Source organism: Rhodococcus sp. IEGM 1351 (genome assembly GCF_030056875.1).
Taxonomy (GTDB): domain Bacteria; phylum Actinomycetota; class Actinomycetes; order Mycobacteriales; family Mycobacteriaceae; genus Rhodococcus_F; species Rhodococcus_F opacus.
Window position 1 is genome coordinate 115,344 of the sequence record NZ_JASHKU010000014.1, and the last position, 57,671, is coordinate 173,014.

General features: G+C 66.1%; 47 protein-coding genes (1 of these 47 only partly in view). 19 read left to right on the forward strand and 28 right to left on the reverse strand.

What is annotated here, in order from left to right; genetic code table 11:
- Positions 1-307 precede the first annotated feature (307 nt).
- The 4 genes from istA to QM806_RS24060 all read left to right on the forward strand — a co-directional run bounded on the left by istA (position 308) and on the right by QM806_RS24060 (position 4,020).
- Positions 308-1,807, forward strand: coding sequence for an IS21 family transposase (gene istA / locus QM806_RS24045; RefSeq protein WP_283293090.1), 1,500 nt, complete (start codon positions 308-310; stop codon positions 1,805-1,807).
- Positions 1,804-2,577, forward strand: a complete 774-nt coding sequence (gene istB, locus QM806_RS24050) for an IS21-like element helper ATPase IstB (protein WP_029537648.1) — start codon at positions 1,804-1,806, stop codon at positions 2,575-2,577. The genes istA and istB overlap by 4 nt, the downstream gene beginning before the upstream one ends.
- A gap of 772 nt (positions 2,578-3,349) precedes the next feature.
- Complete coding sequence (locus QM806_RS24055) at positions 3,350-3,640, forward strand: ANTAR domain-containing protein (RefSeq protein WP_005262351.1); 291 nt, start codon at positions 3,350-3,352, stop codon at positions 3,638-3,640.
- Between the two features lie 5 nt (positions 3,641-3,645).
- On the forward strand, positions 3,646-4,020 hold the full coding sequence (locus QM806_RS24060) for a WhiB family transcriptional regulator (protein WP_005574257.1): 375 nt from the start codon (positions 3,646-3,648) through the stop codon (positions 4,018-4,020).
- A 599-nt stretch (positions 4,021-4,619) separates the two neighbouring features.
- On the opposite strand, the gene QM806_RS24065 is transcribed toward QM806_RS24060, so the two are convergent.
- From QM806_RS24065 to QM806_RS24080, 4 genes are all read right to left on the reverse strand, one after another.
- Complete coding sequence (locus QM806_RS24065; RefSeq protein ID WP_005574258.1) at positions 4,620-5,237, reverse strand: sigma-70 family RNA polymerase sigma factor; 618 nt, start codon at positions 5,235-5,237, stop codon at positions 4,620-4,622.
- Positions 5,238-5,713: 476 nt separating this feature from the next.
- Positions 5,714-6,523, reverse strand: a complete 810-nt coding sequence (locus QM806_RS24070) for an ABC transporter permease (protein ID WP_005574260.1) — start codon at positions 6,521-6,523, stop codon at positions 5,714-5,716.
- On the reverse strand, positions 6,520-7,446 hold the full coding sequence (locus QM806_RS24075; protein ID WP_054247873.1) for an ATP-binding cassette domain-containing protein: 927 nt from the start codon (positions 7,444-7,446) through the stop codon (positions 6,520-6,522). The genes QM806_RS24070 and QM806_RS24075 overlap by 4 nt, the downstream gene beginning before the upstream one ends.
- Positions 7,447-7,681: 235 nt before the next feature.
- The gene (locus tag QM806_RS24080; protein WP_052024008.1) at positions 7,682-8,938 is read right to left on the reverse strand and encodes an NAD(P)-binding domain-containing protein; all 1,257 of its coding nucleotides are present in this window, start codon (positions 8,936-8,938) and stop codon (positions 7,682-7,684) included.
- A 101-nt stretch (positions 8,939-9,039) separates the two neighbouring features.
- Here QM806_RS24080 and QM806_RS24085 point away from each other — a divergent pair, with 101 nt between their 5' ends.
- Together QM806_RS24085 and QM806_RS24090 are read left to right on the forward strand one after the other, a co-directional pair.
- Positions 9,040-9,909 (forward strand): helix-turn-helix domain-containing GNAT family N-acetyltransferase, encoded by an 870-nt coding sequence (locus tag QM806_RS24085; RefSeq protein WP_120659119.1) that lies wholly within the window; start codon positions 9,040-9,042, stop codon positions 9,907-9,909.
- Positions 9,910-9,934: 25 nt separating this feature from the next.
- The gene (locus tag QM806_RS24090) at positions 9,935-10,465 is read left to right on the forward strand and encodes a DinB family protein (protein WP_005568905.1); all 531 of its coding nucleotides are present in this window, start codon (positions 9,935-9,937) and stop codon (positions 10,463-10,465) included.
- A 57-nt stretch (positions 10,466-10,522) separates the two neighbouring features.
- On the opposite strand, the gene QM806_RS24095 is transcribed toward QM806_RS24090, so the two are convergent.
- The 4 genes from QM806_RS24095 to QM806_RS24110 form a co-directional block, all read right to left on the reverse strand.
- On the reverse strand, positions 10,523-11,602 hold the full coding sequence (locus tag QM806_RS24095) for a DnaJ C-terminal domain-containing protein (protein WP_133986649.1): 1,080 nt from the start codon (positions 11,600-11,602) through the stop codon (positions 10,523-10,525).
- A gap of 85 nt (positions 11,603-11,687) precedes the next feature.
- Positions 11,688-12,359, reverse strand: a complete 672-nt coding sequence (gene grpE / locus QM806_RS24100) for a nucleotide exchange factor GrpE (protein WP_005568903.1) — start codon at positions 12,357-12,359, stop codon at positions 11,688-11,690.
- A complete protein-coding gene (gene dnaK, locus QM806_RS24105; protein ID WP_005568902.1) occupies positions 12,356-14,203 on the reverse strand; it encodes a molecular chaperone DnaK in 1,848 nt (615 codons plus the stop codon). The genes grpE and dnaK overlap by 4 nt, the downstream gene beginning before the upstream one ends.
- A gap of 247 nt (positions 14,204-14,450) precedes the next feature.
- Positions 14,451-14,780: a VOC family protein gene (locus tag QM806_RS24110; protein ID WP_005568901.1), complete on the reverse strand. Its 330-nt coding sequence runs from the start codon at positions 14,778-14,780 to the stop codon at positions 14,451-14,453.
- 294 nt (positions 14,781-15,074) lie between these two features.
- On the opposite strand from QM806_RS24110, the gene QM806_RS24115 reads away from it, so the two are divergent.
- Together QM806_RS24115 and QM806_RS24120 are read left to right on the forward strand one after the other, a co-directional pair.
- On the forward strand, positions 15,075-15,359 hold the full coding sequence (locus QM806_RS24115) for a hypothetical protein (protein ID WP_005568900.1): 285 nt from the start codon (positions 15,075-15,077) through the stop codon (positions 15,357-15,359).
- A gap of 172 nt (positions 15,360-15,531) precedes the next feature.
- Complete coding sequence (locus QM806_RS24120; RefSeq protein WP_005262572.1) at positions 15,532-17,595, forward strand: transglycosylase domain-containing protein; 2,064 nt, start codon at positions 15,532-15,534, stop codon at positions 17,593-17,595.
- Positions 17,596-17,838: 243 nt separating this feature from the next.
- Here QM806_RS24120 and QM806_RS24125 read toward each other — a convergent pair whose 3' ends face one another.
- Both QM806_RS24125 and QM806_RS24130 read right to left on the reverse strand, forming a co-directional pair.
- Complete coding sequence (locus QM806_RS24125; RefSeq protein WP_054246334.1) at positions 17,839-18,594, reverse strand: ABC transporter permease; 756 nt, start codon at positions 18,592-18,594, stop codon at positions 17,839-17,841.
- Positions 18,591-19,655, reverse strand: coding sequence for an ATP-binding cassette domain-containing protein (locus tag QM806_RS24130; protein ID WP_054246347.1), 1,065 nt, complete (start codon positions 19,653-19,655; stop codon positions 18,591-18,593). The genes QM806_RS24125 and QM806_RS24130 overlap by 4 nt, the downstream gene beginning before the upstream one ends.
- A 388-nt stretch (positions 19,656-20,043) precedes the next feature.
- Here QM806_RS24130 and QM806_RS24135 point away from each other — a divergent pair, with 388 nt between their 5' ends.
- A complete protein-coding gene (locus QM806_RS24135) occupies positions 20,044-20,442 on the forward strand; it encodes an alpha/beta hydrolase family protein (protein ID WP_240482816.1) in 399 nt (132 codons plus the stop codon).
- Between the two features lie 250 nt (positions 20,443-20,692).
- On the opposite strand, the gene QM806_RS24140 is transcribed toward QM806_RS24135, so the two are convergent.
- A complete protein-coding gene (locus tag QM806_RS24140; protein WP_169692894.1) occupies positions 20,693-21,313 on the reverse strand; it encodes a class I SAM-dependent methyltransferase in 621 nt (206 codons plus the stop codon).
- Between the two features lie 216 nt (positions 21,314-21,529).
- Here QM806_RS24140 and QM806_RS24145 point away from each other — a divergent pair, with 216 nt between their 5' ends.
- Positions 21,530-22,087, forward strand: coding sequence for an SRPBCC family protein (locus QM806_RS24145; protein ID WP_231137900.1), 558 nt, complete (start codon positions 21,530-21,532; stop codon positions 22,085-22,087).
- 2 nt (positions 22,088-22,089) lie between these two features.
- On the opposite strand, the gene QM806_RS24150 is transcribed toward QM806_RS24145, so the two are convergent.
- Together QM806_RS24150 and QM806_RS24155 are read right to left on the reverse strand one after the other, a co-directional pair.
- The gene (locus QM806_RS24150; protein ID WP_043790838.1) at positions 22,090-23,007 is read right to left on the reverse strand and encodes an alpha/beta hydrolase; all 918 of its coding nucleotides are present in this window, start codon (positions 23,005-23,007) and stop codon (positions 22,090-22,092) included.
- Between the two features lie 341 nt (positions 23,008-23,348).
- On the reverse strand, positions 23,349-24,671 hold the full coding sequence (locus QM806_RS24155; protein ID WP_054246335.1) for a class I SAM-dependent methyltransferase: 1,323 nt from the start codon (positions 24,669-24,671) through the stop codon (positions 23,349-23,351).
- Positions 24,672-24,948: 277 nt separating this feature from the next.
- On the opposite strand from QM806_RS24155, the gene QM806_RS24160 reads away from it, so the two are divergent.
- Positions 24,949-25,209, forward strand: a complete 261-nt coding sequence (locus QM806_RS24160) for an acyl-CoA-binding protein (RefSeq protein WP_037206268.1) — start codon at positions 24,949-24,951, stop codon at positions 25,207-25,209.
- 216 nt (positions 25,210-25,425) lie between these two features.
- Here the strand turns inward: QM806_RS24160 and QM806_RS24165 are convergent, their stop codons facing one another.
- The 4 genes from QM806_RS24165 to QM806_RS24180 form a co-directional block, all read right to left on the reverse strand.
- A complete protein-coding gene (locus QM806_RS24165; RefSeq protein ID WP_240482817.1) occupies positions 25,426-26,634 on the reverse strand; it encodes an AraC family transcriptional regulator in 1,209 nt (402 codons plus the stop codon).
- Between the two features lie 77 nt (positions 26,635-26,711).
- Positions 26,712-27,746, reverse strand: coding sequence for a carbon-nitrogen hydrolase family protein (locus QM806_RS24170; RefSeq protein ID WP_005568889.1), 1,035 nt, complete (start codon positions 27,744-27,746; stop codon positions 26,712-26,714).
- On the reverse strand, positions 27,746-30,178 hold the full coding sequence (locus tag QM806_RS24175) for an oxidoreductase (RefSeq protein WP_283293099.1): 2,433 nt from the start codon (positions 30,176-30,178) through the stop codon (positions 27,746-27,748). Before QM806_RS24175 ends, QM806_RS24170 begins: the two co-directional genes overlap by 1 nt.
- On the reverse strand, positions 30,175-30,585 hold the full coding sequence (locus QM806_RS24180; RefSeq protein WP_005568887.1) for an acyl-CoA thioesterase: 411 nt from the start codon (positions 30,583-30,585) through the stop codon (positions 30,175-30,177). Before QM806_RS24180 ends, QM806_RS24175 begins: the two co-directional genes overlap by 4 nt.
- Positions 30,586-30,783: 198 nt before the next feature.
- Here QM806_RS24180 and QM806_RS24185 point away from each other — a divergent pair, with 198 nt between their 5' ends.
- From QM806_RS24185 to QM806_RS24200, 4 genes are all read left to right on the forward strand, one after another.
- The gene (locus QM806_RS24185; protein WP_054246337.1) at positions 30,784-31,896 is read left to right on the forward strand and encodes a cupin domain-containing protein; all 1,113 of its coding nucleotides are present in this window, start codon (positions 30,784-30,786) and stop codon (positions 31,894-31,896) included.
- Positions 31,897-31,943: 47 nt separating this feature from the next.
- Positions 31,944-32,840, forward strand: coding sequence for a fumarylacetoacetate hydrolase family protein (locus QM806_RS24190; protein WP_005568885.1), 897 nt, complete (start codon positions 31,944-31,946; stop codon positions 32,838-32,840).
- A gap of 27 nt (positions 32,841-32,867) precedes the next feature.
- Positions 32,868-33,665 carry a maleate cis-trans isomerase family protein gene (locus QM806_RS24195; protein WP_005568884.1) on the forward strand — a complete coding sequence of 266 codons (798 nt, stop codon included), beginning with the start codon at positions 32,868-32,870 and terminating at the stop codon, positions 33,663-33,665.
- A gap of 278 nt (positions 33,666-33,943) precedes the next feature.
- A complete protein-coding gene (locus QM806_RS24200; RefSeq protein WP_054246339.1) occupies positions 33,944-37,459 on the forward strand; it encodes a serine/threonine-protein kinase in 3,516 nt (1,171 codons plus the stop codon).
- A gap of 163 nt (positions 37,460-37,622) precedes the next feature.
- Here QM806_RS24200 and QM806_RS24205 read toward each other — a convergent pair whose 3' ends face one another.
- From QM806_RS24205 to QM806_RS24225, 5 genes are all read right to left on the reverse strand, one after another.
- The gene (locus QM806_RS24205; protein WP_054246340.1) at positions 37,623-38,861 is read right to left on the reverse strand and encodes a dienelactone hydrolase family protein; all 1,239 of its coding nucleotides are present in this window, start codon (positions 38,859-38,861) and stop codon (positions 37,623-37,625) included.
- Positions 38,862-38,905: 44 nt separating this feature from the next.
- Entirely contained in the window at positions 38,906-40,627 is a 1,722-nt protein-coding gene (locus QM806_RS24210) for a styrene monooxygenase/indole monooxygenase family protein (protein ID WP_120659124.1), read from the reverse strand.
- A 34-nt stretch (positions 40,628-40,661) separates the two neighbouring features.
- Positions 40,662-41,882: a styrene monooxygenase/indole monooxygenase family protein gene (locus QM806_RS24215; RefSeq protein ID WP_005568880.1), complete on the reverse strand. Its 1,221-nt coding sequence runs from the start codon at positions 41,880-41,882 to the stop codon at positions 40,662-40,664.
- Positions 41,883-41,906: 24 nt separating this feature from the next.
- A complete protein-coding gene (locus tag QM806_RS24220; protein WP_005568879.1) occupies positions 41,907-42,701 on the reverse strand; it encodes an SDR family oxidoreductase in 795 nt (264 codons plus the stop codon).
- A gap of 259 nt (positions 42,702-42,960) precedes the next feature.
- Positions 42,961-44,577, reverse strand: coding sequence for an AMP-binding protein (locus QM806_RS24225; RefSeq protein WP_005568878.1), 1,617 nt, complete (start codon positions 44,575-44,577; stop codon positions 42,961-42,963).
- A 208-nt stretch (positions 44,578-44,785) separates the two neighbouring features.
- Here QM806_RS24225 and QM806_RS24230 point away from each other — a divergent pair, with 208 nt between their 5' ends.
- A complete protein-coding gene (locus tag QM806_RS24230; RefSeq protein WP_283293103.1) occupies positions 44,786-45,568 on the forward strand; it encodes a PaaX family transcriptional regulator in 783 nt (260 codons plus the stop codon).
- Between the two features lie 210 nt (positions 45,569-45,778).
- Here QM806_RS24230 and QM806_RS24235 read toward each other — a convergent pair whose 3' ends face one another.
- The 5 genes from QM806_RS24235 to QM806_RS24255 form a co-directional block, all read right to left on the reverse strand.
- On the reverse strand, positions 45,779-47,434 hold the full coding sequence (locus QM806_RS24235; RefSeq protein ID WP_120659125.1) for an indolepyruvate oxidoreductase subunit beta family protein: 1,656 nt from the start codon (positions 47,432-47,434) through the stop codon (positions 45,779-45,781).
- The gene (locus QM806_RS24240) at positions 47,431-49,593 is read right to left on the reverse strand and encodes a thiamine pyrophosphate-dependent enzyme (protein WP_120659126.1); all 2,163 of its coding nucleotides are present in this window, start codon (positions 49,591-49,593) and stop codon (positions 47,431-47,433) included. The genes QM806_RS24235 and QM806_RS24240 overlap by 4 nt, the downstream gene beginning before the upstream one ends.
- 11 nt (positions 49,594-49,604) lie before the next feature.
- The gene (locus QM806_RS24245; protein WP_120659127.1) at positions 49,605-50,378 is read right to left on the reverse strand and encodes a cyclase family protein; all 774 of its coding nucleotides are present in this window, start codon (positions 50,376-50,378) and stop codon (positions 49,605-49,607) included.
- A gap of 8 nt (positions 50,379-50,386) precedes the next feature.
- A complete protein-coding gene (locus QM806_RS24250) occupies positions 50,387-51,973 on the reverse strand; it encodes a phytoene desaturase family protein (RefSeq protein WP_054246345.1) in 1,587 nt (528 codons plus the stop codon).
- A 269-nt stretch (positions 51,974-52,242) separates the two neighbouring features.
- A complete protein-coding gene (locus QM806_RS24255) occupies positions 52,243-53,163 on the reverse strand; it encodes a LysR family transcriptional regulator (protein WP_005568870.1) in 921 nt (306 codons plus the stop codon).
- Between the two features lie 351 nt (positions 53,164-53,514).
- Here QM806_RS24255 and QM806_RS24260 point away from each other — a divergent pair, with 351 nt between their 5' ends.
- The 3 genes from QM806_RS24260 to QM806_RS24270 all read left to right on the forward strand — a co-directional run bounded on the left by QM806_RS24260 (position 53,515) and on the right by QM806_RS24270 (position 57,125).
- Entirely contained in the window at positions 53,515-54,909 is a 1,395-nt protein-coding gene (locus QM806_RS24260; protein ID WP_005568869.1) for an SLC13 family permease, read from the forward strand.
- Between the two features lie 208 nt (positions 54,910-55,117).
- Positions 55,118-56,236: a PrpF domain-containing protein gene (locus tag QM806_RS24265; protein ID WP_081276498.1), complete on the forward strand. Its 1,119-nt coding sequence runs from the start codon at positions 55,118-55,120 to the stop codon at positions 56,234-56,236.
- A 43-nt stretch (positions 56,237-56,279) separates the two neighbouring features.
- Positions 56,280-57,125, forward strand: coding sequence for an HpcH/HpaI aldolase/citrate lyase family protein (locus tag QM806_RS24270; RefSeq protein ID WP_005568867.1), 846 nt, complete (start codon positions 56,280-56,282; stop codon positions 57,123-57,125).
- A gap of 6 nt (positions 57,126-57,131) precedes the next feature.
- Here QM806_RS24270 and QM806_RS24275 read toward each other — a convergent pair whose 3' ends face one another.
- Positions 57,132-57,671: the 3' portion of a LysR family transcriptional regulator gene (locus tag QM806_RS24275; protein WP_005262520.1), read on the reverse strand. The gene runs 381 nt beyond the window's last position; 540 of the gene's 921 nt are visible here — the last part of the coding sequence; the start codon falls outside the window, past its right edge; its stop codon occupies positions 57,132-57,134.

Here is a 57,671-nt window from a genome sequence, read left to right on the forward strand (position 1 = left end):
GCCATCGACCTCATGACGACCTGCCTCTGTGCGTCAGCGGACTGCGTCGAGGCCGTCTCTCCGCCCCTGAACTTGAAGCACTCCCCGCCAACTCCCGATCAGAATGCCAACGGACACGTCAGACTCCTTGTAGGCGGTCAGTTCGCTCCGGTTGGGCGGACACGGTTTCTCCGGATCAGGGGACACGAGAATTCCGGGTCGGCGGCCGCGAAACAGCTGATTGACACGCTGGCGTAAATACCGGGCGGGGTTCCTTCGCCCGAGTTGGCTTGGTTTGCCGCGCAAACCAACCGACCGAAGGAACCCCATGACCAAGTGTGCCAGGGAAGTGATGGAGATCTTGGAAGCCTACGACCTGACTCAGTGTGCGCATTCGGCGGCGCAGCTGGTCGGGTGCGACGAGAAGACGGTGGCCCGGTATGTCGAGCTCCGCGACGCCGGCCGCGACCCGGCCGAGCGTGCGCGCCGCGCACGCTCGATCGACCCCTTCCTCGGGAAGATCGAGGAGCTGGTGGAGGCCTCACAGGGCCGGATCCGGGCGGACGTGGTGCACGACAAGCTCACCGCGATGGGCTTCGACGGCACCGACCGCACCACCCGCCGCGCGGTCGCCGAGCTCAAGGCGACCTACCGGGCCGGGCACCGCCGGAAGTATCGGCCCTGGATTCCGGAGCCGGGGATGTGGCTGCAGTTCGATTGGGGCGAAGGCCCGCGGGTCGGTGGCCGGCGAACCCAACTGTTCTGCGCATGGTTGTCGTGGTCGAGGTTTCGGGTCGTGGTGCCGGCGTGGGACCAGCAGCTCCCGACGCTGATCGCCTGCCTGGACACCACGCTGCGCCGAATCGGTCGGGCACCGACGTATCTGCTGACCGACAATCCCCGAACCGTCACGATGGACCGGATCGCCGGCGTCCCCGTCCGCCACCCCGACATCGTCTCCGCAGGAAGGCATTACGGCTGCGTCGTGCACACGTGCGAACCGTTCGACCCGGAATCGAAGGGCGGCGCCGAGCACACGGTCAAGATCGCGAAGGCCGATCTCGTCCCGACCGAGGCGAACCTGCTCGAGGAATACCCGAGTTTCGCCGAGCTCGTCGACGCATGTGAGCGGTGGTGCGAGAAGGTCAACGCCCGCCCGCACCGCGCCGTCGGGGCCGCCCCGGCCGAGCGGTTGGCCACCGAACTCGGCCGGCTGCACGTGCTGCCCGAGGATCCGCATCTGCTTGCCCTCGGTGAGGAGCGCCTCGTCGGCTTCGACCAGACCGTCAGCTGGGGCAACGTGCGGTACTCGACCCCGGACGGGCACCAAGGGACGAAGGTGTGGTGCCGGGTCACCGGCGACGAATTGGTGATCGTCGCCCGCACCGGAGGCGGTGTCGCGGAGATCGCCCGCCACCGACTGTCCACCCCGGGGAACCCAAGAATCGTCGCCGCGCACTATCCGCATCACCCCGACGACGGATCGGTGCTGCGCCTGCCCAAACCCCGCCCGCGCACCGCGGCCGAGATCGACTTCCTCGCCCTCGGCGAGGGCGCACACCGCTGGCTGACCGAGGCCGCCGCCGGAGGGGTCGTCCGGATCCGGTACAAGATGGCCAGGGCAGTCGAATTCGCCCACGTCCTCGACGCCGGACGGGTCGATCAGGCATTGGCCGTGGCCGCGGCGGCGGGCCGGTTCGGCGACGGGGATCTCGCCTCGATCCTCGACCACCTTGCCGCCGCCGCACAGCCCGGACCTGTGGTTGTGGCCGACGAAACCCACTCCACGCAACCCGGCACCGCCGGATGGGGCCGGGTGGGCGCATGAACAGCAATTCGGCGCCGCCCCTCCCGGACGAGCTGGCCAAGATCTGCACCCGCATGCGGCTGCCGTATCTGCGCAAGGCCGCCCCCGACGTGCTCGCGACCGCCCGGGCCCAACGCTGGGACCCGGCCGAGGTGGTGCGGGTGCTGCTGCAAGAGGAAGTCGTCGGCCGGGACGCCGCCACCCGGCGGATGCGCCGCAAGAACGCGAAATTCCCGACCGGCAAGACGTTCTCGTCGTGGCGCCCGGAGGAGTCCTCGATTCCCGAGGCCACCCAGAACGCGCTCACCACGCTCGAATGGGTGCATCGCCGGGAGAACCTGGCCGTGTCCGGAGCGTCCGGGACGGGGAAGAGTCATTTCGTCGAAGCGCTCGCGCACGCCGCGATCGAGGCCGACCTGCGGGTGCTGTGGTTCACCCTCGAAACCCTCACCCAGACGGTGAACAAGGCGAAGGCCGACGGGTCGGTCGCCCGCACGGTGGCGAAGGTCTGCTCCTGCGATCTCGTGGTGGTCGATGACATCGGCATGCTGCCCGCCGGGCAGGACGCCGCCGAGGCGTTCTACCGCATCGTCGACGCCGCATACGAGCGCCGCTCGGTCGCCGTGACGTCGAACATTCACCCGTCTGGATTCGACACGATCATGCCGAAGACCCTGGCCACCGCTACTGTCGATCGGCTCCTGCACCACGCCCACGTCATCGTGACCAAGGGCGATTCACACCGCCTCGCCGACGCCCTCGCCGGCAAGGGCGTGCACCCACTCGACTAACGACGCGGACCAACGGCACCGACCGCCACCGGTCTTCAACGACCACACATCCGGAATTTTGACGTCCACAGATCCGGAGATCTCATGTCCGCCCGCCCGGACTTCCTCGTGTCCGTTGACACAGAAGACAACGTGGGACAGCGACACCGTCAGCCCGGTGCCCGGAAGCCCATCATCGGGAGTCTGACCTCTGTCGTGGTCACACCGGTCCACCCGCATGTGGATCGACGACTGTCTGGGCGCGTCGTCGACAGACACCGGTGAGGAATGTGCAGTCGGTGTGCGGACTTTCGGTCGCCACGCAATGAGGTGTCAGCACGATGGATCCCGGCCCCGGCGCACCGGGTGACCGTTGTCGGTTCTGCGTCAACCCACCCGGTTGCGGCCCAGCATCCAGGTGTTGACAGTTTCGCCATCGCCGCCTCGGGTTCGGGGGAATCGCTCGGCGCCGTCCCGTTGGTCACCTCGTCGACACCGCCAATCATCGGCGGTGTCGGCCCCCGACCACCCCCGGACGAGTCGTTTCCGCCGAGTCGACCAGCACGGCGATCGCCGAGACTCGCCGTATCGAACGGCGTCGGTGAACTGCAACGCGTGGCGCATCGTGGCCGGATGCTGAATCTCGTCGTACCACGCGCCTAGGTATGACTAGGTGAATGTCGGTGTTCTCCGATCGTCTCGCCGACGACTCTGGAGAGAGAACCCGCCGCGCCGGCGGTGATGCGTGGCCGCCCATGCCGCCTGGACCGCGTACGCAGCGAAAGGACTCTCCATGCCCACTGACACCGCTGCCGCAGACGGACGGGACCCTTCGGACAACGCGCGGGCACCGCAACTGTCCGCCGCGGCAACACTCCTGGCCGAGCACTATGGCTGCAGCCGGGATGCCGCCTTTGATGCTCTCCTCGACATTGCCCGCCGCAACCACGCCAGCGTGGCCAACGCGGCCGAGCACGTCCTGTCCAGGCCATCGGCCGTTGACGGCCGGAGAGAGCAGCAGGAACCTCGCATTGCGGTCCCTCCGCAACGTGCGGCGCCCACGACGCCGGCGGTGTTCGAATGAACACGATGCCGCATCCTCCGCCCCTCGACGATTCCCCCACGCGCAGGGACAACGTCACACGCGATTCCGGTGACTGGCAGGCACGTGCCGCGTGCCGTGGTAACGATCTGGCAGTGTTCTTCTCACCCGACGCTGAACGCGGCCACGCCCGCAACCGGCGCGAAGCACAGGCCCGGCAGATTTGCCTGCCCTGCCCCGTGCTCGAACAGTGCCGCGATCACGCACTCGCGGTGGGTGAACCCTATGGTGTGTGGGGTGGCATGACGGAAACGGACCGACGAAGGCACACCAAGCGACTCCACCGCGGTGAGCGCCGACCACTCGGCTCCCAGCACCCCACCCGTGACCGACCGTCCCGCGAATACGACGCTCGGCATTGACTCTTCGGCCGTAGACCGTTCGGAGACCTGTGGGACGTCGCGGACGGCGATCTGCTATCCGTCTCCGGCGCGGACTACTCGACCTCCGGGTCGTTCGGACCCCACCGATTCCTGCTCGTCGATCCGGACACCGCCGGCACGCTGTACGTGACCGCCTACGCCGACGGCGCCGTGTATGCCGTCACCGGCGCACCGGGCGGTGCACCCGCCGCTGTGCTCACCTGACCGGCTACTGCCGAGGGGCCAGTGCGTCCATCCTCGATCTCCTCCGTCTGTTCTGGTACCCATCCCCACGGATCGAGGAGTCACCATGACCAACCCCAATGAGTTCGAAAACCCGTCGACGGATCGGACGGACGCAACCCCTCAGGCTGCGGCGCCCACGTGTTGCAGCACCGAACGACAAGCCACCTGCTGCGATCACAGTGAGAAGTCGACGTGCTGCGGTCCGGCGGCGACGGCGGGCGGCGGATGCGGCTGCCAGTAGCCGTTAGTTCGGCAACAACGGCGGTGCGGTGCGAGCGAAGATGGGCTCGCACCGCACCGCCGTCTGTATGTGATGGCGGTGCGATCGCTGTCAGCAGAGCCGATGCTCCGGTCTACCGGCCATCCGTGGGTGTGGCTCCGCAGGCGCAGGATCCGCTGCGAGGCTGGTAGTCGTGCACGTGACCGGTCCGGTCCTGGCTGATCTGACAGCAGGCGTGCAATTGGGACTGGAGGGCAGCGCGGCCGCGTTGGACCCGGGATTTCATCCCGGACACCGAGATCCCGGCCTCCCCGGCGGCCGCGGCGTGGGTTCGGGCGTCGAGGTCGACCATCTTCACCGCCGCGGCCTGCTCGGCGGGCAGCCTCGAGAGCATCGGTACCAGGCAGGAGGCGAGTTCCTTCTCCGCCGTCTCGTCGGCGTCCGGTTCGCCGTCGAGGGGGTTGTCGGGGACGGTATCGACCGCCAGCTCGCGGCGATGGGGCGCGGACCGGTAGTAGTCGGTGATCGCGTTGCGGGTGATCGCATACATCCAGCCGAGGAGGCGGTCCTGCTCGCGCAGGTTGTCCAGGCTCTTGGCCATCCGCAGGAACACGATCGACAGAATGTCGTCGGCGTCCTCGGGACGCGAGACCCGGCGGGCGATGAAGGCCCGCAAGTCGCTCGAGAAGCGGCGCCAGAGCTGGTCGAGATCCGCTGGTGTCGTCGCGGTGGTGGCCGTGTCCTCGTTCATGATCTGTGGTTCCTCTCCGTCTTACAGGATCCTCGCCCCGAGGCGCGGTGGCGACCCCTCGGGTCAGGGTCCTTCCAGAGGTTCGGACGACAGTGACCGCGATCGGACGCAGTGCGTCCGAATCCGAAGTTCCTCGTCTGTATGGGTGTCGATGTCGATTCCGGGTTCTCCGGTTCGACGTACCAGTAGAAGCGCGGTGAGGAGGTGAGAGCGATGCTGACCACACATCTGTTGTCGGGTCTGACCAGCGAAGAGGTCGATCTGATCGTGGCGGAGGAACTGCATCTGCTCGACGCCGCCGCATGAGCGCCGTCGACGCCCGCACCGGGCGCATCCGCTGACCACAGCGCTCTCCCAGCCTCTACCCCACTCCACCGGGGTAGGGGCCAGAAGAGTGCCCGGCTCCGGACCAGGAGGGCACACACCAAACCCGCCCTGCCCCTCCCGTTGCGGGATGGGCAGGGCGGGTTCGTCGTTCAGCGGGTGCGTGCCGACCGAACCAGGCGGGTCAGCACGGGCACGGCGGTCACCACCGCCCACAACCCGATCGCCGCGACCAGGGCTGCGGCGGTGTCGCCGGCGGTGGCGGTGCCGAGGACGTGGCCGCGTAGGGCGTCGGTGGCGTGCGCGACCGGATTCACCGTGGCCATGGCTTGCATCCAGCCGGGCATGGTCTCGATCGGCGCGAACGCACTCGAGACGAACATCAGCGGCATCATCACCATCATCCCGGCGAACTGGACGACGTCCGGGCGGCGGAGCCGGTCCCCGATCAGCCCGAACAGGGCGCTCATCGCCCCAGCCAGCACCACCAGCACGATGACCGCGGCGACGGCATCACCTGCAGTGCCGTGGAACTCGAAACCCAAAGCCACGGCGGCGATTCCGAGCAACGCAGCCCGGGCGAGGGTGAAGACGGCCTCGTTGATCGTGCGGGCCACCCCCGGCAACGCCGCCCGCATCGGCAGGGCAGCGAAGCGGTCGTGCACACCGTTGGTGTGATCGATCGCGGCGGAGACTCCGGCGTTGGTGCCGGCCATCACGGTGGAGACGGCGAGCATCGCCGGAGTGAGGAAGACGATGTAACTGACCCCGGCCGGAAAGCCGGGTCCGGCCGCGACGCTGCGGAACACCTGGCTGAACAGCACCAGCATCGCCATCGGCATGGTCAGCGAGAACATCAACAGCTGCGGAACACGCGAGCTGGTGCGCAGGTTCCGGACGGTGAGCGCGGCGAGCTGGTCCCCGATCGGGGACCGCTCGGCCGTGGTGCGAATGGTGGTCATTTGTGGGCTCCGGCGCTGTGGGCGAGGTGGGTGAAGACGTCGTCGAGGCTCGGGGAAGCTACGTCCAGGTCGGTGACCTCGATGCCGCGGTCGTGCAGGTCGGCGACCAGCGCGATCGCGGCGGGGGCGTCGTCGACGGTGACCGACGCCCGAACCCGGTTGTCGTCGACCCGGTCGGTGTCCGGGATGAACGGCAGCGCGGCGAGCTGATGGGCGGGAACGGTCGCGCTAACGACCTTGCCGCCGACGATCCGTTTCAGATCGGTCGGGGTGCCGCGGGCGGCGACCCGGCCCCGGCTGAGGACCACGATGTGGTCGGCGAGCCGGTCCGCTTCCTCGAGGTACTGGGTGGTGAGCACGACCGTGGTGCCCGCCTCGGTGAGCTCGTCCACGACGTCCCACAGCCCGGCGCGGGCGAGGGGGTCCAGGCCCGTGGTCGGCTCGTCCAGGAAAAGCACCGACGGGGATCCGACGAGACTGGCGGCCAGATCGATCCGGCGGCGCGAGCCCCCGGAGAGTTCCCCGACCCGCCGAGCCGCGTACTCGTCCAGACCGAGCCGGTCGATCAACGCGTCGGCCCGCGCTCGGGCGGTGCGCCGCAGCCCGGTCAGGCGGCCGATCAGCTCCAGATTCTCCCGGGCGGTGAGGAATTCGTCGAGCCCGGCGTATTGGCCGGTCACCCCGATCCGGCGACGGACCTCGGTAGCGTCGGCGACAACGTCCAGGCCCTCGATCTGCACGCGGCCGATGGTGGGACGCACCAGGGTGGTGAGGGTGCGGATCAGGGTGGTCTTGCCGGCACCGTTATGGCCGAGCACCCCGAGCGTGGTCCCGGCGGCGGCCACCAGGTCGACGCCGTCGAGAGCCCACGTTGTGCCGTAGGCGACGTGCACATCTTCGATCACGACGGCCGGGGCGCTCATCGCACACCCCCGAACCGGTAAGGGGCGGGGCGGGTAATCGGGTGGGTGGTCATCGGAAGTTCCTCTCGGAAGGTGTGCTCCCACCCGGTGGTGAGTGAGAGTCCGCTTCTTCAGACGAACCAACTTCGAGTTGGACGCACCTGCCACAGAACTAGGCGCCGGTATTGCGGGATGCCCGGTGAGCGGCCGGAGACGGGACGGAGCCCCGTTCGATCAGCCGCGGCACCGGGCGCGGTCAGGCAGGCACCCCGGCGCCACCGCAGACGCCGGTCTCGGGCAACGTGAGTTCGACGCGGGCGGCGGCGTCGTGGTCGCCGGCCAGGGCGGCGGCGATGCTGCGGACCTGCTCGTACCCGGTCATCGCCAGGAACGTCGGGGCGCGGCCGTAGCTTTTCATCCCGACCAGGAACACATTCGGCTCCGGATGGGACAGTTCGGCGACCCCGTGCGGGTAGACGGTGCCGCAGGAGTGCACGTTCGGGTCGATCAGCGGCGCCAACTCGACCGGGGCCTGCAGCACCGGATCCAGGCCGAGGCGGATTTCCGAGAGCCAGGACAGGTCGGGCCGGAATCCGGTGAGCACCACCACCTGATCGACGTCCTCGATGCGGGCGCCGGTGTCGGAGATCAACGCCACCCGGCCGCTGTCGCCGTCGGGTTCGATGGTGGCGGTGCGGAACCCGGGAACCACCGTCAGCAGTCCTTCGTCGACCGCCCGCTTGGCGCGTAGGCCGAGGGCGCCGCGGGCGGGCAGCTCGTCGTCGTCGCCGCCGCCGAAGGTGGAGCCGACGTCGCCGCGGCGCAGCACCCAGCTGATCCGGGTGCCCGGGGCCTGCTGCTCCAGATCGGCCAGCGCCACGATCGCGGTGAGCGCGGAGTGGCCGCTGCCGGCGATCACGATGTGCTTGCTCGCGTACCGGTCCCGCACGTCGGGGTCGTCGACGTCCGGGACCCGGTACTCGATGACCTCGGTGGCGGCGCGCTCGCCGAGCGCGGGCAGGCCTTCACCACCGAGCGGATTGGGGGTGCCCCATGTGCCGGAAGCGTCGATGACAGCCTGCGCGAGGACGCGGTCCTCGGTGCCGTCGGCGCGACGGATGTGCACGGACAGGGGTTCGGTGTCGCGGCCGGCGTCGACGACCCGGTCCCGGCCGCGGCGGGCCACGCCGATCACCTCGGTGCCCAGCTGCACGATGTCGCCGAGGGCGGCGGCGAGGGGTTGCACATAGTTGTCGGTCCAGTCCTGGCCGGTCGGGTACGCGTCGTCGTCAGGGGCGGTCCAGTCGGTGGTGTCGAGCAGGCGGCGGGCGGCCGGGTCGATCAGCTCAGCCCAACTGGAGAACAGCCGCACGTGGTTCCACTCGGAGATCGCCGCACCGGCCGCGAGACCGCGTTCGAAGACCAGCGGGGTCAGGCCGCGCTCACACAGCTGCGCCGCGGCAGCGAGGCCGATCGGTCCGCCGCCGACGACGACTACGGGCAAGGTGCTCATCTCGATCATCCTTCCATCGATGTTCATCGATCCTCTGACCCCAGAGAGTATCGATTCGTGTCGATGAAGGCAACCATCGATCAATATCGATATAGTGAGGTATGACTTCCCTGGACATACCGGCCGTCCACACCTCCGGCGCCGATCAGGTGGATGCGTTGGCGCCGGAGGACGCGCTGACCTACGCCGGGTGGTTCGCCTGTCTGGCCGATCCCACCCGGGTGCGGCTGCTGCATCAGGTCGCCTCCCGCCCGGCCGGGATCACCGTTGGCGCGCTGGCCGAGGCACTGGGCATCGGCCAGCCCACCGTCTCGCACCACGTGCGCAGGCTCGCCGATGTCGGGTTCGTGTCTGTCCACAAGAACGGCACCAGCACTGTGGTCAGGGTCAACCCGTCCTGCTGCACCGGTCTGCCGCACGCCGCCGACGCAGTGATGGGGGTGCTGACCGCGCGCCCCTGCTGCCCGGACGACCTGCCCCAAGACGTCACGGTTCGCCCGATGCGCAACGAGGATTGGCAGCCGGTGCGCCGGATCTACGGCGAGGGCATCGCCACCCGCAACGCCACCTTCACCACCGAAGTCCCCGCCCGGGAAACCCTGGACGCGCAATGGCTTCCCGGGCATCGGTGGGTCGCCGAGATCGACGACGTCGTGGTCGGCTGGGCCGCCCTGTCCCCGACGTCCGGGCGGGCCTGCTACGCCGGGGTGGCCGAGAACTCGATCTACGTCGCCGACGGGATGCGCGGGCGCGGTGTCGGCAAAGTCCTGCTGCGCACCCAGGTGATCGCCGCCGACGAGGCCGGGCTGTGGACCTTGCAGACCTCGATCTTCCCGGAGAACCGTGCCAGCATCGCCCTGCACCACTCCGCCGGATTCCGGACCCTCGGTGTCCGCGAACGCATCGCCCAACTCGACGGCATCTGGCGCGACACCGTCGTCCTCGAACGCCGCTCCCCCGTCGCCGGATAGCCCTCCGAATCAGTTGGGGAGCATCATGTCCGAGCAGCCACCTGTCGATCGTGCCGCGATCGCCGCGGACCTCGAGCGCGCCCGCAGCGTGCTGCACGAGTTGCTCGACGCCGCGAGTTCCGTCGAGCTCTCGCGGCGTTCGTCCGGTACCCGGTGGACCAACGAGCAGCTGCTGTTCCACATGGTCTTCGGCTACATGGTGGTTCGCCGGCTGCTCCTGCTGATCCGGATGTTCTCCTGGTTGCCTGAGGGGGCGAGCCGACGGTTCGCGCATGCGCTCGATGCCGCCACCCCAGTCTTCGACGAGGTCAACTATCGAGGCTCCGCCCTGGCGGCGCGCGTCTACAACCGACGCCGGATGGGCCGCCACTTCGACCGCCTCATTGCGTCGCTGCAACGTTCCTTGGCCCGGGAGACGGACGCGAACCTGCACCGTGGCATGTACTTTCCAGTCCGCTGGGATCCGTTCTTCGACGACTACATGACCGCCGAACAGCTCTACCGCTACCCTGGCCTGCACTTCGACTTCCACCGCCACCAGCTCACCCTCGACTGAATGAGTGTCGAGGTGACACCGCTGAGGACCGGGGCATGTTCGGGATCGTTCCCGACATCACTTACCGTCGGCCCAGCCGGCGCGGGGGTCGAATCCTCCTGTTTCCTCTGCCCGGGCGTACGCCCGCAGCGCCTCAGCGGCTTCGTGGCCGAGATCGGGCGGGACCGCGACCTCCACGGTGACCAGCAGATCGCCCGCCGCGTCGCCGCGGTGGGGCACCCCGCGTCCGCGCAGTCGGAACGTTCTCCCGGACTGGGTGCCTGGCGGGATCTTCACACTGACCTGACCTTCGAGGGTGGGCACGGACAGCATTGTCCCCAAGGCTAGTTCGGCGAACGACACGGGAACGGTGACGGTGAGGTCATTGCCGCTGCGGGCGAACACCGGGTCCGGGTCCACGCGCACGGTGACGTACAGGTCCCCCGACGGCGCCCCGCCGAGACCAGGTTCGCCCTGCGCCGGTAGCCGGATGCGTTGCCAGTCGCTCACCCCGGGCGGAACATGGACGGAGACGGTGCGGGTGCGGTCCCCGATCCCGGCGCCCTGGCAGTCCGGGCACGGGGCGTCGACGATCGATCCCGTGCCCCGGGTTCCCGGTCGTGTGCCGGAGCCGTGACAGCTGGTGCACACCATCGGCCCACTCACCCGCAGCGGCAACACCATCCCGGCGACCGCCTCCCGGAACGACAGCCGGGTCTCGGTCTCGACGTCACTGCCCCGCCTCGGCCGGGCCGACGCAGTTCGGGTTCCGGCGCGCCGGAACAGATCCCCGAGCACGTCACCGACCCCGCCCAGAGGATCGCCCACGATGAAGGGTGAACCGCTCCCGAACAGGTCCCCGAAGTCGAAGCCGCCCGACCCGGCGCGCGGAGGAAAACCCGTCCCGGTGAACGCCCCGGACCGGTACAGCCTGCGCATGCGGTCGTATTCCTTGCGTTTGGCGGGGTACGAGAGCACCGCATGCGCCTCGCTGACCTTCTTGAATCGTTCCTCCACCTCGGTGTTGTCCGGGTTGGCGTCCGGATGCAGCTCCCGCGCCAGCTTGCGGTACGCCTTCTTGATCTCTTCGGCCGACGCCGTCGAAGGGACACCCAGGGCGGCGTAGAAGTCACGGTCGAACCATTCCTGCTGCGACACTTGGCATCCTCCTTCCTTCGCGGGGCCGCTGCGCGAGAGCGCCGTGCGCTCCGAGACCGGCGCCGTCAGGCTGTCGGTCGGCGTCTCAGGAATCGCCGGCCGGTGCCGTGCCCGTGACATTTCCCGGCGGGGCCACCCCCTCGACGACGGAGACCGTCGCGGTCCGCAGCACCTTGTGGTCACCGAATGTGTAGCCGCGGCGCAGCACCCGGTCTACAACGGGATCACCCCCGGTGCCTTCGTGCTGGACCGCTTCGTGCAGGGTGGGATCGAAGCGCTCGCCCTCTTCGCCGAATGCGGCCACTCCCAGGCCGCTCAGGATTGCACCGAGCTTGGCCGCGATCGCACGCAGTGGTTCGTTTTCGAGGTCGCCGTGCTCGCGGGCGCGGTCGAGGTCGTCGAGGATCCCGAGAAATTTCGCCGCCACCGACGCCGTCGCGGCCTCGACGGCCGCGTGCCGGTCGCGTTCGATCCGGCGTCGGTAGTTGGTGTACTCGGCTTGCACCCGCTGCAGATCGGCGGTCAACTCCGTCACTCGATCAGGGTCTTCGCCCGCGGTTCGATCGGTCCGGTCACCAGGGTGCATCTCGGCGTCCGGCGTGGTCGGGTCGGGTTCCCGTTGTGGGGTCGGGGTGACAGGCTCGCTCGGGGTGTGCCCACGTACCCGGCCGGTCTCCGGATCGACGCGGCGTTTGTCGGTGATCGAGATCGGTTCCCGCGGCGGCTTGTCGCCGTTGCGGCGCTCGCTCCCACTCATCGGGTGTCCTCCCGTCCAGGTTCGTCCACCACCTCAGCGTCGAAGACTTCATCGGTGCCTTCAGAGGACCCGTTCCCCCCGCCGGGAGCGGCCGAGTCCTTCGCCTGCGCGTCGTAGATCGCCTGACCCAGGGCTTGCGAGTCGGTGGCCAGTTTTTCGATGGCCGTTTTGATCGCCGCGACATCGCTGCCTTTCAACTTCTCCTGGGCATTCGCAATCGACGACTCGACCTTCTCCTTGACGTCGGCGGGTACCTTGTCCTCGTTGTCCTTGATGAACTTCTCGGTCTGGTACACCAGCGACTCGGCCTGGTTGCGGACCTCCGCTTCCTCCCTGCGCTGGGCGTCCTCCGCGGCGTGCGCCTCGGCGTCCTTGATCATCCGGTCGATCTCCTCCTTGGACAGGCCCGAGCCCTCCTGGATCTTGATCGTGTTCTCCTTACCGGTGCCCTTGTCCTTCGCGGTCACGTGCACGATGCCGTTGGCGTCGATGTCGAAGGTGACCTCGATCTGCGGCACCCCACGGGGGGCCGGCGGAATCCCCGCGAGCTCGAACGAGCCGAGCAGCTTGTTGTGCGAGGCGATTTCGCGCTCACCCTGGAACACCTGGATCTGCACCGAGGGCTGGTTGTCGTCAGCGGTGGTGAAGGTCTCCGAACGCTTGGTCGGGATGGTGGTGTTGCGCTCGATGAGCTTGGTCATCACGCCACCCTTGGTCTCGATGCCGAGGGACAGCGGGGTGACGTCGAGGAGCAGCACGTCCTTGACCTCGCCCTTGAGAACACCGGCCTGCAGGGCAGCGCCGACGGCGACGACCTCGTCCGGGTTGACACCCTTGTTCGGTTCCTTTCCGCCGGTAAGCTCGCGCACCAGATTCGTCACGGCGGGCATACGGGTGGAACCACCGACGAGCACGACCTGGTCGATGTCCTTGACGGCGATCTTCGCGTCCTTGATCACCGATTGGAACGGGGCCCGGGTGCGGTCGAGGAGATCGGACGTGATCTTCTCGAACTCGCTGCGCGACAGCTGCTCGTCTAGGAACAGCGGGTTCTTGTCCGCGTCGACGGTGATGTAGGGCAGGTTGATCGACGTGCTCTGCGAGGAGGACAGTTCGATCTTGGCCTTCTCCGCGGCCTCACGGAGACGCTGCAGGGCCATCTTGTCCTTGGTCAGATCGATGCCGTTCTGAGCCTTGAACTTGTCGACGAGCCACTTCACGATCCGGTCGTCCCAGTCGTCACCACCGAGGTGGTTGTCACCGGAGGTGGCCCGGACTTCGACGACGCCCTCACCGATTTCGAGCAGCGAGACGTCGAAGGTGCCGCCACCGAGGTCGAAGACCAGGATGGTCTGTTCCTTGTCGCCCTTGTCCAGGCCGTAGGCCAGTGCGGCCGCGGTGGGCTCGTTGACGATCCGCAGGACGTTGAGACCGGCGATCTGGCCGGCTTCCTTCGTGGCCTGACGCTGGGCGTCCTCGAAGTACGCGGGGACGGTGATCACCGCGTCGGTGATGTCCTCACCCAGATACGATTCCGCGTCCCTCTTCAGTTTCATCAGCACCCGGGCACTGATCTCCTGCGCGCTGTATTTCTTGTCGTCGATCGCCACATGCCAGTCGGTGCCGATCTCCCGTTTCACCGAGCGCACCGTCCGGTCCACGTTCGTGACTGCCTGGTTCTTGGCGGGCTGGCCGACCAGCACCTCACCGTTCTTCGCGAATGCCACCACCGACGGGGTCGTGCGCGCACCCTCCGAGTTGGCGACCACCTTCGGGTCGCCGCCCTCGAGTACGCACACCACCGAGTTCGTGGTCCCCAAATCGATACCCACCGCGCGAGCCATGACCGCCTCCAGCACCACACCGGGTGGGTGTGGTGCTTCCGCCGATCGTTCGGCATCACACCCACCGAACTTGAGTGTTATCGACTCAATTTTCTCCCCGGGAGAGATCGAGGTCAAGGCGAAGAATTGAGCGTAGAACGCTCAACATTGTGCGTGTTGCTCGGCGTCACAGCACCACCATCTCGATCTCCTCGACGAACTAGCCACCGGAGACCGCGCCGCCGCTCGCGCCCGGCAACGCCGACGTCTATCGGCCGCGCAGCCCGAACGGGTTTCCGTCGGCATCGGCGAGCACGCAAATCCGTGTCTCGGGTGCGACGTGACGCGGAGCGGTGCGCTCGGTTGCGCCGGCGGCAAGCAGAGTTTCGCGTGTCGCGTCGAGATCCTCGACGTCGGCGAAGGCAACCGGGCCGGCGGTCTCGTCACCTGGATTCAGGGCGACCTCGAAGCCGTCCACGTTGTACCCGACGTAGTAGGACTCGTCGGTGTGAGGTGCGCCGAGCAGCGCGGTGTAGACCGCCTTGGCGGCGTTCAGGTCGGACACGGGGATCACCAGGCTGCGGATCGTGGGGCTCATGTTCGTCTCCTCGGGCTACGGCGGTCATCGGCGACCGCCTCGTCGGCGATGGCAGCAACCACGCTTTGTGCGCGCGAGGGCGGGCTCTTCTCGATTCCTGACCGTTCTGTCGGTGTGTGTCCGCCATAGCGTATCGACGCACGCAGGTTCCGGTGACGTTTCGGCCGGCCGTTTCGGCGTGGTCGCTGATCCGCCCTCCCCTAGCGGTGGCGGATCGCCCACCGCTTCACCGCCTTTGATGCTCTGACCCCGGAACCCGTTGGGGAACGCGCTATCGGTGTTACCTTGAGCCCTGTGTGTGGCGGTCGGCAATCCTCGCGGCGGCGCACGGCGCTGCTCACCGTGCTGGCGGTGATCGCCGCCGAGCGGATGGTCGTGCGGATTGGTCACAACAATGCGGCGGGCGATGTGCTCGAGACCCTCCCAGATCTCGTCGGGACGCTCGCGCGGCGCCGCACCCCGGGGCGCGGTGCCGTCGGCACACGGCTGTCCCTGCCGGGCCGCGCCCGGGCACCGTCATCGACCTCGGCCGAGTCGCCCATGTCCGTGCGGAACAGCACCTGTGTGCTGCGGGTGTGACCGACCGGCACCGGCTACCGTCCCATCATCGGATCTGACGCCACAGCCACCCTCTCGTGACCGCCACGGGTACGCGCGCCACACCTCTCCCCGACCGTGCCGCGCGGCCCGATTATCGTTCCAGCACCGGTAGATTCGTTCCGGTGCACCCCGTCGGAATGAGGTGCCGTAATTGCATTCCAGGACCGTTCTCAAACTCGCCGGCGCCACCGTGGCCGCGGGGGTAATGCTGGCCGGGGTGATGTTCCCGGTAGCCGCCGGGCTGGGGTACGCATCCAACCGTGCCGCCGACAGCGTCGGTAATTCCTCGGCCGAACTGGCCGACGGAGTGGTGCCGGCGGTGACGACGATGACCGACATCACCGGGAACCCGATCGCCTGGCTGTACGACCAGCGCCGATTCGAGGTTCCCAGCGACCAGATCTCCAACGAGATGAAACTGGCGATTCTCTCCATCGAGGACAGACGGTTCGGCGAACATCAGGGGGTGGACTGGCAGGGCACGATGCGGGCGTTCTTCACCAACACCACCAGCGGTCAGATCGAACAGGGTGCCTCTACCATCAATCAGCAGTACGTGAAGAACTACCTGCTGCACGTGGTTGCCAAGACCGACGCCGAACGCCGTGCCGCGATCGAGACCACGCCGGTCCGCAAGATCCGGGAGATCCGGATGGCGATGACCCTCGATCAGGAACTCTCCAAAGAGGAAATTCTCACCCGGTATCTGAACCTGGTGCCGTTCGGCAACGGTTCCTTCGGGGTGCAGGACGCCGCCCGCACGTACTTCGGCATCGACGCCAAGGACCTGAACCTGGCGCAGTCGGCGATGCTCGCGGGTATGGTGCAGTCCAGCTCCGCGCTCAACCCCTACACCAACCCCGAGGGGGTGTTCGAGCGCCGCAATGTCGTTCTCGACACCCTGGTCGTGAATGTTCCGGATCGGGCCGCCGAGATCCGCGCCCTGAAGGAAACGCCGCTCGGGGTGCTCCCGAAACCGAACAACCTGCCCCGCGGATGCATCGCCGCCGGCGACCGCGGGTTCTTCTGCGACTATGCGTTGCAGTACCTCCAGACCGCCGGGCTGTCCCGGGAGCAACTCGAAAAGGGCGGCTACCTGATCCGCACCACCCTCGATCCGGCCGTGCAGGGTTCGGTGAAGGCGGCGGTGTCGACCTACGCCGACCCGAAACTCCCGGACATCGCGAGCGTGATGAACGTCGTGCAGCCCGGGCAGGACCAACACCGGGTCCTGGCCATGGCGGGCAGCCGCAACTACGGCCTGGACGCAGCCGCCGCGGAGACGGTCCAGGAGTTGCCCTATTCACTGTCTGGGCACGGTGCCGGATCGGTGTTCAAGGTCTTCACCACCGCAGCAGCCATGGAGAAGGGTTTGCGGCTCAACGCGATCCTCGACGTGCCCGGGCGGTTCGACGCCCGCGGGATGGGCGACGGCGGTGCCCCCGGGTGCCCTGCGGCGACCTATTGCGTGCAGAACGCCGCCCCGTATCCGCGGGCGCTGTCGGTCACCGACGCCCTCGCCCAGTCCCCGAACACCGCGTTCGTGAAACTTCTCCAGGCCACCGGCGTGGATGCGACGGTGGACATGGCGGTGCGCCTCGGCATGCGGTCGTACACCGAACCGGGAACCTCCGGGTTCGGGGACCAGAGCCTGGCCGACATGCAGAAGGACCAGAATCTGGGGTCGTTCACCCTGGGCCCGGTGTGGATCAATCCGCTCGAATTGTCGAATGTCGCCGCGACCCTGGCCTCACACGGCAAGTGGTGCCCACCGACCCCGATCGACTCCATCGTCGACCGCGAGGGCAGGCCGGTCCCCCTCACCCAGCAAGCCTGCGAGCAGGTCATCGATCCCGGCCTGGCCGACACCCTGTCCAACGGGCTCAGCAAGGACGACCTGCCCGGTGGCACGGCGTCGGCCGCGGCCGCGGCCGCCGGGTGGAAGCTGCCGATGTCCGGCAAGACCGGGACCACCGAATCGCACATGTCGTCGGCATTCATCGGATACACCAACAACCTGGCCGGCAGCGTCTACGTATTCGGGGACTCACCGACCCCTGGACAGATTTGCACCAGCCCGCTGCGCTCGTGTGGGGACGGCAACCTGTTCGGCGGCACCGAGCCGGCCCGCACCTGGTTCACGGCGATGATGCCGATCGCGAACAACTTCGGCCCCACCACCCTGCCTCCGATCGACCCGCGCTTCGCTCGCTGACTGGAGGGCCGGTGGGTGGTCCTCCAGCGTGCAGACAGGAGAACATCTGACGGCGAGCTGGATCTCACCTGTCTCCTTGTAACGCGGGCGGGAGCCCGCGCGGTAACACAAGTGCCTCACCGGCCGCGTCAGTCGTGTTTCGCGCCGGTGGGGCCTCTCTCCCGGGGGGTGGAGACGCGGATCTCGACGTCGGCCGGCAAACCCAACGCGCACATCGACTTCCAGCAGTGCGGGTGCGCTCGGTCAGGCGTTTTCCTTGCGGAAGGTACGGGTTCCCCACCACACCGCGACGACGAACAACACCACCGCCCACGCGGTTCCCCACACAATCGCGGAGTTCGCGAAGTCACCGAAGAACGAATCCCGCACGGCGTCGACGACATGGCGGATCGGCATGAAATCGCTGGCCGTCTGCAACCAGGCAGGACCGATCGTCATCGGCAACAAAATTCCGGACAATAGCAACACCGGCATCATCACCATGTTGATCACCGGAGCCATCACGTCTTCGCTCTTGGTGGTCAAGGCGAATGCATTCGACGCCGCCGCACAGGCCCCGCCGAGCAGCAACGTCAGCAGCACCCCGAACACGATGCCCCGCAACGACGCCTCCATACCCATCACGAAGCCGAGCAACACCAAGATGATCGCCTGCACGAACAACTGGAGCAGGTCCCGACCCAGTCGCCCGACCAGTAACGCGGTGCGACTGGCCGGAGTCACCCGCTCCGCCTCGATAACGCCCTCCCGCCACTCCCCGATCAGGCTGAATCCGGCGAAGAATGCACCGAAGATCCCCAACTGCACCAACATGCCCGGCACGAAGAACGTGTACGCGTTGTCCACCCCGAACTGACCCACCAGCGGAGTCAGCAACGGCCCGAACAACAATAGGTACATGACCGGCTGCAACAGGCCGATGATCACCCAGGCGGGGTTGCGCAGATTCATCCGCAGCTGGCGGCGGAAGACGATGAAACTCTCACGGGCGAACGTCATTGGCCTGCTCCTGGAGTGGTCAGCGCGGGGGCGGGGGTGGACTCGGATTCAGGGTCCCCGGTGGCGGTATCGGAGGCGGCGGTGTCGGCGTCGCGCAGGGACCGTCCGGTCAACGTCAAGAACACGTCGTCGAGGGTCGGCCGGTGCACCTCGATCGAGGCCAGGGTCACGTCGGTGCGGTCGAGGTCGCGCAGCAGTCCCGGGATCGCGCGCCCGGCACGCTGGACCCGACCACGGACATGATGGCCGTCCACCTCCACACCGGCCAGACCGTGCCGCGGTGCCTCGGCGATCGTGCCCAGCTTGTCTCTCACCAGCGGCACCATGTCGAGGTCGGCGATTTCGAGGTCGACGAGATCGCCGGCGACCTGCGCCTTGAGGTTCTCCGCCGTGTCCGAGGCGACGATTCGACCACGGTCGATGATGATGATGCGGTCGCTGAGGGTGTCGGCCTCGTCCAGGTAATGGGTGGTGAGGAAGACCGTCGCACCACGGCGGGTCCGCAGCTCGGAAATGTGCTCCCACAGGTTCGCCCGCGCCTGAGGATCGAGGCCCGTCGTCGGCTCGTCGAGGAACATCAGGCTCGGCTCGTGAATCAGGCCCATGACGATGTCGAGTCGGCGTTTCTGCCCACCCGACATCGTCTTCGGCATCCGTTCCCACAGCCCGTCCAGCTGCAATTGCGAAAACAATTCTCTGCCGCGGGTTTCGACGTCCCGTCGGGAGCGGCCGTAGAGCATGCCGTGATCCATCACCTCCTCCCCCGCCCGGGCGCCGCTGAAGACCCCACCGCTCTGCGAGACGTAGCCGATGCTCCGCCGCACCTGCGTGGATTCGCGGACCACGTCGTATCCGGCGACTGTGGCCTCGCCTGCGGTCGGCCGCAGCAGGGTGGTCAGCATCCGCAACGTCGTGGTCTTCCCCGCCCCGTTGGGGCCGAGGAACCCGACGACCTCGCCCTCGGCGACATCGAGATCCACCCCGTCGACGGCGCGAACCTCCGATTTCTCCCGTCCATGGCGGGTGTGGAAGGTTTGGACGAGCCCACGTGCACGAATCACGACAAGCACTCTCCTCGAGGTCGGTCAGGCCAGTATTCAAAGATGATGGGTCGGGGCACAACCCGTTTTCGTTCTCTGCGTGATACAGACTCCTTCCGCACACAGAACTAAGTGGTGCGGTCCCCGACGGAGTCGCCGGTGTGTGAGGGTCCGAGGGCAGCAGGCAAGAGAAGCGCTCCGACAGACGTTCCGTCATCGAAGCACCGGGCGGGTTACGACAAGGACGACCCACCATCGACGGGCGGTGACCCCGTCGGCACCACGATCGAGATCGGCGGCGGCGGCGCGTTGCAGTGGGGCAACGGCGAGTACGGCGTGGTGCTGGCCCACGGTGCCGTCTTCGACGCCGCCAGCTGGGAGGATCAGGCCACAGCGATCACCGACCAGGGTGCCACTGGCGTCGCCGTCGAGGACATCGCGCCGGGAGTCGATCGCGGCCGCCGTCGCAAAGCTCCACGACGACGGGCATGCCGACGTCGCACTGGTGGGCGGAAGTGCGGGCGCCGATGCGATCCTGCAACTTGCCTCCCAGCAGCCCGACCTCCCTGATCAGCTGGTACTGCTCTCACCCAACCGGGTCGTCGACGGCCTCGGCGGGGAGCCCAAGCTGTTCATCGCCAGCGAGGACGAGCCCGTCGCCCACGTGTCGCAGCAGCTCGCCGACAGCTCACCAGGCGTCGACAACGAGATGATCCTTCTGCCGGGCTCCGCCCACGCGCAGAACATCTTCGACGGCGAGAGCGGTGACGCGGCACTACAAGCGATCCTCGAGCGGCTGGCCAACTGAGGACCTCGGCCAGGCAACCGCCCCCGCTCGACCTCGATCAGCGTTCGACCGCGCCGGAGAAAGCCGAGTAGACGTGAAACCCAAGACAGTCGTCGTCTCACTTCCCATCGTCGATCTGGACCGATCGCTCCGCTTCTACCGGGACGGGCTCGGGTTGTCCCCGACCGGCCTCGACGAAGCCATCCTTGCGTTCGAGCTGCGCGACTCGGCTGCGTTCGGGCGTGCTCGCCGAGCGGAACCCGGGGCCCGATCACGGCAAACGGCGTGCGGTGACTGCGCCGTGAGGCCTGTGACCGCTCCCCGTTCGTGTATGTGTCTCGATCACCTCGAAGCCGGCCGTGGCCAACTTCTGGCTGAGTTCCGCTACCGGCCAACGATAGGCAGCGGTGACGGCATGGTCGAAAGTCCCTACGGTTGCTCCTTCGAAGAAGCCCACCAACAACCCTCCGCCCGGCCGTATCACGCGTGCGAACTCGGCGAGCGGAGTCTGGATGTCCTGCGGACTGTGGTGAATGAGCGAGTACCAGGAAAGCACACCACCCAGTGATTCCGTCTCGGCGTCCATTGCCTCGAAGCCGCCGACTTCGAACGGGAGGTCTGGATACTGCGTACGAGCTCGTTCGACGAACTCAGGAACCAGATCGATCCCGCTCGCAGCAAGTCCGCACGCCGCCAAGAAGTCTGTCCACTGCCCCGGCCCACAGCCGGCGTCGAGCACGGGACCAGTCAGGGTGGCGGCCCAGCTGCTCACCAGGGCCCGATCCGATGGGTGTGTCGAAGTCACGGAGCCAAAGAGGTCCACGTACTCCTGAGATCTGGCCGAGTATGACTCTCGGACGGTGTCGCCTGTTCGGGCGCTCGTGTTCGCCATGCCGTCAATGATCGTCGATGGCGTGCCCCAGATGCCGAACGCTGCCGGCACGTCCCGACAGCCGGCCCTCGAGCGGAACTCTCTGAGCTGGTGGCACGGGAAACTCTGCTACCCCACGGCCGATGAATTCCGCGTCGCCGCGCAGTCTGTATGTAATGAATGCTCCTTCCGCTCCAGCGGGAGGCTCGAGTTGAGGTGACAAGGAGCGTGCACACCGTGGACCCAGAGAACGTGAGCGCCACGCTGACTGTGGCCGTGCCCGCCGCCACGGTGTTCGCGGTGCTCGCCGACCCGACGACCCATTCTGCGATCGACGGCACCGGCTGGGTGCAGGAAGCCGCCGACCAGGCGCCGCTGACCGAGGTGGGGCAGATCTTCCGGATGGACATGTATCACCCCAACCACCCGAACGGCGACTACCAGGTGGCCAACCAGGTCCAGGTGCTCGATCCGCCGCGCGCCATTGCCTGGCTGACGGGCCAGGAGAAGGACGACGGTCACCTGGAGTTCGGCGGCTGGTTCTGGCGTTACGACCTGGTGCCACGTGGTCCCTCCGAGACTGCGGTCACGCTCACCTACGACTGGTCGGCGGTGCCGCAGTCCATCCGGGAGTACCTTCAGTTCCCGCCGTTCGGTCCTGACCATCTCACCAACTCGCTGCACCACCTGGCCGAGCTTGCCGCACCGACGTCCCGGGCTCGGACCCCGACCGCTAGATATCTGCCGGTCGGCCCGCCGTCGCGGTCCGCCCGAGCACAGAAGGCCGTCGAGTAGTCCTACGGTTGGGCGAGCCGCTCGAGGAGCCATGAATCGATGCCGGTGAGGGCCGTCCTGGCCATTGCCGTGGGGTGGCCGGTGAACCCGTGGGGCGACTCGGGATAGATCCGGAGCTCGACGTCATTGCCGGTGGCGGAGAGCCGACCTGCCATCGCGAGGTTGTCTTCCAACAACACGTCATTGCACCCGACGACCAGCAGAGCCGGGGGAAGGCCGTGGAGGTCGCCGTATACGGGAGAGATGTCCGGAGTGGTGCGATCTTCCACGTGGCCGACGTAGGCCTGGATGAAATACTCGTCTGCGATCCGACGTCCGGCCGGAGTCTGCGCGCTCAAGTCATAGGTGCCGAATTGGAGTGCGGCGCCGGTGAACCCGCCGACAGTCCCTCTGTCCCTCAGTCGGAGCAGGGTTGCCAGAGCGAGTGTTGCTCCCGCCGACCGCCCCCCGATCGCCAGTCGTGATGATCCGAAGCGGGCATCAGCGTGGCCGACGAGCCAGAGCGCCGCCGCTTCACAGTCATCGGGTGCGGCCGGCCACGGGTGCTCCGGTGCCAGCCGGTAGTCGACGCTGACGACGGCGATGTGGAGATCGTCTGCGAGCTCACGGTTGCGCGCGTCATCTCGCGCTGCGGAGTCCATGTAGAAGCCGCCACCGTGTATGTCCAGATAGACGCCCCGCGCTCGGCCGTCGGTGGGAGTGAAGATCCTCACCGGGACGCGTGCTCCCGCGGCTTCGACCATCTCTTCGATCGCCGGTGGATCGGCGGGAGAAGGACCGGACCGCCTCGCCCGCATGTCCCTCAACTCCTCGAGAGTGCCGGGGCCACGGCCAGCTGGCCGCGAGTTGTAGAAGCTCCGAGCTTCATCGACCTGCTCCGCCGGCACGTCAGCCGACAAATCGTCCAGCGCGAACCGCACGCGTCCTCCTCACACTCGGGGGTCTCATCACGATGCTGTTGCCGCACCGAGCGACGCGGACACATCATGCCCTACGTGCTCGCAACAGGTCGCCGGTCAGCGATCGCCAATCGGGTACGCCGATAGGCGTTCGGCTTGCGGAAAGGCTGCACTGCCACGGCCGGAGTCTGGTGTCCGTATCCGTCTGTCGTTGTTGATCGTCGACGTCGGCTGCGAATCGATCACTCGATACCTTGGCAGTCCGGTGGATCGAGAAGTCGAAGGATCCGGTGAGGCGCGCTCATACCGAACAATCTGAGTGTCGGCCGTCGTCGGTTGAATTGTCTACTTCCCGACGGTTTTCACTGTTCGCGACCCGGCCAAGATGCTATCGGTGCGGATGACTGCAAGAGTTCGGCGCGGGTGCCGGGCATGCCGCTGTCACCCCGTTCGGAGGATTTGACTGCCAGAACCTGGTTGATCCCGAACCGATTCGCCGCAAAAGCCAACGCCGCGCCGGCCATGTACAGCCGCCATACCCGTGCCCGCCCGGCGCTGCTGTGGGACACCGCTTCGTCCCAGTTCGCCTCCAGGTTCCCCACCCAGGCCCGCAGGGTCAGCGCGTAGTGCTCGCGCAGGGACTCGACGTCGCGCACCTCGAACCCGGCCCCTTCGAGCGCCTCGATCATCGGTGCGATCGGTTCGATTTCTCCGTCGGGGAACACATAGCGATCGATGAAGGACGTTTTGGAGAACTTGGCAGCGGGTTTGCCTGGTCGTCGCGAGATCGCGTGGTTGAGCAACCGCCCCCGCGGGCGCAGCAGCGCGAACAGGTCCGCGGCGTAGGTCGCCAGCATCGCGGCACCGACGTGCTCGGCCATGCCGATGCTCGAGATCGCGTCGTAGGGACCGTCTGTGACGTCGCGGTAGTCCTGGACTCGGATCTGCACCAAGTCCCCCACACCCGCGTCGACCATCCGTTTGCCGGCGTACTCCGCCTGCTCGTGGGACAGGGTGACACCGACGACGTGCACGCCGTAGTTGCGTGCCGCGTGCAGCGCGAAGGTCCCCCACCCGCAGCCGACGTCGAGGACCCGCATCCCCGCGGTCAGGCCGAGTTTGCGGGCCACCAGATCACATTTGGCGTACTGGGCCGCGTCCAGATCAGCGCTCGGCTCCGCCCAATATGCGCACGAGTAGGTCATCGACTCACCGAGCACCAGTCGATAGAAGCCGTTACCGACGTCGTAGTGGTGGCTGATCGCGGCGGCGTCACGATCCTTGTCGTGCCGGTGCCCGCGCGCCGGTTTCATCTCCTCCGCCGGCGGCTTCGGTGGCAGGCCGATGATCCCCAGACGCAGCGCCGCTGTCGCCAGTGCCTTCTTCGTTTGCTTGTCGATCCGCACACCGGGACCCCTGCTCGGGTCCGACACCTGCTCCAATACGTCCAGCCCGGCCAGCAGGTCTCCCTCGATGTCGATGTCGCCGGACACGTAGGCCCGAGCGAAACCGAGATCGTTGGGCGCCCACAGCAACCGCCGCAGACCACGCCGATTGACGATGTGCACCTGCCACGGCGCGTCCGAAGGCCCACTGCGACTACCGTCCCAACACCTGATCCCCACCGGGACCTGCGCACCCACCACCGCACGAACCAGCGGCGCCACCGTGTCAGCGACCGTCATACACACCTCCGTCGAAGTTCGGGGTCCGACCAGCGCACAGGACTGTCGACCCGCACCAACGTCCCGCAAACCCACCTCGTCGACCATATCGATGAAACCCCCGTTGCCGCACACCTTCACACCGATTCCCGCTCGGCATAACCCTGCCTCTGAACGCCGCTCGGCTTCACGCGCCGACCGCGATGACGCACAGCCAACTCGGAGCGAACGGATCAGGCGCCCTCGGCTCCGGCGGTACGATGGCGTCGACGAGTCCGTCCGAGAGCCAGGGGTGCCCATGTCGGATCTGGATCAGGCGTTTACCGATGCACAGGAGAACGTCAAGAAGCTCACCTCGCGGCCTGCCAACGATGAGCTACTGCGGCTGTACGCGCTGTTCAAGCAGGGGTCGAAGGGTGATGTCGAGGGCAAGCGGCCCGGTCGGTTGGACATGGTCAACCGCGCCAAGTACGACGCCTGGGCCAAGTTGGCGGGTACGAGCAGCGCCGACGCCAAGCAGGGCTACGTCGACCTGGTAGCCAGGCTCACGCAGGGCTGAGTTCGGAAGTTCCGGTCCCGTGCTGCCCGATCGACCCATACGAGAGCCGAATTCTTGTCGCCGCAAGCCGACGTGCGCCCGCACGCGCAGGGCGTGCCCGGTGCGCAGGACGTCGTCGGCAGGCTGTGCAGCGCGCGCATCGAGACGGGCGTGTCAAGGCGGGACCTCGAGGCACAGAGGGCGAAGACGGGTCGGCGGTCCAGGACAGACCGACCGTCATCGGCGGAGGGTTTCCGAGGGCGACTCGCCGAACTTTTCGCGGTACTGCACCGAGAATCGTCCGAGATGGAGGAATCCACACCTGGTAGCCGCATCGGACACCGTCGTCGTCGACGGATCGGCGTCGAGGAGCCACGTGCGGACCGCCTTCATTCGGACCTCGCGCAGGTATCCCATCGGGGTGGTGCCGAAATACTTCTTGAAACCGTCTTGAAGTGCCCGCACGCTGATTCCCGTGGCAGATGCGACATCCTCGACGGTGAGCAGTTCGTCAGCGTGGTGCTCGAGGATTTCGACTGCGCGGCGAATAGTTCGAGGCGCCACCGGCACTGGCCGCTGCAACACTTCGGTGTAGTTATGGGGTTGGGCCACGATGAGCTGACTCAGCAGCAGTCGTTCGAACTCTTTCATGACGATCGGCTCGGTAGGGAGAGATCCACCGTTCTCCATCTCGGCACGCAAGAGCGTGAGCATGCCGCGCCACGATCGGATACCCGGTCGGTCCAGTTCCATGTGGGGGTCGAACCGCAGGGGCTCGCGGAGCGGCGCCCCGAGTGCCTCTTGCAACTGCCTCTCCATGCTCTGGCGATCGAGGCGAACGATCAGCTGCCGGTTCCCTCGGTGCCATTGCATGGTCACCGACCCGCCCGGTTGCAGGATCGATGCGACGGCGGGCGTCGACTCGAAGGTTTCTGAACCCCAAGTTATTTCCGCCACTCCGGAGAGGGGAATCTGAATGAGATAGAAATCGTCGAGATCACTCGGGCGAATGCACATCCCGGTGCCGTAATCCAGGTAGTGCAGACCGACAGTTCCGGCGGTGGCCGAGTGAAACCTGACGGGCGAGGCGCCACCGGTGCCGATGGGTTCGAGCGTGTGCGGGCAGAAGGCGGAACCCACCGCCGACCTGACCTCGTCCAGATCGATTGTGTGAACCTGTTCGAACCGGGCAATGGGCAACGCAGTCGCCCCGTCCGCAGTTGATCTCGGGTCCATCGCCATCCTAGCCTTCCAGCGCGTTCGAAATAGCGACATCAGAACGATCGTCACAATCTCTACGTACGCCATCGTACCTGCCTGGGTTTTCTCAGGAAGCGCGATTTCCCCAGCTGCACTACCCCGACGACAGCCGATTCGGCTCACGGCAAGGCAGGGAGGGAAGCATGTGGTATCGGGGCACCTACCCAGTGCGGCACCCGTCGCCATCACGTGATTTCTTGGGTTAACCCTGGGAACCACTGCCTCCGCAGATCCGAGCTGTGCGGGCGGGTGCCGCCGGGTGTCTATCTCGCCGGGATCTCGTCCTCACGCCAGGGGCCGATCAGTGCGCCTTCCGGCTCCGGCGGTGGTCCTCCCGCCCCGTTGAAGGTGATGGGCTGCAATGGGGCGGTGTTGACGTTGAGAGAGAAGATGTCGAAGCGATTGTAGTGACCGATGATGTCGTGCATCTGCTTCGGCGCGATGCATCGTGCCAAGTCGATCTCGCCGTAGACGATCCCTTCCTTGTCCACTAGAGGTTCGGACACCGGGCGCCCGTCGGGTCCGAAAATCCCTGACAGGGCGCTGCGCTCGCGCCGTAGCATGTGCGCCGCTTCCTCGTCGTCCCCGGCGACGATGTCGATAATTTCCTCGGACACAGTCGAGCACGAGACGACGGAGAACAATTTGCCTTCGAAAGCGTGCGCCGCTGTCCGAATGGCGATGGCGTCGGCCATGTCGTAGTCCTTCGGCGCCACCGGGAGGGAGATGTAGTTGGCGACGTGCACGAGCTCTCCCTGCGCCAGCAGCGCGAAGCGGGCGAGGGTGTTCGTGTTCTCCCCACACGCGAGGACGCCGAGCGGACCGACTTCGGTTTGATGCACCCGGAGCGTCGACCCGTCGCCGTTGGTCCAGGTCAGCTTCTCAGCCCAGGTCGGTACCAGTTTCCGGTGAACAGCGATCAGGGAGCCGTCCGGCCCGATCGTGAGGACACTGTTGTACAGCACTCCCAGGCTGTGTCGGCCGCGTTCGTTGACACCGATCACAACCGTGGTCTTGGTGGCTGCCGCAGCGGCACGAAGGGTGTCCAGATGTGGACCGGGAATGTCGATGGCGGCCCGATACAGCCGTTCGAACCACTCCCCTCCCTTGACCGGGTTCATCGTCCAGTTCCAGTACGGGTACCCGGGGACGAACACCTCGGGAAAGGCGATCAGCGTGGCGCCGGCCGCGGCGGCCTCGTGGATGAGCCCGACCGCTTTCTCTACGGTGGCGTCGGGGTCGAGATACACCGGGGAGGCCTGCACGGCGGCCGCGGTGAAACGCGGGAAGGTGTCCATCAGCGTGCCGCCTCGGTGACGGCGCTTGCGCCTGGGCGCCAGCGTTGGTGGATGTCGTGTTCCGTCTCCCCGAACAAGGCCAACTGGGGCCGCGCCCGTCCGGCTGTGGGCGGCTTCGCCGATCCGGCAGCGTAGAGAGTCGGCCATTGTCCACCAGCTCCGCGGTATCCGATCTCAGCGGCGGCGTGCAGGGTCCAGGCGGGGTTGTGCAGGTGCGCGCGGCCGATCGCGATGAGGTCGGCACGCCCTGCAAGCAGGATCGAGTTGGCGTCGTCGTCGGAGGAAATGGCGCCGACGGCGATGGTGGTGATGCCCACGTCAGCGCGGATGCGCTCGGCGAAGGGGGTCTGGTAACCGCGCCCGTACTCGGGGCGCTCGTCGGCCACGACCTCACCGCTGGAGACGTCGATGGCGTCGACTCCGTGTTCGGCGAAGGCCCGCGCGATGGCGACGGCGTCGTCGATGGTGGTGCCGCCCGGGTGCCAGTCGACCGCCGAAATCCGCACGAGGAGCGCCTTGCCTTTCGGCCAGGCCACCCGGACCGCGTCTATGACCTGCAGCGGGAATCGGAGACGGTTACGCAAGCTTCCACCGAAGTCGTCGGTGCGCTGGTTCGTCAGCGGCGAGAGGAAGGTCGAGAGCAAGAATCCGTGCCCGGCCTGGATTTCGAGGACATCGAATCCGGCGGTGTCGGCGGCCCGGGCGGCCCGGGCGAAGTCCTCGGCGATGCCCTCCAGCTCGGAAGCGTCGAGTTCGCGGGGCGCGGGGAGGTCACCGAAAGCGATCGGGGACGGGCCGACGGTCTCCCAGCCCTTGTCACCGAGGGAGGTACCGACGGTTCCGGCGGTGGGAACGGTGGTCGCACCCTTGCGTCCGGAATGGTTGAGCTGGACACCGATGGCCGCGGTGGTGTTGTTGTGGACCAGATTGGCGATCCGGCGGTAGGCGAAGATTTGTTCGGGGGCGTACAGGCCGGCGCACGCGGGTGTGACCCGTCCGGCAGCGCTGACGGCGGTCATGCCGGTCATCACCAGGCCGGCGCCGCCGAGTGCCGCGCCGGCCAGGCGTGCGAGTTCCGCGTCGCCGACTATCCCGTCCGTGGCGGAGTAGGTGGCCACGGGTGCGGCGACGATGCGGTTCTTCAGCCGCGTGTTCGCGATCCGATAGGGCTCGAACATCGGACGGGGCGGCTGTTCGGTGGAGTCCGCCGGCTGGGCACGGTGGTACCAGTCGTTGAGGGTGTCGATGTATTCCGGATCGCGGTCGCGCAGGTTGTTGTAGGTGACGCGGCGGCTGCGGGTGAGCAGGTTGAAGCCGAACTGTGGCGGTTCCTGCCCGACGGAGTGCTCGATCGACTCGAACCACTCCAGGCTCGCCTGCGCCGCACGTTGCGTGGATTCGACGACGGGTCGCCGTTCCTGCTCGTAGCGGAGCAGGGCCTGCGCGACGTCCCGGTCGTCGACTGTCAGGCTCGCTGCGAGAGCGAGGGAGTCCTCCATGGCGAGCTTGGTTCCCGAGCCGATGGAGAAGTGCGCGGTGTGCGCGGCATCGCCGAGGAGGACGATGTTGCCGTCGCGCCACGACGTGTTGCGGACCGTCGAGAACTGGATCCAACGGGAATTGTTCGTCAGTAGCTGGTGCCCCTCGAGATGCTCGCCGAGCAGACCGGCGCACAACTCGACGCTTTTCGTATCGCTCTGCCCGACGGTCAGCTCCTCGGCGGCGAAGGTGTCGAATCCCGCGTTACACCAAGTCTTCTCGCTCATCTCGACGATGAAGGTGCTGCGTTCACTGCTGAACGGATAGGCATGCACCTGGATCGGCCCGAATGCTGTCTCCGCGACGATAAAGGTGAACGCGTCGAAGATCTTGTCGGTCGCCAGCCACATGTAGCGGCAGTTCCGCACGTCGAGGTCGGGCCCGTACGCTTCGGGACGCGCCTTGCGGGTGACCGAATTGACTCCGTCGGCGGCCACCACCAGGTCGTGCGTGCGGGCGAGCTCTTCTGCCGCGGGGGCGATGGTTTCGTATCGCACGTCGACACCGAGTTGTGCGCACCGCGTCTGCAGGATGTTGAGCAGGGTCCGTCGCTCGATAGCCGCGAACCCGTGTCCTCCCGAGGTCAGCACCTGACCCCGGTAGTGGATGTCGATATCGGTCCACCGGGCGAACTGCGCTTCCATCTCCGCGAAGATCGCCGGATCCGCCGCAGTGATTCCGTCGAGGGTCTCATCCGAGAACACGACTCCGAAGCCGAAGGTCATGTCGGCGGCGTTTCGCTCGAATACCGTGACCTCCCGTCGCGGGTCCAGTTGCTTGGCCAACGCGGCGAAATACAGGCCGCCCGGTCCGCCACCGATCACCGCGATCTTCAACGACGGCAGGCCGGCGTCGACTCGTGCAGAACGCGCTGTTGCTTCTTGACTGGTCACTTGGTCACCACTGCTTCCTGGGCACGAATCGTGCCGAATGCGTCGATTACGGGTTGCGGCCAGGGCGTCGACGTCGGCGACTGCGGGATGGCGTGGGCGACGATGAGGGTTCCGTCCGCCGCCACGCCCTCCTTGCCGCGCACCTCGAAGGCGTACTGGAGTGAGGTGTTACCCAGGCGAACAACCTCGAGGGTCACGGTCACCGTTTCGCCGAACCACAGCCGCGATCGGTAGTTGATCTCGTGGCGGACACGGGGAGTCTCCCCGAACAGCCACGCCAGATCGTGCTCGCGAAGCAGCGCCGCCTCAGCGGCTTCCACGAATCGCACGATGCACGAATGATGTTGGTGGCCAGCAGCATCGGTGTCGTACCACTCCACCGTCCGCTCGATCGTCACTTTCGCCATCTGTCACTGACCACCTTTCATCAAAGCCGATGACCGAACTTTATAGCGCTCTTGTGACGATCGTCAAGGCAGGTGTATATTCGATTTTGCGGCAGGCGGTGACGGCTTACGCAGTTCGATCGAAATCCACGCAGGTGAGGTCGGCCGCACGCGCCCAATGCCATACACATGCGTCGCCGACGAAAGGGAGGAACACACATGTCACTCAGTGACGACGTTCTCGGTCGGGCTCGGGTCAAGGACACCGAAGCCTTGGAAGCGTTCTATGACGAACTCGGCAAGCGCGACACTGTGGCGCTATGGACCGTGGCCAACAAGATCGAACCGTGGTTCCCTCAGCCGGCGTCCGTGCCCATTCTCTGGCGCTATGAGGACATCCGCCCATTCGTCATCGACTCGCTCGACCTGGTCAAACCGGAAGACGCCGGTCGACGGGTGGTGGCCCTGGTCAATCCCGAGCGCAAGGACGTCACCGCGGCCGTCGGCCTGCTGTACACCGGCCTGCAGGGAATGGGCCCCGGAGAGTCGATGACCGCACATCGCCACATGGCGGCCGCACTGCGCTTCGTCGTCGAAGGACAGGGCGCCTGGACGGTGGTGGACGGACAGAAACTGAAGGTCGGCCCCCGCGACTTCGCCATCACACCCAGTTTCACCTGGCACGAGCACGGCAACGAGGACTCGGACGAGCCGGTCATCTGGCAGGACGGACTCGACATCCCCCTGGTCAATGCCCTCGACGCCGGGTTCTACGAGGTCCACCCGAACCATTACCAAGAGCGGGGCGCGGTGGTCAACTCCTCGCTGCTCACCTATGGCGCGGGCCAACTTCGTCCCGTGGGCTTCGAGGACGGTTGGACCAAGCCCTACTCGCCGCTATTCGCCTACCCCTGGGAACCCACCTACGCCGCCTTGCAGAACGCCGCGAAAGCGTCGGAGGGATCGCCCTACGACGGAATCCTGCTCGAATACTCGAACCCGCGGACCGGCGGGTCGGTGATGCCGACGCTGAGCGCTCACATCCAGTTGCTCCGGGCCGACCAGCACACCCGCGCCCACCGGCACACCGGATCGGTCGTCTACAACGTGGCCAAGGGCGAAGGCTACTCGGTCATCGCGGGCCGACGATTCGACTGGAAGCAGGGCGACATCTTCGTCGTGCCCTCCTGGGCGTGGCACGAGCATGCCAACCTCAGCACCAGCGATGACGCGGTCCTGTTCTCCTTCAACGACTTCCCTGTCATGCGCTCGTTGTCCTTCTGGCGCGAGGAGGCGTACCTGGAGAACGACGGTCACCAGCCGATTCAGTAACTCGCCTCGCACACCACTATCACCAACCCTCAGAACAAGGACCGTTCATGATTCTTCTGACCTTCTCCACTCGTGACAACACCCCCCGGCTCGGCGTCCAGCGCGACGACACGGTCATCGACGTCACCGCACTGGCACGGAGCACCGGCGCCGAAGTGCCGGCCGATCTGTCGACTCTGATCAACCAGGGCAGTGCGGGTCTCGCCGCGCTGACCGCGCTGGTGGCCAGTGACCAGGCCCCGCAGTTCAGCCTCCCGATCGCCGATGTCACCGTGCACGCCCCGCTGCGCCCGGGCAAGATCATCGGTGTCGGCCTCAATTACACCGAACACGTCGCCGAGTCGGCTCGGACCCTCGACACCGACAAGGATCTGCCCCAGCGCCCGGTGTTGTTCAGCAAGCCCGGCACCGCCGTCGTCGGCCCCGGCGAGCCGATCCGCCACAACGCGAACCTGACCAACCAGCTCGACTGGGAATGCGAGGTGGCCGTGGTCATTGGTCGCACCGCGAAGAACGTGTCGGCAGCCGACGCCCTCGACTACGTCTTCGGTTACAGCATCATCAACGACATCAGCGCCCGGGACCAGCGCCGCGGCGGCCAGTGGTTCTTCTCCAAGGGCCAGGACTCCTACGCGCCCTTCGGGCCGGTCATCCGCACCGCGGACGATCTCACCGACCCGCACGGCCTGGACCTGTCTCTGCGCGTGAACGGCGAAGTCAAGCAGAAGTCGAACAGCCGCTACATGCTGTTCAAGATCCCCGAGCTGATCGAGGACATCACCTCCGGAATGACCCTCGAGCCCGGAGACGTGATCGCTACCGGCTCCCCCGCCGGCGTCGGCGCCAGCTTCGTGCCCCAGCAGTTCCTCACCCCGGGTGACGTGGTCGAGTGCACCGTCGAATCGATCGGGACGTTGAGCAACCCGGTTATCGATGCTCGCTGACACCTGTCCGATCAGAAAGGAAGCCCGATGAGCACCCTCTCCTACCGCATCGGCCAGATCGTGCCGAGTTCCAATGTGACGATGGAAACGGAAATCCCCGCCCTCTTCCGCGCACGGGAAACGGTCGCCCCCGAGCGATTCACCTTCCACTCCAGCCGCATGCGGATGAAGGAGGTGACCAAGGAAGAGCTCGAGGCGATGGACGCCGACTCGACCCGATGCGCCGCCGAACTCTCCGATGCGAGAGTCGATGTCCTCGGCTACGCCTGCTTGGTGGCCATCATGAGCATGGGCAAGGGGTACCACTGCGTCTCCGAACAGAAGCTGGCTCAGATCACCCTCGATAACGGCGCCCCGGCACCCGTGGTTACCAGCGCCGGCGCACTGGTGACGGCCCTCGAGGTCCTGGAAGCGAAGAAGATCGCCCTGGTGGCGCCCTACATGAAGCCGCTCACCAAGCTCGTGGTCGAGTACATCAAGGACCAGGGCATCGACGTGGGCGACTATCGGGCACTGGAAATTCCGAACAATCTCGACGTGGCCGCCCACGATCCGCGCAATCTCGTGGGTATCGCCAAGCAACTCGACTACCAGGACGCCGACGTCATCGTGCTCTCGGCCTGTGTCCAGATGCCGTCACTGCAATCGATCGAGATCGTCGAGAACGAACTCGGCAAGCCGGTGATCTCTGCCGCAGTCTCCACCGCGCATCAACTGATGCGGGCGCTGGATCTGCCCGCGATCGCTCCCGGCGCCGGGTCGCTGCTGTCCGGAAAATACGCCCACGCTCCCTACACCCCGAGCCTGCCGATCGCCGCGACGTGATCCTTCCGGCCTTGGGCGCTATGTGACCGTGTGGGCCTCGACGCAATCCGCCGGGGCCCACACGGAGCCGTGGACCGCTCATTCAGTCGCATGCCGGCCCACACCGATCAAAACGGGGTGCCACCGCCGCCACGCTGGTGTGATACTGGGGCAGAGGTGAAGATATGTGCGAGCCCACGAGATCGCCGTCCGCTACGTATCGGCAATTGGACGGCCCGCCGATGGTCGGCGCAGCTGGAGCCAGAGCGCCCGGATCGACGTCCTGAAGGTGCGAACTGGTGGATGACCTCGACCCCTTCGCAACGCAAGCCGACGTCCACCCCGCGATCGCCGGCGAGTTGATTCTCGACGGCTTCGACGACCCCGTCGAGATCGGGCGCGGCGGATTCGGAGTCGTCTACCGGTGCATGGAAACTGCGCTCGATCGGACGGTCGCCATCAAGGTGCTCTCCTCCGGTGTGGATGAAGAAGACCGGAATCGCTTCCTCCGCGAGCAACAGGCCATGGGCCGGCTCTCCGGACATCCGAACATCGTGACCATCTACCACGCCAGTACCACGCCCCAAGGGCGGCCGTACATCGTGATGGAGTACCACCGCCACGGCTCTCTGGAAGCGATCATCCGCCGCGACGGACCGCTCGGCTGGGAGAAGGCGCTCGGTTTCGGCATCAAAATCGCCCTGGCCTTGGGCAGAGCGCACCAGGCCGGGATCCTTCATCGAGATGTCAAACCCTCCAACATCTTGCTCACCGACTACGGCGAACCCCAGCTCACAGACTTCGGCATCGCCCGCATCCACGGTGGTTTCCAGACCGGGACCGGCGTGGTGTTGGGTTCGCCTGCCTTCACCGCACCGGAAGTACTCACCGGACGAGCACCGACCGTGCAGTCCGATCTCTACAGCTTGGCCGCGACTCTCTTCTGCCTCATCACCGGCCACGCCGCCTTCCAGCGCCGAGACGGCGAACAACTGGTCGCGCAATTTCTTCGAATAACGTCCGAACCGGTGCCCGATCTCCGCCGGACCGGCATCCCCGCGCAGGTGTGCAGCGTCATCGAGCGCGCGATGTCGGAGGAGGTCGCGCGCCGCCAGGAGTCCGCAGAGGCATTCGAACAGGACCTCCGCACAGCCCTACGACGCACCAGCGCCGGATCCCCGGATCTGGTCCCGCCAGACGCGGAGATCACGCAACGCGGGCACCCAGACCTGACGCGTAGTTCGGAAGAACACGCCGGGCCGCCCTCGGTGACGCCGCCACGCTTCTCGACGAAGTACCGGCCACGTACCCAGCCCCGTGCCCCAGTGCAGCGGCGCCGCCTGATCGAGGCCCTGCACGCCGGCGGGGATCGGCGGCTCGCGCTGATTCATGCACCGGCAGGATTCGGCAAGAGCACCCTCGCCGCCCAGTGGCGCGACTTGTTGACCAACTCGGGAACGCCCGTCGCCTGGCTCAGTGTCGACAACGACGACAACAATGTCGCCTGGTTCCTGGCGCACCTCCTCGAAGCGATTACGCGGGTACGACCGTCACTTGCACGCGACCTGCCACAGGTGCTGCAAGAGCAGGGTGAGCAAGCCGCACGGTACGTCCTTTCCACACTGGTCGATGAGATTCATGACACGGGCGAGGTGATCACGGTCGTCATCGACGACTGGCACCGAGTTTCCGATACGGCGACGATCTCCGCGATGGCGGCGCTGCTCGACAGCGACTGTCACCACCTGCGATTTACCGTGACCAGCAGAACCCAGGCCGGGCTTCCGCTCAGCCGGTTGCGGGTACGCGACGAGTTGGTCGAAATCGATTCCACTGCGCTACGTTTCGACCTGCCGGAGGCGGAATCGTTCCTGGCCGACCAAGGGGGGCTCGCCCTCACCGCCGCCGACATAGCCGATCTTCGCGAATCCACGGACGGATGGGTGGCGGCCCTGCAACTGGTCTCGCTCTCGCTACGGGGACACACCGATCCGACCACGCTGATCGGTCAACTCTCCGGCCGCCACCACGCGATCGGCGAGTATCTCGCCGAGAATGTCCTGACATCGCTCGAACCCGATCTTCTCAACTTTCTGCTCGCGACGTCGGCGACTGAACGCATCAGTGGTGGACTCGCGTCGGCGCTGACCGGTAGCAGTCACGGTCAGGCTCGGCTCGAGGAGATCGAGAACCGGGACCTGTTCCTGCGACGACTCGACGAGGACGGTGAGTGGTTCCGTTATCACCACTTGTTCGCAGAGTTCTTGCGGCGCCGGCTCGAACGGGACCAACCGGACATGGTCGGCGAACTTCATCACCGTGCGTCCCACTGGTTCGGTGAGCACCACCTGCTCAGTGAGGCCGTCGATCACGCCTTGGCATCGGGTGATCCCGACCTGGCGGTGACGTGGGTCGAACGCGAGGGAATGCGATTGGTCGAACAGTCCCAGATGGCGACGCTGATCGGACTGATCGACAAGCTCCCATCCCGACAGGTGATCGCACACCCGGTGTTACAGATCGCATTGGCCTGGTCGCATGTACTGCTGCATCACCCGGCGCCCTCGGCGCTTCGGGCACTGGACCGCGCGGAATCATCGCTGACCCAGCGCACTCGCGCAGACGAGGACACGACGGCCCTGTTGATCGAGGCTTCGTTGGTCAGGGGCGTTGTCGAACTCTTCGCCGATCGTTCCGACACGCTCAGCGAGCGGATCTCGGACTGCCTCGAACGGCCCGAGGCTGTGCGGCCGTTCGTCGTGTCGGGGGCGGCGAATGTCGCGTCCTTCGAGGCGATCTACCGGTTCGACTTCGCCGCGGCCCGCCGATGGCAGGAATGGGCGACCCCCTACAACCAGCAGACATCGGGACCGTTCAGCGTTCTATACGGATACTGCTTCGCCGGGATCGCCGCACACGAACAGCTTGACATCACCGCGGCCGAGAGATACTTCCGGATGGCGCTACGGCTGGCGAAACAATCCGGCGGCGGGCAATCGTATGCATCCCGCGTGGCCGGCGCGATCTTGGGAGACTTGCTGTACGAGCAGGGTCATGTGCCCGACGCCGAAGAACTTCTCGACGCCAGTCATAGCCTTCGGTCCGAGGGCGGCATCGTCGATTTCATGCTCGCGACCTACGGCACCGGATCTCGTATCAAGACTCTGCGCGGAGATCTCGGTGCCGCGTGCCGACTCCTCGACGAAGGGGCTGAGATCGCCGACATGCTGACGCTGCCGCGGCTGGCCGCCCGAATTCGGAACGAGAGGATACGGTTGGCGCTCGCCATTCCTGCGGTTCTCGATGAGCATCCGCGGTGGGCACAGACAGTCCCCAGGGACAGCGCCGGCCCGGCGTCCCGCACGAGCGGGATCGACCTGATCACGTGGGAGCTGCACGAAGACTCCGACATTCGGCTCCTGCTCCACGCCGCCTCGCCGACGGATCGGGAATCGTCGGCGGCCGCGTGTCGTCGATCGCAGGCGCTGGTGGAGCGAATCTCCCGGCAGGCGCGATCGAAAGCGCTGCTCCGGGCGAGGCTTCTGCACACCACGTGTCTGTTCGCAGCTGGCCGTACGTCGGAGGCGAAAGAGTGTGTGGTACCGGCTTTGGCGCTCTGCGCCGACCGCGGACTCCCGCGCGTCGTGCTCGACGCAGGGTCGGCGGTGGCCGAGGTGGTCGCCTCGCTCGAGACCGATCTGCGGCTCGGCAGATGGCAACGAGGATGGGAACGCGTCCCGAGTTCATTTCTCACGCAAGTGGTGGACGACTCCGGGGCCAGCGACGCTGGTGATCGGCCGGTGTCCACGACGTAGGCCGCGGCACGGGGCCGCATCGGTTCGCCGTGGTTGGGGGTGACCGCACCACAGGACGTCAGATGCAAGCAGGCTGCAACCGGCCTACGGTCGCGCCCACGCTCGGCGGGCGCCGTACGCCGGCTGCATCGACCTACTGCGCGAACCTACCGTCGGCAGGTCGCTAATCGATCGGCCTGCCCTCGCTGCTCGCCCAGCTGGGCATGAGTTCGTTCGAGGGAAGCGCCTTGTCGAGAAGTTTTCTGCCCTGCGCGATGCCGGCAACGGGGAGCCCGTCCGGATCGAGCAAGCCGATCTGCACCAGCACTCCGGCCTGATCCCAGTAGATGTGCTCGTTGTACAGCTTGTCGCCGCGCAGGGTGACGACAGCGACCAGCGGGATTTCGACGTATCGTCCGGTCGGCGCGACACCGGGAAGCATCCAGTCGATCTCGCGGTCGTGTGTGAAGCAGAACAGCTGCTCGTCGACGATCCGATCGGCTCCGACGGTACGAGAAATCGGGATCGTCTTGGTGTCGGCCGGATTGTTGTGCACGAAATGGTGGGCGTAGAACCGTGAGAGGTCCTTCTGACCGACGCCACCTGTCAGCGTCGGGATGTGGTTGACGTAGGGTTCGTCGACCATGGTCGCCATGGTGGCGGGGACGTCACGGGCCTCGAACTCGTAATAGATGTGCCGGTCCCAGAGTGCGGACAGATCGTATCGGGGTCCGATGGTGGCGTGCAGAACCTCGAGGGTGCGCGAGTAGGCGAGCCCCGCGGAGAGGGGTTCGAAGACATCGCGGCCGTGGGTGGCGAATGCATGATCGACGCCGGGGTAGTCGTAGATGCGCACCTGGTCGTTGTCGTCGAACGCCTTGCGGATGGAGTTTCGGGCATCCTCGGGGCAGTACGAGTCGAGTTCAGCGAGGTGGAAGACCACGGGAACTGTCAGCTCAGTCGCCGCATCGAGGTGATCGTGGACACCGACACCGTAGTAGCTGATGGCGCAGTCGACGTCGAACCGGACCGCGGACAGGTAGGCGAGCAGTCCGCCGAGGCAGTATCCGATGAGTCCGACGCCGCCGACGTGATTGGTCAGGCCACGAAGGGCTGTGACGGTGTCGCCGATGTCCGTGACGGCCAGGTCCTCGTCGAGTTCGTCCCGCAGCTCGAGCCCGCGCGTGAATCCGGCCTGGTCGTAACCGAGTTCCTGCCGAGCACCCGAGCGCCAGAACAGGTCGGGGACCAGTACCACGTAGCCTTCCTCGGCATAACGGTCGGCCATGTCCCGCATGTAGTCGTTGATTCCGAAAATTTCTTGCAGGAGAACCAGTCCCGGGCCAGAGCCCTGGGCCGGTTCGGCAAGATACGCGGCGAACGACTCACCGGAGCTCTTGCTGATATCGATGTACTTACCCATTGATTCGTGTCGCTTTCGGTGGAGAAACTGCGGAACGGCTGCGTTCAGAAGTCGGGATGCTTGGTCACCAGGCGGTAGGACCCCGAGTGGAAGACCAGTGGCTCGCCGGGGTCGGCATCGTATTGTTCGATCTCGCCGAGGAAGATGATGTGGTCGCCGGCCTTTACTCGTTGGACTGTGCGGCACTGGAAATGCGCGATGGCGTCATCGATCAGCGGAACGCCGGCGATTCCTTCGGTGGTCGCCACACCCGCGAACTTGTCCTCGGCCGGCGTCGAGAATTGCCGGGACAGGTCGTGTTGGTTGGCCGCCAGGACGTTGACGGCGAAATGGGTCGCCGCCGTGAGGTCGGGGAGGCTCGGCGCCTTACTCGCCGGGCACCACGACACGAGCGGCGGATCCATGGACACCGAGGTGAACGAGTTCGCTGTGACACCGATCTTCCGACCATCTGGGGCCCGCGCGGTGATCACGGTGACCCCCGTAGCGTATTGGCCGAGGGCACGCCGTAGATCACGGGGATCGAACTGGGCCTGCTCGGCGGCCCGGGCGGTCTCGATCACACGCTGCGATTCGGCGTCGTCGAACCACCAATTGTGCACGGTGCGTGGATCATCGAACCCGGTTGCGATAGCCGACGCCAGGGTCGGCGAGTCCTGCGCCGCCGCGAACAAGCCGAGGACCGGATCGGATGGTCCACGGAGCAGGTCGTTGGTCCACGACACGGCCCACTGAGCCCATCCGCGCCAGAACTTGTCGAAGGTGCGTTGCATCCATTGCGCGTCGAATGGCCGGTCATCCCGATCCACGATCGCATCGAGGTACACGGCGACGGCTTGGGCAGCATTGTTGCTGCCCTGACCGGTAAGCGGATCGTTGAGGACCACCGCGTCCGCCATGCCCAACACGACGCTGCCCGATGCGAGTTCGGCCACCGGGCGGCGGACCGTCGGCGTCAGGCGGCCGCGCAGTACCCCGGCTTCGTCGGTCAGAGAGATGTCACCAGTCCTGGCGAACTCTGCCGGGAAGTGCTCGGCCAGCACTTCCTTGGCGCGCTCGAGATGTTCTCGCGGGGTGTGGACATCGTCCCAACAATCCATCGGTCCACCGGGGACGCCTTCGAACACCATCACATGACAGGGCCCGGTGGTGGTCAGCGCCGGCAGGACGAAGTACTCGCCGACCCCGGGGACGATGTTCAGTGAGAGGTCCGCGCCGTCGGGGTGCGGCGCGAGACCGTTCACGTAGGCCAAGGCCAGGGCCCGCTGCGGTCGGTTGTAGGGCGATTTCACCGGATCCGGAGGGAAGAGTCGACCGAGGTCGCCCTTGCCGCTGGAGATGATGACGAGGTCGTGGCTCTGGGCGAGGTTTTCGATGTCCATGGGGCTCGCCGCCTTGATGATCAGATTGCCACCGAGTTCTGTGAACTCGTCGACCCAGTCCGCGCATTTGACTCGCTGATCGACCGATTGCGCGAAGCCGATCAAGGGGGTTGTCACGGCGATCTCGTTGCTGCTGTGCGTTTTCGCCACAGTCAACGCCATCGTGTCGATGCGCGGGCACCGCTCCTCCCAGCGGTCGAGCCCGAGATCCCGCTCGATCTGCAGTGCCGAGTCGAACATGCACTGGCTGGACATGACGGGACCGACCCGGACCTCGTCGGGCGTTCGGTCGGTCACCAGGGTGACCTCGAAGTCACGTTTGAGTAGGGCGAGGGCTAGCAGTGCCCCCGATTGTCCGGCTCCGACGATAGCGATGCTGCGCATGACTGACGGCTCCAATCGATGATTCGGGCGACGGTTAGTTCGCGACGTCGGTGAGGTACTGTTCGGCGGCTTCTGGTGTCATGAACCAGTGGAAGAAGTCACGCGGATCGTCGAAGCCGTTGGCAAACCGACGAGCAATGCGCGGCTCGGCGGCGGCGGCGCCGAGCAGGTTCAGCACATGCTCCGGCGGCGGGGTGAGCAGTGCGTTCGTCCAGGTCGCGACGTATTGTGCGTAGTCCCAGTACCGTTCGAAGGTGGCGGTCATGAATGCGGCGTCGAAGGGCCGGTCCCCGTGCTCGAGGATGCTGGCGAGGTAGGAGGCCGCGCACTTGCTGGCGTTGTTCGAGCCCTGGCCGGTGATCGGATCGTTGAGGACCACCACGTCGGCCAGTCCGAGGATATTCGCCCCCGAGGGCAGGACTCCGATCGGCTTGCGAACGGTGGGTGGGAACCGTCCGGCGAGGATCCCGTTGTCATCGGTGAGGGTGATGTCGGCGCAGCGCCCGGCCTCCCAGGGGACAAACGTCTCGACGACCCACTTGGTCTTTGCCAGATGCTCTTCGGGAGTCGTCACGTCCGCCCAGCAGTCCATCGGCCCGCCCGGAATGCCCTCCATCACCATGATCTCGCAGGGCCCGCTGGTGGTGAGCGCGGGAAACGCAAAATATTCACCGACACCGGGAATCATGTTGAATGCCACCGCGGAATGTTCCTCACGTGGCAGCATCCCGTTGACGTAGGTCAGCGCGAGGGCGCGCTGGGGGCGATCGAAGACGGACCGCGTGGTGTCGCGCTCGAACATCTTCGCGATCTCGCCCTTGCCTGCGGCGAGGATGACCAGATCGGAGTCGACAGCGAACTCTTCGAGGTCGCCGATCCCGGCATCCTGGAGTACCAGCGTGCCGCCGCGTGATTCGAATTCCTTGAGCCACGCGGGCATTTTCACGCGCTGATCGACCGACTGGGCGGGGAGGTCGAGGCGCGATGCCCAGGAGAACGCCTGGTTTCCGTTGTCGGCGACGGTGAACGAGATGCCCTCGACTGATGGGCATTCATCGCTCCAGAGGTCCAGTCCGACGGCGCGCTCACGTGCGAGGGCCCCGCCGAACATGCACTGGCTGGACATGACCTTGCCCTCACGGATCTGCTCCGGAGTTCGGTTGGACACGACGGTCACGTCGTATCCGGCGTCGACGAGTCCTATGGCGAGCTGAAGTCCGGCTTGTCCGGCTCCAACGATGGTGATCTTGCGCATGGGGAGAGGCTCCTTCGGTCGAAGTTATTGGGCGAGCAGCGGGATTGCCGGGGAGGATTGTTCAGGCCCCATCGCGGAATAGCCTCCGTCGATGGCCCAGTCGGCTCCGGTGACGAATGCGGCGCGCGGCGAACACAGGTAAGCGATGATGTCGCCGACCTCGGTGGGGTCTCCGACTCGGCCGGCGAGGTGGAATTTTCCGGCTACCCGGTCGGTTTTGGCTCGGTCCGATCCCGAGAGCTCGTCCATCACCTTCGACCAGATCCAGCCCGGGCTCACCGAGTTGACGCGGATGTTGTCCCCGGCGAGGTCCATCGCCATGTTTCGTGTCAGTTGCACGACCGCGGCCTTGGAGACGGGATACAGCCACCGTCCGGTTTGTGCGACCTTCGAGGAGATGGAACCGAAGTTCACGATGGCACCGCCGCCCTGTGCTGCCATGTGCGGGCGCACCGCTTTGGCGAACATAGCGGCGCTCACCAGGTTCACGTCCAGTGCCGTTGACCACTGCGCCCGGCTGGACTCGGCGCCGTCGTCGATGTAGGTGCAGGCCAGATTCACCAGAATGTCGATGGCCCCGAACGACTCGAGTGCAGCGGCCACGCACGTATTGATCGCGTCGTCGTCAGTGATGTCGGTTTCGCTGAACAGAGCGTGGTCCTTGCCGTCGACCGCCTGCTTGCCACCGTCCCGATCGATGTCGGCGACAACGACGTTGACACCGTTTTCGTGGAGGCGGTCGACGACGCCGCGCCCGATCTTGGTGGCACCGCCGGTGATGATGGCGGTCTTGCCGCCGATGCCGAGATAGTCGCTCATGTGCAAATCTCCTGACTTCGTCACGATGTGATCTGCAACACTAGGAACATTCCGGTCAGTGATCTATCCGCTGGACGCGTCGACTGTGCAGATTGCGCTCACTTTCGATCCTGCCGAGCATTTGCCGACTGGAAAGTTCCTGAAAGCTGCGGGAGCACTGGGCGAGAGGTATCCGACCGCCGGGGTCGGTTGCCCCTCGATGTCGGATCGACCCGCCCAAGCAACCAGCACCACCAGGCGGCTGTGGGCGGGCGCGCGGCTAGCGCAGTGCCTGTCGGGATTCCCGTAGCCGATAACGCTGAATCTTGCCGTTCGGGGTGCGCGGCAACTCGGCGAGGAATTCGATACTGCGAGGGTACTTGTACGGTGCCAACTCGTTTTTGACGAAGTCCTGGAGTTCGCGGACCTTGGTGTCGCTGCCGACAGCGTCCGAGATCAGAACGACTGCCGCGTGGACGATCATTCCCCGATCGGGGTCGGGCAGGCCCACGACCGCGCATTCCTTGACATCGGGGTGCCGGCCCAGCGCTTCCTCGACCTCCGGGCCGGCGATGTTGTAGCCGGACGAGACGATCATGTCGTCACTGCGTGACTGGTACCAGAAGTAGCCGTCGGAATCGCGAATATACGTGTCGCCGGTGATGTTCCATCCGTTCTGGACGTACTGGCGCTGGCGGTCGTCGGCAAGATACCGGCAGCCTGTCGGACCGGTCACCGCCAACCGTCCCGGTGTGCCGTCGGGAACGGGGTGACCATCGTCGTCGAGTACCGCTGCCGTATAACCAGGTACGGCCTTCCCGGTTGCCCCCGATCGGATGTCATCGTCGCTGGCCGCGATGAAGACATGCAGCATTTCGGTGGCACCGATGCCGTTGATGATGCGCGTTCCGGTCTCCTCGTAGAACTCTTCCCACACCGCTTCGGGCAAATGCTCTCCTGCAGACACGCAGCGGCGAACCGAGGCGAGGCTCTGCGCCTTGTTCTCGCGGAGAATTGCCCGGTACGCGGTCGGGGCGGTGAACAGTACCGATACTGCGTGTTCTCGTACCGCATCGGCCAGCTCCCTCGGAGTTGCCTTCTCGAGCAGCAACGTCGCGGCCCCCACCCGCAGGGGGAAGACCACCAGACCGCACAGCCCGAAGGTGAATGCCAATGGCGGCGTACCCGTGAAGACATCCGATTGATTCGGCCGGAGAACCCGTGCCGAGAAGGTGTCCGCAACGGCAAGGATGTCGCGGTGAAAGTGCATCGTCGCTTTCGGAGTACCGGTGGTTCCGGACGTGGTGGCCAGTAGAACGACATCGTCCGCCGCGGTGGCGACGTTGGTGAATTCCCCGGACTTGGCGGATGTGCGGGCGATGAGGTCGGTGGGTTCGGTGCCACCGTAGAGCAGCGCCGCGATCTGGTCGGTCTCGATCAGATCGGCAGCGAACCGGTGATCGCACAGCGCGAGTGATGGTGTGGTGAGATCGATGATCTTGCTCAGTTCACCGCTGCGGAGCTGCGGCATGGTCGTCACGGCGACACCGCCGGCCTTGACCACCCCGAACCAGCAGGCCACCATCCAGGGGTTGTTCGGCCCGCGGAGCAGAACGCGGTTGCCCGGCACCAGTCCGAAGTCTTCGGTGAGTATCTGGGCGATCTGGTTGGCGCGGTGCAAAAGCTCCCCGTACGTCCAGCTTTCGGACGACGAGAGCAGCGCCGGGCGACCGCCGCCCAGCGCCGCGACCTGGTCGTCGAGAAGCGGGGATGCGCAGTTCAGGCGGTCCGGATACCGCAACTCCGGGAGGGTGAAATCGAAGTTCGGCCACAGGTTCTCCGGCGGGAGGTTGTCGCGGCAGAACGAGTCCAAGTGCGCCGACGGAGACAGCGTCATAGTTGACCTTCCACTATAGATATGAAGGGCCCAATCGTATGCACTTCTTGTTACGCCCGTCAATGATACGAAATACAGTTCCCTGCCCGCGGGCTATCTGACGCACCGTGGCCGTGGCAACGGTTATGGTGTATCCATGACGACGGGGACTTTTGCCGATGACTTGGCGATCGAACGATCAAGCGAGCTGCAACCGCGCGAGTTGATCGTGACGATCTTCGGCCTCTACGCGCGGGCCGAGTCGAACTGGTTGTCGGTCGCTTCCGTCGTCCGACTCATGTCTCATCTCGGTGTGGACGGATCCGCGGTTCGCTCGTCGATTTCCCGGCTCAAACGGCGCGAAACGCTGGAAGCCCATCGTCACGACGGCTCCGCAGGCTATTCGCTGTCCAAGCCGACTCTGGATGCTCTCGCCGAGGGCGATGTCAGGATCTTTGATCGCAAGCGCGCCGAGATCGAAGACGGCTGGCTGATGGTGGTCTTCTCCATCCCCGAATCCGAACGGGACAAACGGCACGTTCTCCGAACATTCCTGACCCGTCTCGGCTTCGGCACCACCGCGCCAGGGGTGTGGATCGCGCCGGGAAGCCTCGTTCGCGAGACCAGGGAAACGCTGGAACGCCGGGGACTCAGCGAATACGTCGACATGTACAGCGCGGAACACCTCGGCTTCGGCGACCTCCGCACGAAGGTCCGCACCTGGTGGGATCTCGACGCACTCACCACCCTCTACGCCGCGTTCCTCGACAAGTATCGTCCGGTACTCGAACGGTCGACGGCAGGAACACTCACCCCCCAAGACGCTTTCGCCGAATACGTGCCCATGCTCACCGAGTGGCGGCGGCTACCGTACCTCGACCCCGGCCTCCCCCTTCCCCTACTTCCACCTGGATGGAACGGTGTCACCGCCGGCCGGCTCTTCGACGAACTGAACGCCGCCCTCAGCGGACCCGCCCGAGAACACGCAATGCGGATCATTCACCAGCCCTGACCACTACCCGCGGCCGAGAGGGTCGCGAGCCTCCACGCAAATCCATGGGATACGCCCTCGTGCGCCCCACCTCGGCATCGCTTTTCTGGGCACCGCGCCTTCACACGGGAACGCCACACCATCTGTCGTAAGAGACTTTTCACATGGGTGGCCGTTACACCACAGAGTGAGCGAACGTTATTGCACAGGAATCAGTCTGGGTCGAGCACATCACTTCGAAGTTGTCTCCAGGGCCTTGACAAGGCTGTCCCCCAGCTCCATTGCGGCCAGTTTGGCGTCCAGTCGGGCTCCGTCTTCGTCGGCGAGCGCGGCATCACGAAGCCCTGCCAGCGAAGTGACCGCGCCGGGTGAGCCGACCAGTGCGTGGGCCGCGGACATCAACTTGCCGAAACTGTCGCCGCCGTGCTCGTAGGTGGCACCGTAACCCTTGAGGACACGCTGGCACTCGACGATCTCACGTCCGAGGTCGGCATCGGTTGCTGCAGCCCGGAGAGCCTGTTCGATCCACTCCTCGATCGCCGCCTGCTCCCGGACGAACCGCAGTGAGCGCGGGCGGAGGGGACGCATTCGCGCCATCGTGCTCAGCATCGTGTAACCGGTCACCGAACTCGTGTTCAGGATCATCCCCTTGTGGGTGATCGCGCCGACCAGACGCTGGAACCACTTCGAACGGTGCATGCGGGCCCCCAGCCTGGAGGGCATCGTGTCGGTGATCTCGTCGATCTGTGGGTGGAGATACTCACGAACCTGCATCAGTTGGTGCCGTTCCGCCCGCGCTTCCTTGCGGATTCGGTCCATCCGCCCCTGTCGGGTCTTCTGCATTGCCACCTGGATCGTGTCCTGGTAGCACATCCACAGCCCGATGTGGCGGGCCGCCTCGACGGTCAACCGGGCTGCTCCCGCGGCGTCCGGATCTATCTCGGCGAAGCGGGTCACCCGGAACAGGTACCGCTCGGCGTAGTCCAGGTTCTGATAAACCGCGGTCCGCACGAGACCGTGGAGGATCATCGACCGCGCCGCCGGCGGGAGGTTCAGGACGCGGTCGGCGAGCGGCTGCAGCGCCGGCCCGACGAGGGTGGAGGGGGCGGTCGCTGCGACCGTCGTGCGTCGAGTCTCTTCCTCGGCTTTTCGGTCCTCCGGCGTCACCGGGCGCGGTCCGATGGAGATCGGTATCGGATTCGGCTTCCGCGCGGGGCGTGGTTTCTGCTGTGCGGCGGCGTCAAACCCGGCGGAGAAGGCCCGTAGTGAGGATTCGACACCCTTTCCGAACGCGTGAATCGGGGCCTCGAACTGTTCCCTGCTGAAGGGAAGGGTCCCGGATCCGGCAAGGGCACCGAACAACGCGGCACTGATGACGCTGCGACTCTGTTCGGCCATTTCCATGAAGTCTGCGGCGACCAACCGCTTCGAGGCGCGTTGCGCTCCCGCGACGAGTTCGGAGCTGTCGGCGCGACCGTCGCCGAGGGCCATCTTTTCGTCGATGGAGTACACCCGATTGGTGGAGGTGATCAGTGTCGTTCGATCGGGGGTGACGAATCCGCGCTGGACAGCTCGGCCACATTCCATCAGTTCGGAGGCGATGAGGACATCGACCTCGCCGGGGCTCGGGAACACGCTGAGGACCGGCTCGATCCGGGCGTCGGTCGCCGAGGACGGAGGTTCATCGCCAGGTGGGAAGATCTCGACGTAGTAGACCGTCGCCCCGGTGCGCTGGGCGACGCCGGCGACGGAGGTGTTCTGCGCGTAGTGGCCGGCGTTCTCGGCGACGGCGACGATCCAGTCGGCGAGCACGCCGCCGCCTTCGCCGCCGAGGGCGACGATCGCCAGAGTGATCGGACGTTGACCGTTGTACCAGTTGAACATCATGCAGCCTCGAATTGTGCGGCGCGGCGCTCGATGCCGCGGGATGCGATCTTGATCCACCACGAGCGGACGTTTGCAAGAAGCTGTTCGCGTCGGGTGGGGTTGTCGACTACGTCGGTGCGGTAGAACGACGGGCACAGCACCGCGGCGTGTGCATTCGCCCCGCACACTCCGCAGCCGACGCAGCTGTCGAGGACCTCAGCGATCGGGTCGGTACGCATGGGATCCGGGTTGGGTGCGATCGTCAACGACGGGCAGCCGGAGATCCGGATGCAGGCGTGGTCGCCGGTACAGGTCTCGGGATCCACCCCGAACCGCTCGCGCACCACCCGCTTGCCGGCCGCGAGCGCTTTGGTTCGGTCGCGTTTGACGCGGCGCTGGGCGTTGAGCTGGCACTCGCTTTGCATGACGAGCACCTTGGGCCCGGCCTCGTCGGTGGTGAGTGCCTCGACAAACGTGTCACGGACTTTGCCGACGTCGTAGGTGTTCTTGATCGTGCGCGCCCATTTGACGCCGATACCGCGGACGGCCTTCTCGATCGGGTGCTGGGTCGACCGGGTGGGGAGGTCTGCCTGGGAGGACAGCACGTCCTGGCCGCCGGTCGCGGCGGCGTAGGCGTTGTCGACGATGAGGTGGACCTGATCGCTCTTGTTGAAGACAGCGTTGCCGACGCCGCTGGTGAGGCCGTTGTGCCAGAATCCGCCGTCGCCCATGATCGCGATGCTGCGCCGGTCGGTGTCCTTGGAGTTCAGTGCGGAGGCGCCTGCCGATCCGAGGCCGTATCCCATCGTCGTGGCGCCGAGGTCGAACGGTGCGTTGACGGCGAAGAGGTGGCAGCCGATGTCGGCGCTGACGTGGTGTTTGCCGGTCTCCCGCTCGGCGAGTTTGAGGCCGCTGAAGATCGGGCGTTCGGGGCATCCGGTGCACAGTCCCGGCGGGCGCGGCGAGATGACCTCGGACGAGACGCGGGGGGCTGTGGGGCTCGTCGGGTCGTCGGGGTCCCGCAGCAGGGCGGGCTGGTGTGCGACGACGTCCGGGAGGTACCGCTGGAGGAACTCGTTGACACCGCGGGTGACGACCGTCGAGGTGTATTCGCCGGCGAGTGTCAGCATGTCCTTGCCGTGCAGTGCGGTGGCAATGTCCGCCCGCCGCAGGATCGCGTTCAGGTTCTGCTCGATGTAGTCCGGCTGGCCCTCCTCCAGGAGGAGGACGGCGCGTTTGCCCTGGCAGAACTCGATGATCTCGTCGTCGACGACCGGGTAGGTCACGTTCATGACGTACGTCGGTACCTGGGTGCGTCCGAATGCGTCGGAACAGCCGAGCAGCTCCATCGATCGGTTCAGCGTGTTGTACAGACCGCCCTGCACGATGATGCCGATGTCGGCTTTGTCGTTCCCGAAGACCTCGTTGAGGCCGCGGTTCTTGATGAACTTGACCGCCGCCGGCCACCGGTCGTGGATCTTCTCCTTCTCGTGCAGGAAGCTGGCCGGCGGGAGCACGATCCGGTCGATGTCGCGCAGCGGATTTTCGAGGGCATCGGTGACCGTCATCGGCGGGCGTTTGTTGTCCTTGGCCCCGAAGGCCCCGTGCAGGTGACACGAGCGGAGCCGCAGATCCAGCATCACCGGGGTGTTGCTCGCCTCGGACAGCTCGAAGCCGACCTCGACCGCGTCGACGATCGCCGAGACATTGGGCCGGGGATCGAGCAGCCACATCTGCGACTTCATCGCGAACGCGTGGGAGCGCTCCTGCATGATGCTCGAGCCCTCGCCGTAGTCCTCGCCGAGGATGACGAGCGCGCCGCCGGTAACGCCGCCACTGGCCAGGTTCGCAAGCGCGTCCGAGGCAACATTCAAGCCGACGGTGGACTTGAAGGTCACCGCGCCGCGCAGCGGATAGTGCACCGAAGCTGCCAGCATCGCCGCCGCCGTCGCTTCCGACGCGCTGTTTTCGAAATAGACGCCGAGTTCGTCGAGGATCTCGTGCGCGTCACCGAGGACATCCATCAGATGCGAGATCGGTGCGCCCTGGTAGCCGCCGACATAGGCGACACCGGATTGCAGCAACGCCTTGGTGACGGCGAGGATGCCCTCGACGTGCAACGTGGTGCCGGCGCCGTTGCGGAGTTGTTTGACCTCGGCGGCGAACGAACGTTCAGCCATTTTCTCTTTCCTTACTTCTCGACCAGGGCGACCACGCGGGCCGGACTACCCGATCCCCCGACAATGGGCAGCGGCAGGACCGTGATCGCGAACCCGGTCGCCGGCAACTGATCCAACTTCTGCAGCTGCGTCAGTCCCAACTTGCCCGCGCCGAGCAGGTGGTGATGGCAGGGGAACGCCGGGTCCAGTGCCGTGGCCTGGCCGGCGTCGGTGCCGACCGTTTCCACGCCCACCCCGACCACCTCGGTCTCTTCGGCGAGCCAGCGTGCGCACTCGGCGGTGAATCCTGGCGTGTGCGGTCCGGTCTCGTCGGCGTTGTGGAAATCGTCGCTGTTCTCCGACCGGCTCGACCACCCGGTGCGGTAGAGGAGCCACCCACCGGCAGGGAGTGCACCGTGCGTGCGTTGCCATTCTTCGATGTCGGCGACATCGAGGAGGAAGTCCGGGTTGTCGGCCACCCGGTCAGTGACATCGAGGACGACCGCGGGGGCGAGCAGTGAACGCAACGGCACCTGTGACACGTCGAGTCCGTCCTTGCCGGTGATCCAGTGGTTCGGTGCATCGAGGTGGGTGCCGGTGTGTTCGCCGGTGTGGATGTTGTTCCAGTACCAACCCGGCCCGTCCTCGTCGAATCGGCTGATCAACTCGAGCTGGAAGGGCAGGGTGTTCTTGAACGGTTCCGGCAACGCCAGCACCGGGGTCTTGTCGGTCAGTGGCGCGGTGAGGTCGATCAATTCGATGCGTTCGTCGGCGATGGACGCGAGCAGGTCGGTGATTACTGACATGTCAACTCCTAATTGGATTTACGGTGCCGCTGCGCGGCAAGTTTGGTGGCAACGAGGTGGCCGGAACCCGCGCCGAGTCCGGCCCCGGGATGAGTGGATGCACCGATGTGCCAGAGACCGTCCACGCAGGTGCGATGCCGCCCCGCTTCGGGCAGTGGGCGCCACAGAAAGCTCTGATCCAGCTCCGAACTGCCGCCGTAGGGGTCCCCGCCGACGGCATTCTCGTTGTATGCCGCGAGATCGGCCGGCGAGATCACATCCGTTCCGAGAATTTTCAGACCATGGGTGTGCGCGTCCAAGCGATCGATGACCCGCTGGGCGTAGGCCCTGGCCAGTTCCGGGGTCCAACCGTCCGTGGTGTTCAGCTCGCCGGCGGCGTCGCCGAGCGGTTCGTACGGAACCTCCTGCAGTTGCAACCAGAGCGAAGCGGCACCGGCCGGAACACGCGAGGGATCCAAGAGGGATTGTTGCCCGACCACGACTGTCGGTTTCCTGGGAAGAAGACCGGCTTCCGCTTCCGCACGGGCAATGCCGGTGCTCGCCGATCCATCCGAGATATGCACCAGCGGAACCTCGTTGAGGCGGGCATCGCGCCACTGGGGTCGTTCGGACAAGGCGATGTGGATCTGCATCTCACCGCGCCCGTACCGGTACCGCCGTGCCTGGGCACGCAGCGGAGCAGGACTGGCGTCCGGAGGCAGCAGCGACCCGTACAAGGCAGTCGGTGTTACCGACGCCAGCACCGCACGCCGGGCCCGGTAACGCCGCCCTGCCGCCTCCACACCGGTCGCACGGCCCCCCTCGACAATGATGCGGTCGACGCGGGATCCGGTATGCACCTGCACGCCCAATTCGTCGAGTAGTCCTCGAAAGGCCTCCAGCAGTCGTGCCGAGCCTCCCTCGACCACAGGCAGACCGAAACCGTGGACGGTTGCCGCCAGCACCGGAATCATGAAGCCGCCGGAGGCATTGTCCGGCGACAGACCTGCGTGCAGTAGCCACGGCACCCACAGGTGATCCACTTCGGGACCGACGTACTCCCGAGAACAGTAGGCGCGGCCCGACGCAGCGAGGTCTCGGAGCCACTGCTCGGAGCCGCGCCGTCCGTTGGTTTTGAAGAAACGCGCCAGCAGTGGAACGACTCCGGCGCTGCGGATTTCGCTGCCCATCATCCCGCCGATCACCGGTGCGTTGCGGCCGAACCGTTGCAACGCCTCCAGATACGTATTCCCGTCTTCTTCGTCGCCGAAGCCCGCTGCCGTCAGCTCCGGATCGCGGTACGCCAGGGTGACACGGCCGCTGTCGGCAATGCTCGCGGTCACGGCCTCGTCGGTGTTGCAGAACCGCAGCCCGTGACGGGCCAGGTCGTCGCCGAGCGCCGTGTGCGCCGGGCCCGACACGAACAGCGGATACCACGATGAGAACGTGTCGTGCACGTAGCCGGGCACCGTACGCTCACCGCTCCCAACAAAGCCGCCGATCTCCGGATTGCTCTCCAGCAGCACCACTTTCCAGCCTGATCGAGCCAGCGTGGCTGCGGCGACGAGTCCGTTGATTCCGGACCCGACGATGACGGCATCGACTTCGTTGTGCATCACATCTCCTTTCGAGTGTGAGCGACGACATTAGTGACCCAAGGAGGCGGCGGCTATCCTGATTGCGCGCGTCTTATCCGTATGCCGCTCAGTTGCGAGGGACCGGCCGCTGACCGGCGTGACGCCGCCCCCGACAGGGCGTTCCTCGAACCCTGCCCGCGCGATCGCACCGTCCCCGCGCGAATGAGCGATACATACGGCATCGGGTCACCAGCGCCGCGTTCGCACCCCTTGTTCCGAAGGGGTGGTCGATCAGCGGTAGGCCGGTTCTACGCCTGTGTGGCGATGGCGTCGGCGGCGTCGTGCAGCGCGCGGGAGACGGCGTGCATGCCGGGGGTGTACTGCCGGCGGGCGAGCGAGGCGATGTAGATCGAGCGTGTCGGGACCCGGTCGGTGGGACGAAATCGGACTGCGTAGACGTCGGGGCGATGATGTGCGACGGCCAGCCGCGGGACCATGGCGATGCCGACTCCCGCTGCGACCATCGCTTCGATCTCTTGGTAGTCATGGGCCTCGTAGACGACGTTCGGGGTGAATCCGGCCGTGTCGCAGCTGCGGTAAAGCACTTCGGCCGCCGGGTGGTCGGCGTTGCGGATGATCCACTTCGCCGATCGCAGCGATGCCACCGTGACATCGTCGGCGTACGGCGCGTCGAACGGGACGAGCAGGACTGTTTCGTCCTCCATCAGCGGCACGAGGGCGAGGGATTTCTCGGTCTCCTCGGTCCAGTCGTAACTCCAGAGCAACGCCATCTCGACCTCGCTCGAATGGAGCATCTCCAGTAGTCGCGGGCGGACCGCGGATTGGACGCGCACGTCGATGCCCGGCCAGTGGGCGTGATAGTTCTTCAGCGCGTCCGAGAGCAGTGAGGCGCTGACGGTGGGGAAGGAGCCGAGTCGGACGGTGCCGCGCTCGAGTCCCAGCAGAGCTTCCAGGTCGCCGTGGGCGGCACGCATTTCCTGACGGAACAGCCGCGCGCGCGTGACGAGAATTTCGCCGGCTTCCGTCAACCGGACGCCACGAGGCAGGCGGGTCAGTACCGGCTGCCGGATCTCCTGTTCCAGTTTGGCGATGCGCTGCGACGCGGCGGAGGGCGTGACGTTGGCGCGTTCGGCGCCGCCGGTGAGCGATCCGGCCTCGTCGATGTCGAGGAGCAGGAACAGGGTCACCACGTCGAACGAGTTGCGCATCGATACCTCCAACAAGCCTTTAATCCTGCTAAACCCCGGCGTAGAAATACGACATTGTCATAAACATAACCCGCTCATAGTGTGATCTGCGTAATGATCAAGTGAAGGATGTGACATGCAGACGATGAGTACTCCCCCGCACGGGATCACGGCACGGAATCGCCCCGACGACGCCGCCGATCACGCAGTGCGCTCACTGCTCGTCGCGCCGGCCGGCATCGGCGAGGTGGCGGAAGAGACAACCCCCGCCCCACGCCTATTGTCTCCCAATTCTATTCACGTCCGTCCGTCGCGACCGGCTGCCACCCAGGAGCCGTTCGATCCGCCCCGCAGCGAACCGAAAGTACGCCCATGACTTCCATCGAGATACTGCCACTGATCGCGTTGGTGGCAATGTTCGTGATAGCCACCTTCTTCCCCATCAACATCGGCATCTTGGGGTTCATCGGCGCATTCGTCGTGGGCGCCTTCATCCTCGGCTACGACGACAAGGAAATCCTCGCCGAGTTCCCCAGTTCGATCGTGCTGACGATCATCGGCGTCACTTACTTCTTCGGTATGGCGAAGAAGAACGGGACGATCGACCTCCTCGTCAATGCCTGTATACGTGGTGTTCGTGGACGGGTGACGATCGTCCCGTGGGTGTTCTTCTTCTGCGCCTCGGTGCTCACAGCCCTGGGCACGTTCAGCCCGGCTGCCGTTGCCTTGATCTCGCCGGCGGCGATGTCCTTCGCCGCGCGGACTCGGATGAGTCCGCTGGTGATGGGCATCATGACGATCAACGGTGCGCACGCCGGAGCGTTCTCGCCGATCTCGGTCTCGGGTGTGCTGGTCCGTGACATCGTCGAGTCGAGCGGCCTGACGATCGCGCCCTGGACCCTGTTCTTCGCCAGCTACGGCATCAATCTGCTGCTCTCGGTCCTCACAGTGGTCGGCTACGCCGTCCTCGCCCGGGTACGGAACCTCGAGTTCACCGCTACCGGCTCCAGCGCCGGCATCGACTCCGACGGCGTCGGGAGCGCACTACGCACCCCCACTGCGGGACCCGGTGGAATCCCGGCCGGCGGATCGTCCGGCCGGGGCGGCACCCAGGTACTCATCCGGACGCCGCGCACCGAGGTCGGCACCGACCACGATGTGCAGCCGGTCACCGGGGTCCAGAAACTCACGCTCGTCCTGATCGCCGGGGTGTTGGTGCTGGTCCTGGTCCTGCATATGCCGATCAGCTTCGTCGCCATCGCGGCCGGTGCGATCCTCGCCTTCACCGACCTGTCCAAGCAGAGTGAGGCCATCGCCGGTATCAGCTGGTCCACGGTCCTGCTCGTCGCCGGCATGGTCACCTACATCTCGCTCATGGAAGAGATCGGCACGATCGACCATCTCGCCGAGATGGCGATCACCATCGGCGCACCGCTGCTGGTCGCCGTCGTCCTCTGCTACGTCATCGGCGTCACCTCGGCGTTCGCATCGTCGACGGCGCTTCTCACCGCCGTCATCCCGCTCGCGCTTCCTCTGCTGCAGACCGGGGCGCTGCCGGTCGTCGGAGTCGTGGCAGCACTCGCCATCTCCGCCACCGTCGTCGACGTCTCCCCGTTCTCGACCAACGGCGCACTCGTCCTCGCCAACGCCCAGAACATCGAGCGTCCCCGGTTCTACCGGCAACTGCTCCTCAACGCGGGCATCGTGGTCGCGATCGCGCCGGCCCTGTGCTGGCTGGTGCTGGTGGCCGTCCCGACTCTGGTCTGACGCGCAGACAACACCCGCGAGGGTTTAACTGAAGTTAACCCTCATCGATTTATTCGCCATTGTTCTCCACCCTGATGTAGGTCAGGGTGGGCAGTGGGACACCGCTGGGAAGCACGCTCCCCATCCGATCAGAGCCTCCAGCGGTGCCTCACAAACTCTTCGAACCCGAAAGGTGGGCCGGACCGTGTTCACACTTCATGGAACCTGGATGCGGGGGGGAACCAGCAAGTGCTGGCTGTTCAACGCATTCGACGTCGATCCGCTCATTGCTCAGGCCGGCGGCCTGGATGCCATCTTGACGTCGGCATTCGGCTCGGGTGATCCGCGTCAGCTCGACGGTGTCGGCGGCGGCAGCTCGACCACATCGAAGGCGGCGATCGTGCGCCGCTCCAGCGAGCCCGGAATCGACGTCGACTACCTGTTCGCTCAGGTCGCGATTGGTGACCGCCAGGTCGAATGGGGCAGCAACTGCGGAAACTGCGCCACGGCGATCGGGCTGTACGCGCTGCAGTCCGGGTTCGTTCCTGTGGACTCCGCGACGACGACCGTGCGGATGCGGAACCAGAACACCGGCGCGATCCTGGACGCCCAGATCGCCACTCCGGGCGGGATGATCCCCACCGAAGGCGACGCGGCCGTGCCCGGTACCAGCGCGTTGGGTGTCCCGGTGGGGCTCACCTTCACCGGTCTCGCCGCCGGTGCGGCCACACTGCTGCCCACCGGCGCCGCCGCCGATCAGATCTCGATTGCCGACCACACGTACCGCGCCACGATGGTCGTCGCCGGCGCCCCGGCTGCGTTGTTCAACGCTGCCGACCTCGGGCTGACCGGTGCGGAGGACAACCAGACGATCGCCGAACACCTGCCGTTGCTTCTCCGGCTGCGACAGGAAGCGTCGTTGCGGATGGGACTGAGCAAGCCGGGAGATCCCGTCTCCCATGCGATTCCGAAAGTCGGTGTCGTGGGTCCGCCGGCGGACTACCGCACCAGCGCCGGCGTCGACATCCGCGGTGACGACTACGACATCTCGGTCCGGATGCTGTCGATGCTCGCCCCGCACCCGGCGATCGGGCTCACCTCCGCGGTCGCCGTCGCCGCGGCCTCCACCGTGACCGGAGGTGTCGTCACCGACAACACACAGGTCCGGTGGCCGGGATCGCTTCGGGTGGGAACACCCGCCGGGGTACTCGATGTCGACCTCTCCGTTTCCCTCGACGGGGTACTCGAATCGGTCACCCTGCACCGGGCGGCCCGCCGTATCGCATCGGCGGAACTGTTCGTCACCGCCCCGGCGCCGGCTCCGGCACTGGTCGGCTCCGCGCGGTGAGGACTCCGCACAGCCCCGCCCCCGCGATGCGACAGGAATCCTGATGCCCGAGAAGATCGCGATCGCGCCCAGACCGATCGACACGCGGATCGCCCGATCCTGGCTTCTGGTCAACGGCACCCGAACCGACCTGTTCGACCAGGCCGACCGCTCCTGCACAGACCAGATCGTCCTCGACATCGAGGACGCCGTCGACCCCCAACTCAAATCCACCGCGCGGGAGGAGGTCGCCGCCTGGCTCGAGAACACCTCGGCCTGGGTGCGGATCAACGACCGGTCCTCGTCGTACTGGAGCGATGACGTCGATCGCCTCGCCGGGCTTCCCGGACTGGCGGGCGTGATGCTTGCGAAAACCGAAGCCGCAGAACATATCACCGAAACCTTCGACCGACTCGGCGCAGCCACCCCGGTACTCGCGTTGGTCGAATCCGCCCTCGGAATCGACCAGGCCGGTGATATCGCCCGCGCCCGCGGCGTCTTCCGACTCGCCTTCGGCAGCGGCGACTATCGCCGCGACACCGGCACCAGCGCAGACGACCTCGCCATGGCCTATCCCCGCTCCAGACTGGTGGTCGCCAGCCGAATCGGCAACCTGCCCGGACCGATCGACGGTCCCACCGTCAGCAACAGTCACACCGTTCTGCGTGAGCAGTCGGCGGTGTCCGTGTCCCTCGGGTTGACCGGGAAGCTGTGCCTGGACACCGAACAACTGCCGGTAATCAACGAGTCGATCAGCCCCACGCCCTCGGACGTGACCTGGGCGCGGGAGTTTCTCGCCGATTTCGAAGCCCGCGGCCGCGTTGTTCGCGACGGCAGCGACCCGCCCCGGCTCGGTCGGGCCGAGAAGATCACCCGCCTCGCCGACGCGTTCGGAATCTGCCGGAGCTGACCGGTCCTATCCGGTTTCGAATCCCTCCTGCAACTGGTGGGCGGCGGCAGTGCACACCGCGATCCCTTCCTGCGCGGCCGGGCTCAGCCGCCGCTCGGTCAGATGCGCGACCAGGATCCGGCGCTGCGGCGGACGGGTGGCGAGGGGAATCGACCGGACGTCGGGCCGAAGGTTGAGTACGGCCAGTCGCGGAGCAATAGCCACGCCGAGCTCGACAGCCACCATCGCCTGCACCTCACCGTAGTCGTGCGCGAAGACACTCGTGCGCGGCGTGAAACCACCTTGCTGACAGAGTTTTTCGAGGGTCTGCGCGACCGGATGATCGTCGGCGCGAACCACCCACGATTCGTCGCGCAATTCGGCGATCCGGATCGAGTCGCGATCGGCCAGACGGTGCCGTTCCGACACCAGCAGCACGGTCGGATCGTTCATCACGTGGTGGTACGTCAGCGTGGGGTCATCGACCCGGTTCCACTCGTAGTCCCACAGCAACGACAGTTCGGTCTCCCGGCGGCGAAGCGCATCGACCAAGTACGCGAACCGGCC

Excerpts from the sequence above, each read along its gene's own strand:
- QM806_RS24240 (WP_120659126.1), bottom strand. The coding sequence starts at position 49,593 with ATGGCTGAACGTTCGTTCGCCGCCGAGGTCAAACAACTCCGCAACGGC.
- QM806_RS24185 (WP_054246337.1), top strand. The coding sequence starts at position 30,784 with ATGTCACTCAGTGACGACGTTCTCGGTCGGGCTCGGGTCAAGGACACC.
- grpE (WP_005568903.1), bottom strand. The coding sequence starts at position 12,359 with ATGAGTGGGAGCGAGCGCCGCAACGGCGACAAGCCGCCGCGGGAACCG.
- QM806_RS24080 (WP_052024008.1), bottom strand. The coding sequence starts at position 8,938 with ATGAGCACCTTGCCCGTAGTCGTCGTCGGCGGCGGACCGATCGGCCTC.
- QM806_RS24255 (WP_005568870.1), bottom strand. The coding sequence starts at position 53,163 with ATGCGCAACTCGTTCGACGTGGTGACCCTGTTCCTGCTCCTCGACATC.
- istA (WP_283293090.1), top strand. The coding sequence starts at position 308 with ATGACCAAGTGTGCCAGGGAAGTGATGGAGATCTTGGAAGCCTACGAC.
- QM806_RS24140 (WP_169692894.1), bottom strand. The coding sequence starts at position 21,313 with ATGGCGAACACGAGCGCCCGAACAGGCGACACCGTCCGAGAGTCATAC.
- QM806_RS24085 (WP_120659119.1), top strand. The coding sequence starts at position 9,040 with ATGACTTCCCTGGACATACCGGCCGTCCACACCTCCGGCGCCGATCAG.
- QM806_RS24155 (WP_054246335.1), bottom strand. The coding sequence starts at position 24,671 with ATGACGGTCGCTGACACGGTGGCGCCGCTGGTTCGTGCGGTGGTGGGT.
- QM806_RS24125 (WP_054246334.1), bottom strand. The coding sequence starts at position 18,594 with ATGACGTTCGCCCGTGAGAGTTTCATCGTCTTCCGCCGCCAGCTGCGG.
- QM806_RS24160 (WP_037206268.1), top strand. The coding sequence starts at position 24,949 with ATGTCGGATCTGGATCAGGCGTTTACCGATGCACAGGAGAACGTCAAG.
- QM806_RS24075 (WP_054247873.1), bottom strand. The coding sequence starts at position 7,446 with ATGAGCGCCCCGGCCGTCGTGATCGAAGATGTGCACGTCGCCTACGGC.
- QM806_RS24215 (WP_005568880.1), bottom strand. The coding sequence starts at position 41,882 with ATGCGCAAGATCACCATCGTTGGAGCCGGACAAGCCGGACTTCAGCTC.
- QM806_RS24235 (WP_120659125.1), bottom strand. The coding sequence starts at position 47,434 with ATGATGTTCAACTGGTACAACGGTCAACGTCCGATCACTCTGGCGATC.
- QM806_RS24225 (WP_005568878.1), bottom strand. The coding sequence starts at position 44,577 with ATGACGCTGTCTCCGTCGGCGCACTTGGACTCGTTCTGCCGCGACAAC.
- QM806_RS24170 (WP_005568889.1), bottom strand. The coding sequence starts at position 27,746 with ATGGACACCTTCCCGCGTTTCACCGCGGCCGCCGTGCAGGCCTCCCCG.
- QM806_RS24110 (WP_005568901.1), bottom strand. The coding sequence starts at position 14,780 with ATGAGCCCCACGATCCGCAGCCTGGTGATCCCCGTGTCCGACCTGAAC.
- istB (WP_029537648.1), top strand. The coding sequence starts at position 1,804 with ATGAACAGCAATTCGGCGCCGCCCCTCCCGGACGAGCTGGCCAAGATC.
- QM806_RS24180 (WP_005568887.1), bottom strand. The coding sequence starts at position 30,585 with ATGGCGAAAGTGACGATCGAGCGGACGGTGGAGTGGTACGACACCGAT.
- QM806_RS24065 (WP_005574258.1), bottom strand. The coding sequence starts at position 5,237 with ATGAACGAGGACACGGCCACCACCGCGACGACACCAGCGGATCTCGAC.
- QM806_RS24055 (WP_005262351.1), top strand. The coding sequence starts at position 3,350 with ATGCCCACTGACACCGCTGCCGCAGACGGACGGGACCCTTCGGACAAC.
- QM806_RS24265 (WP_081276498.1), top strand. The coding sequence starts at position 55,118 with ATGCGGGGGGGAACCAGCAAGTGCTGGCTGTTCAACGCATTCGACGTC.
- QM806_RS24250 (WP_054246345.1), bottom strand. The coding sequence starts at position 51,973 with ATGCACAACGAAGTCGATGCCGTCATCGTCGGGTCCGGAATCAACGGA.
- dnaK (WP_005568902.1), bottom strand. The coding sequence starts at position 14,203 with ATGGCTCGCGCGGTGGGTATCGATTTGGGGACCACGAACTCGGTGGTG.
- QM806_RS24210 (WP_120659124.1), bottom strand. The coding sequence starts at position 40,627 with ATGCGCAGCATCGCTATCGTCGGAGCCGGACAATCGGGGGCACTGCTA.
- QM806_RS24090 (WP_005568905.1), top strand. The coding sequence starts at position 9,935 with ATGTCCGAGCAGCCACCTGTCGATCGTGCCGCGATCGCCGCGGACCTC.
- QM806_RS24070 (WP_005574260.1), bottom strand. The coding sequence starts at position 6,523 with ATGACCACCATTCGCACCACGGCCGAGCGGTCCCCGATCGGGGACCAG.
- QM806_RS24060 (WP_005574257.1), top strand. The coding sequence starts at position 3,646 with ATGCCGCATCCTCCGCCCCTCGACGATTCCCCCACGCGCAGGGACAAC.
- QM806_RS24270 (WP_005568867.1), top strand. The coding sequence starts at position 56,280 with ATGCCCGAGAAGATCGCGATCGCGCCCAGACCGATCGACACGCGGATC.
- QM806_RS24220 (WP_005568879.1), bottom strand. The coding sequence starts at position 42,701 with ATGAGCGACTATCTCGGCATCGGCGGCAAGACCGCCATCATCACCGGC.
- QM806_RS24245 (WP_120659127.1), bottom strand. The coding sequence starts at position 50,378 with ATGTCAGTAATCACCGACCTGCTCGCGTCCATCGCCGACGAACGCATC.
- QM806_RS24205 (WP_054246340.1), bottom strand. The coding sequence starts at position 38,861 with ATGGGTAAGTACATCGATATCAGCAAGAGCTCCGGTGAGTCGTTCGCC.
- QM806_RS24190 (WP_005568885.1), top strand. The coding sequence starts at position 31,944 with ATGATTCTTCTGACCTTCTCCACTCGTGACAACACCCCCCGGCTCGGC.
- QM806_RS24195 (WP_005568884.1), top strand. The coding sequence starts at position 32,868 with ATGAGCACCCTCTCCTACCGCATCGGCCAGATCGTGCCGAGTTCCAAT.
- QM806_RS24260 (WP_005568869.1), top strand. The coding sequence starts at position 53,515 with ATGACTTCCATCGAGATACTGCCACTGATCGCGTTGGTGGCAATGTTC.
- QM806_RS24165 (WP_240482817.1), bottom strand. The coding sequence starts at position 26,634 with ATGGCGACGGGTGCCGCACTGGGTAGGTGCCCCGATACCACATGCTTC.